The sequence below is a fragment of the Alterinioella sp. B-7 genome (genome assembly GCF_056857775.1).
The window spans coordinates 108655-163373 of sequence record NZ_JBSXNT010000039.1 but is presented as its reverse complement, the minus strand read 5'-3'; the positions used below and the strand labels follow the sequence as shown (position 1 = coordinate 163373).

General features: G+C 64.9%; 57 protein-coding genes (2 of these 57 only partly in view). 31 read left to right on the top strand and 26 right to left on the bottom strand.

Going from position 1 to position 54719, the window contains the following annotated elements; all coding sequences use genetic code 11:
* Positions 1 to 691: the 3' portion of an alkane 1-monooxygenase gene (locus AC13C7_RS15740; protein ID WP_482868437.1), read on the top strand. It extends 443 nt beyond the left edge of the window; only the last 691 of its 1134 coding nucleotides appear in the window; its start codon lies beyond the left edge, outside the window; it ends in the stop codon at positions 689 to 691.
* 177 nt (positions 692 to 868) lie between these two features.
* Here the strand turns inward: AC13C7_RS15740 and AC13C7_RS15735 are convergent, their stop codons facing one another.
* The 3 genes from AC13C7_RS15735 to AC13C7_RS15725 all read right to left on the bottom strand — a co-directional run bounded on the left by AC13C7_RS15735 (position 869) and on the right by AC13C7_RS15725 (position 3284).
* On the bottom strand, positions 869 to 1975 hold the full coding sequence (locus AC13C7_RS15735) for a site-specific DNA-methyltransferase (RefSeq protein WP_446119008.1): 1107 nt from the start codon (positions 1973 to 1975) through the stop codon (positions 869 to 871).
* An 89-nt stretch (positions 1976 to 2064) separates the two neighbouring features.
* Positions 2065 to 2700: a ribonuclease HII gene (locus AC13C7_RS15730; protein ID WP_482868044.1), complete on the bottom strand. Its 636-nt coding sequence runs from the start codon at positions 2698 to 2700 to the stop codon at positions 2065 to 2067.
* Positions 2701 to 2843: 143 nt separating this feature from the next.
* Positions 2844 to 3284, bottom strand: a complete 441-nt coding sequence (locus AC13C7_RS15725; protein WP_172320415.1) for a hypothetical protein — start codon at positions 3282 to 3284, stop codon at positions 2844 to 2846.
* Between the two features lie 175 nt (positions 3285 to 3459).
* On the opposite strand from AC13C7_RS15725, the gene AC13C7_RS15720 reads away from it, so the two are divergent.
* The gene (locus tag AC13C7_RS15720; RefSeq protein WP_172320416.1) at positions 3460 to 3747 is read left to right on the top strand and encodes a hypothetical protein; all 288 of its coding nucleotides are present in this window, start codon (positions 3460 to 3462) and stop codon (positions 3745 to 3747) included.
* Positions 3719 to 4423 carry a winged helix-turn-helix domain-containing protein gene (locus AC13C7_RS15715; RefSeq protein ID WP_172320417.1) on the top strand — a complete coding sequence of 235 codons (705 nt, stop codon included), beginning with the start codon at positions 3719 to 3721 and terminating at the stop codon, positions 4421 to 4423. Before AC13C7_RS15720 ends, AC13C7_RS15715 begins: the two co-directional genes overlap by 29 nt.
* 99 nt (positions 4424 to 4522) lie before the next feature.
* On the opposite strand, the gene AC13C7_RS15710 is transcribed toward AC13C7_RS15715, so the two are convergent.
* Together AC13C7_RS15710 and AC13C7_RS15705 are read right to left on the bottom strand one after the other, a co-directional pair.
* On the bottom strand, positions 4523 to 4783 hold the full coding sequence (locus tag AC13C7_RS15710) for a hypothetical protein (protein ID WP_482868043.1): 261 nt from the start codon (positions 4781 to 4783) through the stop codon (positions 4523 to 4525).
* A 79-nt stretch (positions 4784 to 4862) separates the two neighbouring features.
* Complete coding sequence (locus AC13C7_RS15705; RefSeq protein WP_474889343.1) at positions 4863 to 5138, bottom strand: hypothetical protein; 276 nt, start codon at positions 5136 to 5138, stop codon at positions 4863 to 4865.
* A gap of 163 nt (positions 5139 to 5301) precedes the next feature.
* Here AC13C7_RS15705 and AC13C7_RS15700 point away from each other — a divergent pair, with 163 nt between their 5' ends.
* Positions 5302 to 6492 (top strand): cupin domain-containing protein, encoded by a 1191-nt coding sequence (locus tag AC13C7_RS15700; RefSeq protein WP_482868042.1) that lies wholly within the window; start codon positions 5302 to 5304, stop codon positions 6490 to 6492.
* Here the strand turns inward: AC13C7_RS15700 and lpxK are convergent.
* From lpxK to AC13C7_RS15670, 6 genes are all read right to left on the bottom strand, one after another.
* Entirely contained in the window at positions 6489 to 7487 is a 999-nt protein-coding gene (gene lpxK / locus AC13C7_RS15695; RefSeq protein ID WP_482868041.1) for a tetraacyldisaccharide 4'-kinase, read from the bottom strand. The two genes, AC13C7_RS15700 and lpxK, sit on opposite strands and share 4 nt — an antisense overlap.
* Positions 7487 to 8785 (bottom strand): 3-deoxy-D-manno-octulosonic acid transferase, encoded by a 1299-nt coding sequence (locus AC13C7_RS15690; RefSeq protein WP_482868040.1) that lies wholly within the window; start codon positions 8783 to 8785, stop codon positions 7487 to 7489. The genes lpxK and AC13C7_RS15690 overlap by 1 nt, the downstream gene beginning before the upstream one ends.
* Before the next feature lie 9 nt (positions 8786 to 8794).
* Positions 8795 to 9040 carry a DUF4170 domain-containing protein gene (locus AC13C7_RS15685; protein WP_172320422.1) on the bottom strand — a complete coding sequence of 82 codons (246 nt, stop codon included), beginning with the start codon at positions 9038 to 9040 and terminating at the stop codon, positions 8795 to 8797.
* Between the two features lie 61 nt (positions 9041 to 9101).
* Positions 9102 to 9881: a 3'(2'),5'-bisphosphate nucleotidase CysQ gene (locus AC13C7_RS15680; RefSeq protein ID WP_172320423.1), complete on the bottom strand. Its 780-nt coding sequence runs from the start codon at positions 9879 to 9881 to the stop codon at positions 9102 to 9104.
* Complete coding sequence (locus tag AC13C7_RS15675; protein WP_482868039.1) at positions 9868 to 11214, bottom strand: TldD/PmbA family protein; 1347 nt, start codon at positions 11212 to 11214, stop codon at positions 9868 to 9870. Before AC13C7_RS15675 ends, AC13C7_RS15680 begins: the two co-directional genes overlap by 14 nt.
* 128 nt (positions 11215 to 11342) lie before the next feature.
* Entirely contained in the window at positions 11343 to 12923 is a 1581-nt protein-coding gene (locus AC13C7_RS15670; protein WP_172320425.1) for a DUF2125 domain-containing protein, read from the bottom strand.
* A 162-nt stretch (positions 12924 to 13085) separates the two neighbouring features.
* On the opposite strand from AC13C7_RS15670, the gene AC13C7_RS15665 reads away from it, so the two are divergent.
* The gene (locus AC13C7_RS15665) at positions 13086 to 13841 is read left to right on the top strand and encodes an SDR family oxidoreductase (RefSeq protein WP_446169528.1); all 756 of its coding nucleotides are present in this window, start codon (positions 13086 to 13088) and stop codon (positions 13839 to 13841) included.
* The gene (locus AC13C7_RS15660) at positions 13838 to 14464 is read left to right on the top strand and encodes an enoyl-CoA hydratase/isomerase family protein (RefSeq protein ID WP_172320427.1); all 627 of its coding nucleotides are present in this window, start codon (positions 13838 to 13840) and stop codon (positions 14462 to 14464) included. The genes AC13C7_RS15665 and AC13C7_RS15660 overlap by 4 nt, the downstream gene beginning before the upstream one ends.
* An 8-nt stretch (positions 14465 to 14472) precedes the next feature.
* Here the strand turns inward: AC13C7_RS15660 and AC13C7_RS15655 are convergent, their stop codons facing one another.
* Entirely contained in the window at positions 14473 to 14784 is a 312-nt protein-coding gene (locus AC13C7_RS15655) for an HNH endonuclease family protein (protein ID WP_172320428.1), read from the bottom strand.
* A 67-nt stretch (positions 14785 to 14851) separates the two neighbouring features.
* Here AC13C7_RS15655 and AC13C7_RS15650 point away from each other — a divergent pair, with 67 nt between their 5' ends.
* Complete coding sequence (locus AC13C7_RS15650; RefSeq protein ID WP_172320429.1) at positions 14852 to 16024, top strand: TIGR03862 family flavoprotein; 1173 nt, start codon at positions 14852 to 14854, stop codon at positions 16022 to 16024.
* Positions 16025 to 16077: 53 nt separating this feature from the next.
* Here the strand turns inward: AC13C7_RS15650 and AC13C7_RS15645 are convergent, their stop codons facing one another.
* From AC13C7_RS15645 to AC13C7_RS15625, 5 genes are all read right to left on the bottom strand, one after another.
* A complete protein-coding gene (locus AC13C7_RS15645) occupies positions 16078 to 16668 on the bottom strand; it encodes a glutathione S-transferase family protein (protein WP_172320430.1) in 591 nt (196 codons plus the stop codon).
* A 12-nt stretch (positions 16669 to 16680) separates the two neighbouring features.
* A complete protein-coding gene (gene holA, locus AC13C7_RS15640; protein ID WP_446118977.1) occupies positions 16681 to 17712 on the bottom strand; it encodes a DNA polymerase III subunit delta in 1032 nt (343 codons plus the stop codon).
* Entirely contained in the window at positions 17709 to 18200 is a 492-nt protein-coding gene (gene lptE, locus AC13C7_RS15635) for an LPS assembly lipoprotein LptE (RefSeq protein ID WP_474889332.1), read from the bottom strand. The genes holA and lptE overlap by 4 nt, the downstream gene beginning before the upstream one ends.
* Positions 18187 to 20739, bottom strand: a complete 2553-nt coding sequence (gene leuS / locus AC13C7_RS15630) for a leucine--tRNA ligase (protein ID WP_482868038.1) — start codon at positions 20737 to 20739, stop codon at positions 18187 to 18189. Before leuS ends, lptE begins: the two co-directional genes overlap by 14 nt.
* An 84-nt stretch (positions 20740 to 20823) precedes the next feature.
* The gene (locus AC13C7_RS15625; RefSeq protein WP_172320434.1) at positions 20824 to 21357 is read right to left on the bottom strand and encodes a DUF3576 domain-containing protein; all 534 of its coding nucleotides are present in this window, start codon (positions 21355 to 21357) and stop codon (positions 20824 to 20826) included.
* Positions 21358 to 21604: 247 nt separating this feature from the next.
* Between AC13C7_RS15625 and AC13C7_RS15620 the strand changes: the two genes are divergently transcribed.
* Both AC13C7_RS15620 and AC13C7_RS15615 read left to right on the top strand, forming a co-directional pair.
* Positions 21605 to 22627 carry a porin gene (locus AC13C7_RS15620; RefSeq protein ID WP_482868037.1) on the top strand — a complete coding sequence of 341 codons (1023 nt, stop codon included), beginning with the start codon at positions 21605 to 21607 and terminating at the stop codon, positions 22625 to 22627.
* A gap of 78 nt (positions 22628 to 22705) precedes the next feature.
* Complete coding sequence (locus AC13C7_RS15615; RefSeq protein ID WP_482868036.1) at positions 22706 to 23359, top strand: YggS family pyridoxal phosphate-dependent enzyme; 654 nt, start codon at positions 22706 to 22708, stop codon at positions 23357 to 23359.
* A 16-nt stretch (positions 23360 to 23375) separates the two neighbouring features.
* Here AC13C7_RS15615 and AC13C7_RS15610 read toward each other — a convergent pair whose 3' ends face one another.
* Complete coding sequence (locus AC13C7_RS15610; protein WP_482868035.1) at positions 23376 to 23870, bottom strand: L,D-transpeptidase family protein; 495 nt, start codon at positions 23868 to 23870, stop codon at positions 23376 to 23378.
* Positions 23867 to 24955, bottom strand: a complete 1089-nt coding sequence (gene ribA, locus AC13C7_RS15605; protein ID WP_446122115.1) for a GTP cyclohydrolase II — start codon at positions 24953 to 24955, stop codon at positions 23867 to 23869. The genes AC13C7_RS15610 and ribA overlap by 4 nt, the downstream gene beginning before the upstream one ends.
* A gap of 167 nt (positions 24956 to 25122) precedes the next feature.
* Here ribA and AC13C7_RS15600 point away from each other — a divergent pair, with 167 nt between their 5' ends.
* On the top strand, positions 25123 to 25809 hold the full coding sequence (locus AC13C7_RS15600) for a response regulator transcription factor (protein WP_446122114.1): 687 nt from the start codon (positions 25123 to 25125) through the stop codon (positions 25807 to 25809).
* A 122-nt stretch (positions 25810 to 25931) separates the two neighbouring features.
* On the opposite strand, the gene AC13C7_RS15595 is transcribed toward AC13C7_RS15600, so the two are convergent.
* Entirely contained in the window at positions 25932 to 27191 is a 1260-nt protein-coding gene (locus tag AC13C7_RS15595; RefSeq protein ID WP_482868034.1) for an MFS transporter, read from the bottom strand.
* A gap of 216 nt (positions 27192 to 27407) precedes the next feature.
* Here AC13C7_RS15595 and AC13C7_RS15590 point away from each other — a divergent pair, with 216 nt between their 5' ends.
* The 5 genes from AC13C7_RS15590 (at position 27408) to AC13C7_RS15570 (ending at position 30489) form a co-directional block, all read left to right on the top strand.
* Positions 27408 to 28196 (top strand): exodeoxyribonuclease III, encoded by a 789-nt coding sequence (locus AC13C7_RS15590; protein ID WP_482868033.1) that lies wholly within the window; start codon positions 27408 to 27410, stop codon positions 28194 to 28196.
* Positions 28197 to 28262: 66 nt separating this feature from the next.
* Complete coding sequence (locus AC13C7_RS15585; RefSeq protein ID WP_482868032.1) at positions 28263 to 29183, top strand: tetratricopeptide repeat protein; 921 nt, start codon at positions 28263 to 28265, stop codon at positions 29181 to 29183.
* Positions 29184 to 29210: 27 nt separating this feature from the next.
* Complete coding sequence (locus tag AC13C7_RS15580; protein WP_172320442.1) at positions 29211 to 29837, top strand: LON peptidase substrate-binding domain-containing protein; 627 nt, start codon at positions 29211 to 29213, stop codon at positions 29835 to 29837.
* Positions 29834 to 30013, top strand: coding sequence for a Trm112 family protein (locus tag AC13C7_RS15575; RefSeq protein ID WP_172320443.1), 180 nt, complete (start codon positions 29834 to 29836; stop codon positions 30011 to 30013). Before AC13C7_RS15580 ends, AC13C7_RS15575 begins: the two co-directional genes overlap by 4 nt.
* Positions 30014 to 30090: 77 nt before the next feature.
* A complete protein-coding gene (locus tag AC13C7_RS15570) occupies positions 30091 to 30489 on the top strand; it encodes a hypothetical protein (RefSeq protein WP_172320444.1) in 399 nt (132 codons plus the stop codon).
* An 85-nt stretch (positions 30490 to 30574) separates the two neighbouring features.
* On the opposite strand, the gene AC13C7_RS15565 is transcribed toward AC13C7_RS15570, so the two are convergent.
* The gene (locus AC13C7_RS15565) at positions 30575 to 31834 is read right to left on the bottom strand and encodes a UbiH/UbiF/VisC/COQ6 family ubiquinone biosynthesis hydroxylase (RefSeq protein ID WP_482868031.1); all 1260 of its coding nucleotides are present in this window, start codon (positions 31832 to 31834) and stop codon (positions 30575 to 30577) included.
* Between the two features lie 57 nt (positions 31835 to 31891).
* Between AC13C7_RS15565 and AC13C7_RS15560 the strand changes: the two genes are divergently transcribed.
* The 4 genes from AC13C7_RS15560 (at position 31892) to AC13C7_RS15545 (ending at position 38065) form a co-directional block, all read left to right on the top strand.
* Entirely contained in the window at positions 31892 to 33220 is a 1329-nt protein-coding gene (locus AC13C7_RS15560) for an amidase (RefSeq protein WP_482868030.1), read from the top strand.
* A gap of 118 nt (positions 33221 to 33338) precedes the next feature.
* A complete protein-coding gene (locus tag AC13C7_RS15555; RefSeq protein ID WP_172320447.1) occupies positions 33339 to 34517 on the top strand; it encodes an aminotransferase class I/II-fold pyridoxal phosphate-dependent enzyme in 1179 nt (392 codons plus the stop codon).
* 18 nt (positions 34518 to 34535) lie between these two features.
* Entirely contained in the window at positions 34536 to 37403 is a 2868-nt protein-coding gene (locus AC13C7_RS15550) for a DNA translocase FtsK (RefSeq protein ID WP_172320448.1), read from the top strand.
* A 59-nt stretch (positions 37404 to 37462) separates the two neighbouring features.
* A complete protein-coding gene (locus tag AC13C7_RS15545) occupies positions 37463 to 38065 on the top strand; it encodes a LolA family protein (RefSeq protein ID WP_474889320.1) in 603 nt (200 codons plus the stop codon).
* 5 nt (positions 38066 to 38070) lie between these two features.
* Here the strand turns inward: AC13C7_RS15545 and AC13C7_RS15540 are convergent, their stop codons facing one another.
* Positions 38071 to 38649, bottom strand: coding sequence for a transglycosylase SLT domain-containing protein (locus AC13C7_RS15540; RefSeq protein ID WP_172320450.1), 579 nt, complete (start codon positions 38647 to 38649; stop codon positions 38071 to 38073).
* 198 nt (positions 38650 to 38847) lie between these two features.
* Between AC13C7_RS15540 and hspQ the strand changes: the two genes are divergently transcribed.
* Positions 38848 to 39174: a heat shock protein HspQ gene (hspQ, locus tag AC13C7_RS15535; protein WP_172320451.1), complete on the top strand. Its 327-nt coding sequence runs from the start codon at positions 38848 to 38850 to the stop codon at positions 39172 to 39174.
* A 27-nt stretch (positions 39175 to 39201) separates the two neighbouring features.
* On the opposite strand, the gene AC13C7_RS15530 is transcribed toward hspQ, so the two are convergent.
* The 3 genes from AC13C7_RS15530 to AC13C7_RS15520 all read right to left on the bottom strand — a co-directional run bounded on the left by AC13C7_RS15530 (position 39202) and on the right by AC13C7_RS15520 (position 41846).
* A complete protein-coding gene (locus tag AC13C7_RS15530) occupies positions 39202 to 40782 on the bottom strand; it encodes a gamma-glutamyltransferase family protein (protein ID WP_482868029.1) in 1581 nt (526 codons plus the stop codon).
* A 246-nt stretch (positions 40783 to 41028) separates the two neighbouring features.
* Complete coding sequence (locus AC13C7_RS15525; RefSeq protein WP_482868028.1) at positions 41029 to 41505, bottom strand: ATP-binding protein; 477 nt, start codon at positions 41503 to 41505, stop codon at positions 41029 to 41031.
* Entirely contained in the window at positions 41502 to 41846 is a 345-nt protein-coding gene (locus tag AC13C7_RS15520; protein WP_407925862.1) for an STAS domain-containing protein, read from the bottom strand. Before AC13C7_RS15520 ends, AC13C7_RS15525 begins: the two co-directional genes overlap by 4 nt.
* Positions 41847 to 41942: 96 nt before the next feature.
* Here AC13C7_RS15520 and AC13C7_RS15515 point away from each other — a divergent pair, with 96 nt between their 5' ends.
* The 3 genes from AC13C7_RS15515 to AC13C7_RS15505 all read left to right on the top strand — a co-directional run bounded on the left by AC13C7_RS15515 (position 41943) and on the right by AC13C7_RS15505 (position 44766).
* Positions 41943 to 43121 carry a thiolase family protein gene (locus AC13C7_RS15515; RefSeq protein ID WP_482868027.1) on the top strand — a complete coding sequence of 393 codons (1179 nt, stop codon included), beginning with the start codon at positions 41943 to 41945 and terminating at the stop codon, positions 43119 to 43121.
* Positions 43122 to 43230: 109 nt separating this feature from the next.
* Positions 43231 to 43686 (top strand): GAF domain-containing protein, encoded by a 456-nt coding sequence (locus AC13C7_RS15510; RefSeq protein ID WP_482868026.1) that lies wholly within the window; start codon positions 43231 to 43233, stop codon positions 43684 to 43686.
* A 171-nt stretch (positions 43687 to 43857) separates the two neighbouring features.
* Positions 43858 to 44766, top strand: a complete 909-nt coding sequence (locus tag AC13C7_RS15505) for an aminotransferase class IV (protein ID WP_482868025.1) — start codon at positions 43858 to 43860, stop codon at positions 44764 to 44766.
* A gap of 24 nt (positions 44767 to 44790) precedes the next feature.
* Here the strand turns inward: AC13C7_RS15505 and AC13C7_RS15500 are convergent, their stop codons facing one another.
* Positions 44791 to 45771 carry a response regulator gene (locus AC13C7_RS15500; RefSeq protein WP_482868024.1) on the bottom strand — a complete coding sequence of 327 codons (981 nt, stop codon included), beginning with the start codon at positions 45769 to 45771 and terminating at the stop codon, positions 44791 to 44793.
* Between the two features lie 531 nt (positions 45772 to 46302).
* On the opposite strand from AC13C7_RS15500, the gene AC13C7_RS15495 reads away from it, so the two are divergent.
* From AC13C7_RS15495 to AC13C7_RS15460, 8 genes are all read left to right on the top strand, one after another.
* A complete protein-coding gene (locus AC13C7_RS15495; protein WP_482868023.1) occupies positions 46303 to 47256 on the top strand; it encodes a response regulator in 954 nt (317 codons plus the stop codon).
* A gap of 19 nt (positions 47257 to 47275) precedes the next feature.
* Entirely contained in the window at positions 47276 to 47623 is a 348-nt protein-coding gene (locus tag AC13C7_RS15490) for an Hpt domain-containing protein (protein ID WP_482868022.1), read from the top strand.
* Between the two features lie 81 nt (positions 47624 to 47704).
* Positions 47705 to 49645 carry a sensor histidine kinase gene (locus AC13C7_RS15485; RefSeq protein ID WP_482868021.1) on the top strand — a complete coding sequence of 647 codons (1941 nt, stop codon included), beginning with the start codon at positions 47705 to 47707 and terminating at the stop codon, positions 49643 to 49645.
* Positions 49646 to 49781: 136 nt separating this feature from the next.
* Positions 49782 to 51563, top strand: a complete 1782-nt coding sequence (locus AC13C7_RS15480; RefSeq protein WP_482868020.1) for an ATP-binding protein — start codon at positions 49782 to 49784, stop codon at positions 51561 to 51563.
* Positions 51564 to 51578: 15 nt separating this feature from the next.
* On the top strand, positions 51579 to 51968 hold the full coding sequence (locus AC13C7_RS15475; protein ID WP_172320463.1) for a response regulator: 390 nt from the start codon (positions 51579 to 51581) through the stop codon (positions 51966 to 51968).
* Between the two features lie 79 nt (positions 51969 to 52047).
* Positions 52048 to 53466 carry a sensor histidine kinase gene (locus AC13C7_RS15470; RefSeq protein ID WP_482868019.1) on the top strand — a complete coding sequence of 473 codons (1419 nt, stop codon included), beginning with the start codon at positions 52048 to 52050 and terminating at the stop codon, positions 53464 to 53466.
* Between the two features lie 45 nt (positions 53467 to 53511).
* Complete coding sequence (locus AC13C7_RS15465) at positions 53512 to 54174, top strand: lysophospholipid acyltransferase family protein (RefSeq protein ID WP_482868018.1); 663 nt, start codon at positions 53512 to 53514, stop codon at positions 54172 to 54174.
* Positions 54174 to 54719: the 5' portion of a phosphatidate cytidylyltransferase gene (locus tag AC13C7_RS15460; protein WP_482868017.1), read on the top strand. 396 nt of this gene lie beyond the right edge of the window; the window shows 546 of its 942 coding nt (coding positions 1-546); the start codon lies at positions 54174 to 54176; the stop codon falls past the right edge of the window. The genes AC13C7_RS15465 and AC13C7_RS15460 overlap by 1 nt, the downstream gene beginning before the upstream one ends.

The following is a 54719-nucleotide window of genomic DNA, read 5'->3' as shown; positions in this document are numbered from 1 at the left end:
CCTCTACAGCCATTTCCGCAGCGAACATCTGCTGGTCCATCACATCCATGTCGGCACGCCGAAAGACCCGGTCTCGGCGCGCTATAACGAGGGGTTTCACCGCTTCTTCCTGCGCGTGCTGCGCCAATCGCCCGTCTCGGCCTTCCGCGCCGAAAAGGCGATGCTGGCGCGCAAGGGGCTGCCCTGGCATCACCCCTCGAACCCCTTCTGGCGCTACTGGGCACTGCAGGCCGGCATGCTTGCACTGGCGCTGATCCTCGGCGGATGGGAAGGGATCATGTGGTTGATCGTGCAGGCATTTTTCGCGATCTCCTTCCTCGAACTGACCAACTACGTCGAGCATTACGGCCTGACCCGGAAGCATCTGGAAAACGGCCGCTATGAGCATGTCCAGCCGCATCACAGCTGGAACGCCTCGCATCGCGTCACAAATTGGCTGCTGATCAACCTGCAGCGCCATTCCGACCATCACTACAAGCCGAGCCGCCGCTTTCCGCTGTTGCAGACCTACACCGATGCCGAGGCCCCGCAACTGCCCTTCGGCTACCCGGTGATGACGCTGATGGCGCTGGTCCCGCCGCTCTGGCGTCGTCGCATGAACCCGCGTGTGCGGGCGTGGAGGGCGCGGTATTATCCCGAGATTACAGACTGGTCCGCCTACAACAAGGCGCGCAATCCGATGCCGCGTTAAAGGCACTTTGCGTCAGCCTTGAATCGAAAAACGCTGCCTCTCTCGTTGGTCGAACGCGCCTTTCGCTCCACCTTGTCGCTTTGAAAATGCAACGTGCTGACGGCAAAAAGCCCCGCCGATCCCGGACCGGCGGGGAAGTCGCGTGCGCCGCAAGAAGGGCGCACGGGCGGTATCGGTCTACTTCGGAGTCATCTCGGAGCGGATCTGCTGGCGCAGAAGGTCGATCGGCACGGTCTTGCCCTCGCGGCGGAAATGCCAATAGGTCCAGCCGTTGCAGCTTGGCGCGTTCTCCAGCTTGGCCCCGACCTGGTGGATCGAGCCCTTGGCATCCGACATCACCAGCGTGCCATCGGCGCGGATCTTGGCGATCTTGCCGCGCGGGCTGACCAGTTCCTCGCCGGGGTTCAGCAGCCCACGTTCGACCAGCTGGCCAAACGGCACGCGCGGTTCGGCGCGTTTGGATTGCGTGACCTCCAGCGAGGTGCGATCGAATTTCCGTATGGTTTTCAGGCGCTTCTCGGCGACATCGCGATACGCATCCTCGCGCTCGATCCCGATGAAATCGCGGCCCAGTTTCTTGGCCACCGCGCCCGTGGTGCCGGTGCCGAAGAACGGGTCAAGGACCACATCGCCGGGATTGGTCGTCGCCACCAGGATGCGGTGCAGCAGGCTTTCGGGTTTCTGCGTCGGGTGCGCCTTGTCGCCCTTTTCGTCCTTGATCCGCTCATGCCCGTTGCAGATCGGCAAGACCCAGTCGGATCGCATCTGCACGCCCTCGTTCAGCGCCTTCAGCGCCTCATAGTTGAAGGTGTATTTCGCGCCCTCGGATTTCGAGGCCCAGATCATCGTTTCATGCGCATTGGTCAGCCGCTTGCCACGAAAGTTTGGCATCGGGTTCGACTTGCGCCAGATCACGTCGTTGAGCAGCCAGAACCCCTGATTTTGCAGCTCATAGCCGACGCGGAAGATGTTGTGATAGCTGCCGATCACCCAGATCGCGCCATTGGGTTTCAGTACCCGCTGTGCGGCCTTCAGCCAGGCCTTGGTGAACGTGTCATAGACAGCGAAACTGTCGAACTGGTCCCAGGCATCGTCGACCGCATCGACCATCGAATTGTCGGGGCGGTGCAGGTTGCCCTTGAGTTGCAGGTTATAGGGCGGGTCCGCAAAGATGAGGTCCACGCATGCCTCGGGCAGGCTGTTCATCACGTCGATGCAGTCACCGGGCACAATTGTATTGAGCGGAAGCGTATCAGCCCCCGTTTGGGTCGTTTTTTTCGTCATCTCTGCCTCTGCGTAGACGCCTCTGGCGGGCGCTGATGTGTCGCTCAAGAATGAGTCAAAGCCGATTCGCGGTCAATTTCTTTTTTGAATCAAGAGGTTGCAGATGATGCTTGATACAAGATATTGTGGACCGGCTTGAAGCTTCGTCTATGGTGGGGGGTGACCCCTAAATCTTGAAGGGCCTGACGATGCAGCGGCGTGGGGTATCCGGCGTTCCGCTCCCATCCGTAGCCGGGATATTGTTGCGCCAATGCACACATCGCCCGGTCGCGGCTTGTTTTCGCCACAATTGAGGCCGCGGCGATAGAGAGGCTGATCCCGTCGCCCTTGATCAGCGGCGTGGCGGGGCAGCAGAGGCCCTTGGGCAGGAAATTCCCGTCGATGAGGGCATGATCGGGCGGGGTTTGCAGCCCCGCGACCGCTCGGGTCATGGCAAGCAGGCTGGCATGCAGGATGTTGAGGCGGTCGATCTCCTCGACGCTGGCAATGCCGATGGCGACATCCGCGCAGGCCAGAAGCGCATCGTTCAACTCCAGCCGCCGCGCCTCGCTCAGCTTCTTGGAATCGTTGAGTCCCGGCGGGATTCGCTGAGGATCCAGAACCACCGCCGCTGCCATGACAGGGCCCGCCAGCGGACCGCGCCCGACTTCGTCGACGCCTGCGACGCGCAGGCCCGAGCGGGTCTCATGGCTGAAATCGGGGCTGAAATCGGGGGTCGGACTCATGCACCTCAGAAACCACGGCGCGGACGGGGGCGCAATAAAAATGGCGGCGGGGCCCTGACCCCGCCTCCCCGAGTCCAAGAAAATGGCGGCGGGGCCCTGACCCCGCCGCCGTCCACCGCACTGCTCGATGGACTATTCCTGTGTCAGGAGCGCACCCAACCGTGACGATAAAGGCACTGCGCATCGTAGACATGACGCCAGCCGCGATTGGTGAAGACGCGATCCAGGCAGGATGACGGCAGCTGGTTGGCGTAGTAACTGGACTGCATGCACTGCGCGCCGAAGCCGCTGAAATGCCCCTGCGGGCCGCTGAAACGGGTGTAGCAGCGTGACGGCGCAACCAGGCTGTGCCGGACCGGGGGCACGATCACTTGCCGGGTGGGTGGCGCGTAATGCGGATGACCATTGTTGCGGTTGTTGTTCAGGACGGTGCCGAGCAGGGCGATGCCCGCCGCAGCGCCAAGGAACCGGCGCAGGTTTTCGTTGTCGGCTTGCGCGGGCGTCGTGCTGGCGACAATGCCGGTCAGGGCAAGGGTCAGCGACAGCGATGCCGCGGCAAGCAGTCTGGGAAGGGATTTGAACATGACATCTTTCTCCGAAAGGAAAGGGGACAAGGGCAGGGCCGCGTTGATGCGGGAATGTCCAATTTTCCTCCCGTGTCGCCCGGACAGGCAATATCAGGGGCGCGCTATCCGATAACATCACGGAAAAAAGCCAATGATATTGCATGACAGGGCCGAAAGCCCCTAACTCCACCCCATGAAACACGCACTCCTCACCCTTGCCCTCCTGGGCTTTGCCTCTGTCGCCACTGCGGCCAACGCAACTTGTTACGCCGATTACAAGGCAAAGATGGATAACCCGCTGCGCCTGCATTACGGTGTTATCGAGCTGCCGGCCTCCGCTTGCAGTGTCGGTGCCGCAGCGCCCGTCATTTCAAGCCGTCTGACAGGCGGTTGGCAGCTTCTGGAGGTGATGTCGGTCTTTGACGAGTCCGGCCTCGATTCGAGGGAAGCGCGTGCAGGACAATACTACCTTAGTTTCTGAGACCCGGATCAGCGGCACCCGCGTGGTGCAGATCGGGATCGTGATCGTCGTCGCCATTCTGACCGTGACGGCGATCCTGCTATTCACCTATCTGCCCGATGCCAACGCGTTCAACGCGGCGGTCGAGGAGATCTTTGTCGTCAACGACGCGCTGACGACCAGTGAATCCATAAGAATCCTTGAGATCCTGGCCCAATCCGGCACCGCCTTTTCCAAGGTTCTGGCCAGCTACCGGGCGATCATCTTCGTGCTGATCCTCTTTGCCACCGCGCTTCTGGTGGCCTGCCTGATCTTTCTCGTCACCATCATCACGCTGAACAAGCGCATGGGCGAGATCGAAAAATCGGGCATCCAGGTCTCCTCGCTGATCGTCAGCCGGGAGGAGAGGATCGTCTACCTCAACAACATGGAATTCAAGCTGACCGGCGCCGCGATGGAGACGTTGTCGGTGCTGGCCGAGGCGCGGATGGATGATGACGTGCTGTCGGGCGCGGAAATCGAGGCGATGGTGTCGGGCAAGGATGCGGCGGATTGCGAGGAAGCGGCGGGGGCCACGCGAATCAAGCGGCTGCGTGATACGCTCGGCAACCAGATGGTCAGCGAGCTGTTGATCAAGAATATCGCAAGGCGCGGTTACATGCTGTCGATCGACAAGGATGTGATCAAGATGGTCTGAGGTGTCTCCGACGCCCCGTGACCGTCGTAGGGTGGGCAGTCTGCCCACCGTGCAAGCGCGCCGTGTTGGGCAGACTGCCCACCCTACATCTGATCCGAATCAGCAGTTGTTCGGGCGTCCCCGGCCATAGCCGGACCGATCCGAGATGCGGCCATTGTCGCTATCCGTCGCGCCCGTGCGCGTGCCACCGGGGCCGCGCGGGCAGGCATTGCCATCGGACCACGACCCGCTATCGCCATCGGCGGCCTGCGCGCTTGTCGGCAGAAGGACCGCCGCGCTGCCAATGGCCGCCATACCGAGGAAGTAGCGCCGGGGTGGGCGCAGCGTCTCGATATCACTGTCTTTCAGGGTCTTGGGCATGTCGTGGCTCCGGGGGAATCGGCGATCCGCGCCAGTGTAATGGGCGCAGACCGATCTCTATCATGTCAGAGCTGCGGCGTCAGCAATAAGGACGCCCGCGCCCATATCCGCCGGCATCGGTGATGCGGCCATTGTCCTGATCGGAGACGCCGGTGTAGCCGCCGCCGCCGCCACGCGGGCAGGATCCCGCATCGGTCCAGGTTCCATTGTCGATGTCGGCGGCCTGTGCCTGGCCGGGGGTAAGTGCCACAATACCACCGGCTGCGAGCAGGCCAAGCACGGCCCGCCGCGCCGGGCGGCTTGTGGTGATGTCGGAATCGCTGAGCGTTTTCCTGGGTTTGTCTGGTTTTCTCATCTCATGGCCTTTCGTATTGCCATCAAGAAAATGTGGTATTTACACTATGTATATAGGGACTATGCTCGACCTGTCAAGCCGAGTCGCGCTGACGCCCGCGTGATGGCGGTTGCCTGCCATGCGCCGCAGCGGCTAGCCTGAGCCCTGGATGGAGGATCTGCCGATGACCCGCGATTTCGACTGGACCATTGCCCCGGTATCGTCCGAGGCCTTCTTTCGCGACAGTTTCGAGAAGAAGCACCTGGTGATCCGCCGCGACGATCCCGGCTATTACGCCGACCTGCTGTCACTGGCCGATATCGACTGGGCGCTGACCACGCTTGGCCTGTCGGTTCCCGAGGTCAACGTTACCCGCGCCGATGCCGAGATCACGGCGGCGGATTTCGCCTATGGGAATGGGTTTGTCGATGCGGTGGCCGCGACGCGCCTCTTTGCCGACGGGGCCACGATCATCCTGTCGAATCTTCAGGAACGCCTGCCCAAGCTCGCCGATTTCTGCCGCGCGCTGGAGAAGGTGTTCAGCGCGCGGGTGCAGACGAATATCTACCTGACCCCCGCCCATAGCCAGGGCTTCAAGGCGCATTACGATGGTCATGACGTGCTGGTGTTGCAGATCGAGGGCACCAAGGAATGGCGCATCTATGACACGCCCGTCGCGCTGCCGCTGGCCGATCAGGGCTTTGACCCGCATGACGTGCCCATCGGAGACGAGACCGACCGCTTCGTCCTGGGCCCCGGCGACATGGTCTATGTCCCGCGCGGGCTGACGCATGATGCGGTCTCGACCGATCAGACCTCGCTGCATATCACCACGGGGCTGATGACGCGCTCCTGGGCTGATCTGATGGTCGAGGTGGTGCGGATGCTGGCGCATGACGATGTCGCCTTCCGCGAGGCGCTGCCGCCGGGCTTCACCGATGAGGGCTACGATTCGCGCGCGGCGCAGGCCAAGTTCGATGCGCTTCAGAAGAAGCTCGCCGCCGCCGATCTGGGGCCGGTGCTGGATGCCTTCCGCGATGACTTCATCGACACGAGGCTACCGCGCGTGCATGGCCAGATGCAGGAACTGGTGAAGATGGCGGGATTGTCGCCCGCCTCGCGCCTGGTTGCGCGGCCCAACCTGATCTACCGGCTGATGGATGTTCCGGGCAAGGACGGGGCCGGGGATATGGTCGCCGTTTCCTGTCAGGGCGCGGTCCTCAGCCTGCCCGCCTATGCGAATGGTCCGCTGGCCCATGCGCTGTCGGGTCAGGTCTTCACACTGGCCGATCTGCCGGGCGATCTGGACGAGGAGGGGCGCGCCGTGCTGATCCGCAGGCTCTTGCGCGAAGGGCTGGTGATGTTCAGCGACTAGGCCGACCCGTTTCCGGTCAACACCCGGTTCAAGCCCGCATCAAGCGGCCCCCAGTCGTCGATCCTGAGCCGCACCGGCACCGTCAGAACCTTCTGCCGGAACCGCCGGGGCAGGCGCACCGCGTCCTTTTCCGTCGTCACCAGTTGCGCGCCAAGCCGGACCGCATCCTGTTCCAGCCGCGCCATCAGTGCCTCGGTCAGCGGCTGGTGATCGCTGAGCGCCTCGCCGTGTTTCAGGTCCACCCCCATCGCGCGCAGGGTGGCGAAGAATTTCTCAGGGTAGCCAATACCCGCGAAGGCCAGCACGGGCAGCCCCTCGAAAGGCAGACCCGTGGGCAGGGGGGCGAGGTGGCCGGTCAGGTGAGGCAGAGTGATCCTGTCCTGCCATCTGTCCCGGAACCGGGCCTGCGCGGCCTCCGGCCCGATGCTGAGCAGCAGGTCGGCGCGGGCGAGGCCGGTGGCGACGGGTTCGCGCAAGGGGCCGGCGGGGATGACGCGGCCATTGCCGAATCCGCGCGCGGCGTCGACGACGACGATGGAGAGGTCCTTCTGCAGGGTGGGGTTCTGGAACCCGTCATCCAGCAAGATCGCCTCGGCCCCGGCGGCGACGGCGGCCTGCGCGCCCGCCAACCGGTCCTTTGCGACCCAGACCGGCAGGAAGGCGGCCAGCAGCAGGGGTTCGTCACCCACCTGATCGGCGCGGTCCTTCGCCTCGACCACCCGGTGCGGCCCCGCCACCGTGCCGCCATAGCCCCGGCTGACCACATGCGCCTGCACACCACGTGCGGAGAACCTCTCGGCCAATGCGATCACCGTCGGCGTCTTGCCGGTGCCGCCCGCGCTGAGGTTGCCGACGCAGATCACCGGAACGCCGACGCGCGCGGCTTTGCCCTTGGCCAATCGCCGTGCCGTGCCAGCCGCATAGAGCGCACCAAGCGGGGCGAGGGCCGTGCTGAGAACCCCGGCGGGGCGCTGCCAGAACCCCGGCGCGCGCATCAGGGGGCCAGCCGTGGGGCGCTGTCGAGCCTGTCCAGCAGCATCTCGAGCGCCTGATCGGTCACATCCGCCCCGGCCGAGCAGACCTCCCAGGCCGCATGGGCCAGTTCGGCAGCCTTGTCGGGGTTCTGCAGGTCGGTCACTGCCTCGGCCAGCGATCCCGGCGAGGTAACGAGGCGCGCGGCGTGCGCCTCGGTCAGACGCTGGAAGATATCGACGAAATTGGTCACGTAAGGTCCATGCAGGATGGCCGAGCCGAGGGCGGCGGGCTCGAACGGGTTATGCCCGCCAATGGGCTCCAGCGAGCCGCCGACAAAGCTGATCGGGGCCAGCCGATACCACAGGCCAAGCTCGCCCATCGTGTCGGCCAGGTAGACCTGTGTGTCGGTGTCGGGAAGCTCACCTTCCGAGCGGCGCGCGACACTCAACCGATGGCGGTCGATCAGCGCGGCCACTTCATCGGCGCGGTTCGGATGGCGCGGGACCAGGATCAGCAGCAGCCGGTGATTGACACGCAGCGCCTGGGTGTGGGCCTCCAGCACTTTCTCCTCCTCGCCCTCATGGGTCGAGGCGGCAAGCCAGACGGGGCGTCCATTCAGGTGCCGCGCCATGCGGGTGCGCTCGGCCTCGTCGACCGGCAGGGCGGCGGCGCCTTCCTTGAGCGTGCCGGTGACATGCAGACGCTCGGCGGGCAGGCCGAGGCGGCGCAGGTATCCGGCGGTGATGTCGTCCTGCACATGGGCGATGTCGAACTTGCGCAGCAGTTTGCGCACCATGGGCCGCAGGAACCAGCGCCACCGGTCATGGCTGGCCTTGGACATGCGCGCGTTGATCAGGACCATGGGGATGGCCCGCGCACGGGTTTCGGTCAGCAGGGCGGGCCAGAACTCGCTTTCCGTCCAGACTGCCAGATCGGGCTTCCAATGGTCGAGGAACCGCCGCACCCAGGGCAGCACGTCCACGGGCACGAACTGGTGCACGGCACCTGCGGGCAGGCGGGCGGCCATCACCTGGGCCGAGGTGACGGTGCCGGTGGTGACCAGGAAATTCAGCTCGGGCCGGTCTTCGCCCATGCGGCGGATCAGCTCCAGCAGGGACAGGGATTCCCCGACGCTGGCGGCATGGAACCAGATCAGCGGGCCTTTCGGGCGCGGGGCCGAGGCGATGCCGCGCCGTTCATCCAGCCGGTCCTCGTCCTCCTTGCCCGCCGCCAGCCGGTCGGCAAGCTTGCGTTCGGCATAGCGCGTGGCGCGGGCCGAGAAGGCCAGGTAGGCGGACAGCGCCAGGGAGATCGCCATATGCGGGGCTCAATTGTCCAGTTCTTCGGTGGGCGAGGCCTCGGCCTCTTCATCGCGCAGGCGGTGAATATGCGCGATGTAATAGCGCATATGCGCGTTGTCGACGGTGCGCTGCGCCTCGGATTTCCAGGCGTCATAGGCGCTGGCGTAATCGGGGAACATGCCGACAAGGTGAATGTCGTTCACATCCTTGAAGGCATTGCGCGAGGGGTCGATCAATTCGCCGCCAAAGACAAGGTGCAGGCGTTGGGTCATCTCGGGCCTCTTGGGGCTGTAGGGACAGGTCGGGCGCACCCTAGTGATATGGGGGCAAGGGTCAAGCGGGGCAGCGGCGGGCCAGCAGGTCGGCGTGCAGCGGCGCACCCGCCACGATCACACCGGGGACCAGCGGCGTGGCATTGTTGAAGGCGAGCGCCGCGCCATCGCGGTCGGTCACGGTGGCCCCGGCCTCTTCCGCGATCAGGGTTCCGGCGGCGATGTCCCATTCCCAGGTGTCGCGGAAGGTGACCATGCCGTCAAAGCGCCCCTCGCCGACAAGGGCCACGCGATAGGCCAGTGACGGGCGATAGCTGCGCTCGACCAGCGGCACGCCGCCGGGCCAGTGGTGATCCTTCAGGTTTGGGCGCGCGGCCAGCAGCGTGGCCTCGGGGCATTCACGGGTAGTCGAGGCGGTCAGGCGGTCCCCGTTCAGTGCCGCGCCGTGGCCGCGCGCGGCGGTGAACAGGCGATCCAGCATCGGCAGAAACACGACCCCGGCAGTGACGCGCCCGTTTTCGACCACGGCCAGCGAATGGGCAAAGGCGCGGCGTCCGTCGATGAAGGATCGCGTCCCGTCGATGGGATCGACGATGAAGACGCGGGTCCGCTCCAGCCGCGACAGGTCATCCTCGGTTTCCTCGGAGAGCCACCCGTAATCGGGCCGCGCCGCCAGCAATTCCGTGCGCAGCATCGTGTCGACTTCCAGATCGGCCTCGGAGACGGGGCCGAGGTCGCCGGGCTTGTCCCAGACCTGCGGATCGCGGGTCCAGTGCTTGGCGGCGATCCGGCCCGCCTCTCTGGCCGCGTCGATCAGAAGGGGCAGGTCATGCGCCGGCAAGCGTCATCCCCTCGACCAGAAGGGACGGGCAGACCGTGCTGAGATGCGCCCGCGCGTCATTGGCGGGCTGGATCGTGCGCAGCATGTCGCGCAGGTTGCCCGCGACGGTGCATTCATTGACCGGATAGGCGATCTGCCCGTTCTCGACCCAGAACCCGGAGGCGCCGCGCGAATAGTCGCCCGTGTTGGCGTTGATCGACGATCCGATCAGGCCGGTGATCAGCAGGCCCGTTCCCATCTGCGCAATGAGGTCGTCGCGGGAAGCACCGCCTTGCGTCAGCGCCACGTTCGAGACCGAGGGCATCGGCGGCGAGGACAGCCCGCGCGCGGCATTGGCGGTGGATCGCAGCCCCAGCTTGCGGGCGGTCGCAAGGTCCAGCGTCCAGCCGGTCAGTACCCCGTCTTCGATGATCGCGCGGGTCTGCGTCGGCAGCCCCTCGGCATCGAAGGGGCGTGAGCCGGAGGCACGGGGGCGGAGCGGCTCCTCGATCAGCGACAGGCCCTTGGGCAAGACCTGTTCGCCAAGCGCGTCGCGCAGCCACGAGGCCCCGCGCACGATGGCACTGCCGCTGACCGCGTTCAGGATGTCGCGGATCAGGCTGCCCGCGATGCGTTCGTCATAGAGCACCGGGCAGGCCCCGGTCTTGGGCTGACGCGCGCCTGCGCGCTCCACAGTACGGGTGCCCGCGATGCGCCCGACCTTTTCAGGGGACTCCAGGTCGCCGCGATGCAGGCGCATGTCGCCGTAATAGTCCCGCTCCATCCCGGTGCCGCTGCCGGTGATGGCAACGCAGGAAATGCCGTGATCGGTGCGGGTGTAACCCCCGGAAAAGCCGTTGGTCGCGGCAAGGTGGCGCGTGCGGCGGCCATAGCCCGCGCTGGCAGCCTGCACCTGGGTGACGCCCTCGACGGCACGGGCGGCGGCCTCGGCTTCCAGTGCGGCTGTTTCAAGCGCGGCAGGGTCGGGCTCGGTGCCCTTGTCTGCCATGTCCAGCGCCGCGATATCCCAGTCGCGGGCCAGTTGGTCAGGGTTGGCCAGGCCGATGGTGGGATCATCCGGGGCCTCGCGCGCCATGGCGACGGCCCTTTCGGCCATCTCGCGCAACGTCTCGGGCTTGGTGTCCGAGGCCGAGACGCAGGCCTGACGCTGGCCGAGGATGACGCGCAACCCGATCTCGGTGCCTTCCGAACGTTCCGCTTGCTCCAGCCCGCCGTTCAGCACCTGGATCGACAGCGATGTGCCAGAGACCGCCAGCGCATCGGCGGCGTCGGCCCCGGCGCGGGTCGCGGCCTCCAGCAGGGCATGGGCGAGGGTTTCTGGCGTATCGGTCATCGGGCATGTCCTGTTGCGGGGGTCTGGGGGCAGAGGTAGTCCGCGGACCCCGGCGGCGCAAGCGGAACGAAAAACCCCCGGAGCAGCGCGGGGGCTGCTCCGGGGGCTTGGATGCCGGATGCGCAGGGTCAGCGCAGCGGCACACCGTTGGCAGTGATGGAGCCATCGGCGCCGAACTCGATATTCGAAGTGTAGCTGTCAGGCCCCGATCCCGGAACCGCGAACATGCCCAACATGCCGCGCGCCATGCCCGCCTGCTGCGGCGGCACGAGGCCCGCGTTGGACAGGGTCTGCAACAGGCCATTGGCCCCGGTCAGGCTAAGATCCACCGAACCGACCGGCACCGGAATGATCTGGCCGGGCTGGAAATCGACATCTCCCACGCCGGTCAACTCGGCCCCGCCGAAGGACACCCGCAGGTTGTTCAGGGTCAGGTCACGCAATTCCCCGGGGGCGGAGGTCATGTTCTCCATTTCCTCAGGGCTCATCGTCAGGAGGTCGACGAAGATCTGCACCGTGCCCGAGACATCCATGATGATCGTGGCCGGCCCGCGCGGCACCTGCCCGCCGGGATCGACCATGGCCCAGATGCTCTCATCCACCGTGACGCCCTCATAGGCGACCTCGGCGGCGAAGGGCGAGGGCGTGTCGGATCGGGCCAGGGGGATATCGACCGAGACCAGCGTGCTGTCGGCAGCGGCCGAGATCGGGAAGGGCAGATCCTGCGTGAAGACGCTGACCTCGACCCCTTCGGCCCCGAGCGCATAGCGCATCGCCTGTTCCGAGATGGCGAACCCGATGCTGCCGCCGGTGTTGGAGGCCGAGATATCGACATTCTCGAACCGGTCCTCGTAGGCGAAGCGGACCGAGGCGGAGTCGTAGCTGGTGTCCATCTCGATCGCCATGCCGGCGGGGTAGGTTTCGGTGTTCATCCAGTCGACGCCAAGCGGCATGGTGCCGGAAAAGGTGGACTCCGACGCGCCGAAGTTCAGGGCGAATTCGGCAAAACCCTGATCACCGGCCTGCTTGCTTGGCGTCGTGGGCTGCTGCGGCTGCACCGGGGTAAAACCGCCGCCGTCATTGCCTGTCGAGCCGCCGGGCATTGTCGGGGTGGCGGATTCGTCTGTTTCCGTGCCGCCACTGCCGACGGGCTCTTGCGCTTCGAACGCAATCGCCAGCGGTCCGATGGAGGCAGAACCGTTGAATCCCACAAATCCCGGTTGCGTGAAATCATAGGTGTAGGAGCTCTGGAACCCGGCCAGGCTGAGCGAGGCTTCATGCTCGGGGATCTCGCCGGGGGGGACATTCTCGAAGGCCAGGTCGGCAAGCTCGAAATTGGACATCTGCGAGTCGACCGACAGCATCTCGGTGCTGCCCGACGCCGTGGCCTGCAACCCCGACAGGGTGAAGGTCGCGATGACGGCCGAGGTTCCGGCGGGCGAGGGCCCCTCGAACCGGTAGACAAGCGAGTCGGCCGCGCTGATGCTGACCGTGCCGTCATCCTGGTTGGTCAGCGTGACCTGCGCGAAGCTGGTGGAGACGGTCATGTCCTCGACCACCATTTCCGAGGTCATGTTGTTCAGGACCAGCGAGCCGCCGGTATCGGTGACCTCTGCCGTCACCGGCTGGCCATATTGCATGGCCTGCTCCTGCCACAGCGCCCAGAGTTCCTGCGCGGTGATCTCGGCCGTTGCGGGCGAGGCTGCCATGAGTGCTGCGGTTGAAAGCGTGAGAGAAAAGGATTTCATCTTTGACATAACGACCTTCCGAATGTGAATTTCCGTTGCAAATGTCCGCCGCGTTCCGGCGGGCGTCAAGGGATGCTCCCTTGACCGTGAGTCGCATGGAAACACTAACCGCAGGAGGTTGATATGGGCAAGCTGGACGGCAAGACGATGATGGTGACAGGGGCCAGCCGGGGCATCGGGGCCGCCGCTGCGCGGGTTTTCGCCGAGGCGGGCGCGAATGTCTGCCTCCTGGCCCGCTCCCGCGAGGAGATCGCGGATATCGCCGGAGAGATCGGCAAAAGCGCACTGGCCATCCCCTGCGACGTCAGCCGCTACTGGGAGATGGAGGCCGCCGTGCGCGCCAGCATCGACACGTTCGGGCGGCTCGACATCCTGATCAATAACGCGGGTGTGATCGACCCCATCGCCAACCTGTCCGAGGCCGATCCGGACGCCTGGGGACAGCTTATCGACATCAACGTCAAGGGCGTCTTCCACGGCATGCGCGCGGCGCTGCCCTCGATGATCACGCAAGGCGCGGGCACGATCCTGACCATCAGTTCCGGCGCCGCGCATAACGCGCTGGAGGGGTGGAGCGCCTATTGCACCTCGAAGGCGGGGGCCGCGATGCTGACCAGGGCGGCGCATGTCGAGGCGGCAGGCCACGGCATCCGCGCGATGGGTCTGTCGCCCGGCACCGTGGCCACCCAGATGCAGCGCGAGATCAAGGACAGCGGCGTGAACCCGGTCAGCCAGCTGGATTGGGACGCGCATATCCCCCCTGAATGGCCCGCGAAAACGCTGCTCTGGATGTGCGGCGCGGATGCGGATGAGTTTCTCGGCGAGGAAATCTCGCTGCGCGACGAGGCCATCCGCCGCCGCGTCGGCCTGATCGGATGATCGACATTGTCCGCGAGGGCGGGATCTGGACGCTGACCTTGAACCGGCCCGACAAGGCCAATTCGCTGACGGCGGAGATGCTGGAGAGGCTGGCCGGGTTGGCCGAGGAGGGCGCCCGCGATCCTGAGCTGCGTGCGCTGGTGCTGACCGGTGCGGGCGCGCGCGTGTTCTCCGCCGGGGCCGATCTTGAGGAGGCGCGGGCAGGGCTGGCCACCTCGCCGCTCTGGGAGCGGGTCTCGGCTGCCGTCGCGGCCCTGCCCTGCCTGACCATCGCCGCGCTGAACGGTACGCTCGCGGGCGGCGCGTTCGGCATGGCCTTGGCCTGCGACCTGCGCATCGCGGTGCCGTCTGCGCGGTTCTTCTACCCGGTGGCGAAACTGGGTTTCCTTCCGCAACCCTCGGACCCCGCCCGCATGGCGGCGCTGATCGGGCCCGCGCGGACCAAGCTGGTGCTGCTGGCGGGCGCGAGGCTGGACGCGGAGGAGGCGTTGCGGGTCGGTCTCATCGACCGGATCGACGGCGATGTGGCCGGGGCCGCGCGCAGGCTGGCCGAAGATGCACTGGCGGGGGATGCGGCAGATTTGCGGGCGATCAAGGCGATGTGTGGCGGTGCGTTGCGCTGAAGCGCACCCTACCGGCGGGTCTTCCAGCCGCGCCTGGCCCCCGGCGTCCTGGAGTGGAAATCGGGCGGGCGTTTCCGCACCCAGGCGATGAAGCTGGCCAGCCGGGGATGGGCCTTGAGGGCGTCGATGCTGTTGTAGCTGCGGGCGAGGTCCGCCTCGCTGAGGGTGGCGTGAATCTCGTTGTGGCAGATCTGGTGCAGCAGGACCGTCGGCCCACCCTTGCCGCCGCGCAGGCGCGGGATCAGGTGGTGCAGGCTCTGCTTGGCATGCGGCGGAATGGGCCTGTCGCAAAGCGGGCAGATCGGGAGAGGGTCGTCCATTTGCCTTGTGTCCCCTGTCCGGGCTGGCCCATAGGATGGGGCGAAACCGGGGATGGGCAAGGGTGAAATGACCGAAGAGATCGACGCGCTGGTGATCGGGGCGGGGCCTGCCGGGCTGATGGCGGCGGAGGTGCTGGAGCAGGCCGGACGGCGCGTCGTGATCGCCGAGGCCAAGCCCTCGCCCGCGCGCAAGCTGTTGATGGCAGGCAAGTCGGGGCTGAACCTGACCAAGGCGGAGCCCGAGGCGGATTTTTTCACGGGCTACGCCGAGGCGGCGGAGTGGCTGGCACCGATGCTGACCGCGTTCGGGCAGGACGGGGTGCGGACCTGGGCCGAGGGGTTGGGACAGGAGCTGTTCACCGGATCGTCGGGCCGCGTGTTCCCGAGGTCAATGAAAGCCTCGCCGCTGCTGCGCGCCTGGCTTGGCCGTCTTACGGCCGAAATGCGGTTGCGCTGGCGGTGGCAGGGTTTCGACGGAACCGCGTTGCGCTTTGACATGCCTGACGGCGCGCGCCTGCTGGCCCCGCGCGTCACGGTGCTGGCGCTTGGCGGCGGATCCTGGTCGCGGCTTGGCTCGGACGCGGCGTGGCTGCCCTGGCTGGCGGAAAGGGGCGTCGAGATCGCACCGCTGCAACCGGCCAATATGGGCTTCCGGGTCAACTGGTCGCCGCATATGGCCCCGCATTTCGGCACGCCGGTGAAGGGCTGCGCGCTTGTCGCGGGCGACAATCGGGTGCGCGCCGAGTTCGTGATCTCGGAGAAGGGCGTCGAGGGCGGCGGGATTTACGCGGTCTCGCGCGCGCTGCGCGAGGGGGGGGAACTGCGGCTGGACCTGATGCCGGATCTGAGCGCGGAGGAGGTGGCCGAGCGCCTCTTGCGTCCGCGCGGCAAGACCAGCCTCGCCAATCATCTGCGCAAGACGCTTGGCCTGACGGGCGCGCGGGCGGCGTTGCTCAACGAATGGGGGCGGCCCTTGCCCGAGGGGGCGGCGCTTGGCGCGCTGATCAAGGCGCTGCCCGCGCGGTTGGCGGGACCGCGCCCGATGGATGAGGCGATCTCGACGGCGGGGGGCGTGACCCGTGCGGCGCTGGATGACGGGCTGATGCTGCGCGCGGCGCCGGGCGTGTTCTGCGCGGGCGAGATGCTGGATTGGGAGGCGCCGACCGGTGGCTACCTGTTGACGGCGTGCCTGGCGACGGGGCGATGGGCCGGGCAAAACGCGGCGCGGTGGCGGGGGTAGGGCGTCCGGCCCGTCGACGGGCCGGGGTTGCGCTCGGTCGATCGGGCGCGTTCTCAGCCCTGCGAGGCGCGCTTGTAGGCGGGGCGGGCGCGCATCGCCTCGGCGTAATCGCGCAGGCGTGGTTCCTCGACCGGGAATTTCGCGCTGATCGCCCATCCCAGGCAATGGGTCAGCACGATATCGGCGATGGTCATGGTCTCGCCCATCAGGAACGGACCGTCTTCGGCCATGCGTGTCAGTAGCCGCTCCTGCGACCGGGCGAACTCCCATTTCAGGCTGTCCTTGACCGCTGGCACGCGGCGATCCTCGGGCAGGATGAAACTGTGCCGCGCGGCGGTCCACAGGATCTGGTCGAACTCGTCATTTATGAACTGCGTCAGGCTGTCCTGTCGGGCGCGCTCCAGCGTGCCCGCCGGGAAGGTCAGGCGCCCATGCTTGTCGGCCAGGTAGGTCATGATCGCCAGCGAATCGGTGATCGGCACGCCGCCCACCACCAGCACCGGCACCTTGCCCGCCGGGTTGAAGGCGACGACCTCCTCGGCATGGGGCATGGCCCCGACATGGTCGTAAGGTTGGTCCAACTCCTCCAGTGCCCAGAGGACGCGGAGCGTGCGGGTGCGGGTGGGTCCGATGACGCGATACATGCGGTGTCCTTCCTAGCGGGCGGCACGATGGGCGATGGAGGCGAGCCGGATCAGCGCACGTTCCATCAAGGCGGTCTGCGGCGCCTGCTGGCTGGAGCGCAGGGCGAGGTCGGTATCCAGCAGCGTTTCATGCGCCGCCTCCAGCCGCGACACGCCCCAGAGGCCCGCCTGCCGGATCATCTTGTCACGGCGCGGTCCGTAGACCGGCGGGCGCATCGCGCCGACCCCGGCAGAGGCCCCGCCGGGATGGATCGCGGCCCCGTAGAGGCCCCGGAAATGGCGCAGCGCCTGGATGCACAGCGTGACCGGCAGCACGCCTTGCCCGGTCAGTTTCTGCATCAGCGGGCCGATCGCGCCGATCCGGCCCTCGGCGGCGGCGTTCAGGATGTCATCCACACCGGCCTCGATGGTCGTGGGCGCGCAGGCCATGATGTCGGCGGAGGTGACGGGCGACGGATCGCTCATCTTGTAGAGCGCCAGTTTCTCCATCGTCTGCCGGAAATCGCCGGGGTCCAGCGCCTGCGCAAGCGCGGTCAGTTCGGCCATGCCGTCGCGGCCCACATCGGTGACGCCGGACTTGGCCAGCGTTTCCTCGATCTCGGCGCGAGAGGGGGGTTCGTCATAGATGCCGATGGCATAGGCGCGCTTGTGGCTCTCGAACAGCTTGCGCAGCGCGGATTTGGGGGCAAGCGCCTTGGCGGTGACGATGATCTGCGCGTCGCCTTCCCGCCATTCGGTCAGCGCGTCCTTGATGACGGGGGCGAGGCCATCGGCGGCCTCCTCGACAAAGGCCACGCGCGGGCCGGGGAAGAAGCCGACGGCGCGCATCGCATCCGCCAGCATTGCCTTGTCGCTGCGCAATTCGCTGGCCGGGATCCGGGTCAGGCGCATCTCTTCCTCTGCGCCGGGGCCGAGCAGTTTCTCGATCACGTCCTGCCGCTTCAGCGCCACCCGCATCGCGTCGGCACCATAAAGCAGCAGCCCCGCCGCAGACCTGTCGGGCGCGTGAAAATAGGCGGCGGCGTCGCGGGCTGTCAGCTTCATGAGAAGCGGCTGGAGGCGGTCAGGAGGCGCGAAACCAGCCGGTCGGCCAGGATCGTCATCAGCCGATCCTCGGCGTCGCGTTCTGCGGCGGCGGTGGCGACGGAACTGCCGGTGGTGGAATAGGCCGCGAAGCTGGACACGCTGTCGGCCAGGATCTGCGCATCGGTCGCCAGCTCGGTCAGGACGAAATCGACGGTGCCGTTGATGTTGATCCGGGTGATGTCATTGGCGCCGGTGATGGCAAGGTCGGTGGTCGAGGTCGTGATGGTGTAATCCAGCGCGTAGGCCGCGCCGTTCGGTCGCCCAAGCCGCTCCTCCAGCCGCGCGACCAGTTCAAATCCGAGCCGTGTGTCGGGGGCCGCGACCAGCACCTGGTTGCGCAAGGCCAGCCCGACCCCGCCGGTGCCGTAGACCGGGGCAAAGCCGCAGCCCGCCAGGGGCAGGGCGGCCAGCAGGGTCAGGAAGGTACGGCGGTCAGATGACGACATTGATGATGCGGCCCGGCACGACGATGAGCTTCTTCGGGGCACCCCCGGAGAGCGCCTTGAGAACAGCCTTGTCCGTCAGCGCCAGTTTTTCAACCTCAACCTTGTCCATGTCCTTGGGCACGGTGATCTCGGACCGGCGCTTGCCGTTGATCTGGATCGGCAGGGTGACGCTGTCCTCGACCAGCATCGCCTCATCCGCGACGGGCCAGTCGGCCTGCGCAATCAGGCCCTCGCCGCCATGATGGGCCCAGATCTCCTCGGACAGGTGGGGCGTCATGGGGGACATGAGCTGCGCCAGGGTCTTGATCGCGGCCTTCTGCGCCGTCGCCCCGGCCTTCGCCCTGGCCAGCGTGTTGGTGAAGGCGTAGAGCTTGGCGATGGCGGCGTTGAAGCCGAAACTTTCGATGCCATTGGTCACGTCGCGGATGGTCTTGTGCATCTCGCGCAGGAGATCCTCGTCGCCCTCGCCGGGTTGATCCGGGTCCATCGCGCCGATCCGGTCGCAGAGCGACCAGACACGGGAGAGATGCTTGTAGGCGGCATCGGCCCCCGAGGCGGTCCATTCCACGTCGCGTTCCGGCGGGCTGTCGGACAGGACGAACCAGCGCGCGGTGTCGGCCCCGTAGGCCCCGATGATATTGAGCGGATCGACGACGTTGTTCTTGGACTTGGACATCTTGGCGGAGGGGATGATTTCGACGGCCTCGCCAGTCGCCCCCAGACGCGCACCGCTTTCGTGAACCTCCACGTCTTCGGGGAAATGATAGACCGGGCGGTCATTCTCATCCCGCGTGACGTAGATCGCGTGCGTCACCATCCCTTGCGTGAAGAGCGCATCGAATGGCTCGCGGGCCGAGGCGGGCAGGTGGCCGGTGATGTGCATCGCGCGGGCGAAGAAGCGGGAATACAGCAGGTGCAGGATCGCGTGCTCCACACCGCCGATATACTGGTCCACATTCATCCAGTACTCCGCATCGGCCATGTTGGTCGGCGTCTCGGCGCGGGGCGCGGTGAAGCGGGCGAAATACCACGACGAATCAACGAAGGTGTCCATCGTGTCGGTCTCGCGCTTGGCGTCCCCGCCGCATTTGGGGCAGGGCGCGTCGCGCCAGGTCGGGTGGCGGTCCAGCGGGTTGCCGGGGATGTCGAAACTGACATCGTCGGGCAGGGTGACGGGCAGGTTCTCCTTCTTCTCCGGCACCACGCCGCAAGAGGGGCAATGCAGCACCGGAATCGGGCAGCCCCAATAGCGCTGGCGGGAAAGGCCCCAATCGCGCAGGCGATACTTGGTGACGCCCTCGCCCCATCCCTCTTTCTCGGCCGTGACGATCGTGGCCTCGATGGCCTCCTCGCCCGTCGCCACGTCGAGACCCGCGAAATGGTTGACCCATTGAACCTTGTCGGTCTTGGGCGGCACGAAGGCCTCGCGCCCGACCGGGGTGGGGTCGTCCAGCGCAAAGAACGTGTCGATGACGGGCAGGTCGTATTTGCGGCAGAAGTCGAGGTCGCGCTGGTCATGCGCGGGGCAGGCGAAGATCGCGCCGGTGCCGTAATCCATCAGAATGAAATTGGCGATCCAGACCGGCAGTTCCCAGTCGGGGTTCAGGGGATGCTTGACCCGGATGCCGGTATCCATGCCCAGTTTCGGGGCGGTCTCGATGGCTTCCTCGGTGGTGCCGCCCTTGCGGCATTCCGCGACGAAACTGGCGACCTGCGGGTTCTCGGCCTCAAGCGCCTTGGCGATGGGGTGGTCGGGCGAGATGCCGACAAAGCTTGCGCCCATCAGCGTGTCGGGGCGGGTAGTGTAGACGGAAATCGGATCGCCGCCATCGACGCGCTCGAACCCGAATTGCAGCCCGCGTGACCTGCCGATCCAGTTCTCCTGCATCAGCCGCACCTTGGCGGGCCAGTTATCCAGCCCCTCCAGCGCCTCCAGCAACTCCTCGGCGTAGTCGGAGATACGGAAGAACCATTGCGTCAGGTCGCGCCGCTCCACCTCGGCCCCGGATCGCCAGCCCTTGCCGTCGATCACCTGTTCATTGGCCAGCACGGTCATGTCGATCGGATCCCAGTTGACGGTCGCGTTTCGGCGGTCGATCAGCCCGGCTTCGAGGAAATCCAGAAACAGCGCCTGCTGCTGGCCGTAATACTCAGGGTCGCAAGTCGCAAACTCGCGGCTCCAGTCGATCGAGAGGCCAAGCGGCTTCATCTGCTCGCGCATCACCGCGATGTTCTGATAGGTCCAGTCCTTGGGGTGGCCGCCGCTGGCCATGGCCGCGTTTTCTGCGGGCATTCCAAAGGCATCCCATCCCATCGGGTGCAGCACGTTATGCCCGGTCGACGCCTTATAGCGCGCGATCACGTCGCCCATCGTGTAGTTGCGCACATGCCCCATATGGATGCGGCCCGAGGGATAGGGGAACATCTCGAGCACGTAGTATTTGGGCCTGGTCTCGTCGCGCTTGGCCGTGAAGACGCCGGCCTTGTCCCAGGCCTGTTGCCATTTCTTTTCGGTCACACTCGGGTCGAAGCGGGCCATGGTCTGTTCCTCGGGGGTCTGGATACGAAAACGCCGGGCGCTGTCCGGCCCGGCGTCGTGTTTAAAAGCGTGGGGGCGCGAATTCTAGAGGTTACCTTCGGCAATCCGTAGCTGGCGCGCGCGGGTCAGGATCGCATCCTCGACCGCGCGGGCGGTTTCGCGGCTGACCGCGCCGCCGCCCCGTCCCTGAAGCGCCACCCGCAAGCTGCGGGCATCCAGCGCTGGGTCGGTTACGTAGACGGTGGCGCGATAGGCGCGTCCGCCGCCGGGGGGGGTGCCGTAGCCGTAGACGATGACGCCCGAGAACGGATCGGCGGCCTCGATCGGCATGAAGTCGAGAATCTCCAGCGTCGCGTTCCAGATGTAGCGATTCACCTCGACGGTGACGTTGGGGTCATCGTTGTTGTCGAAGAGGTCGAAGATCGTGTCGCGGTTGGGGTCGGGCAGGGCCCCGGATTCGATCAGGCGCTGGCGCGATTCCTGGCTGATCTGCTGGTCGCGGATGCCGCCCGGACCCGACCCGCCACCGCCGCCGAAGCCCGATCCGCCGCCGCCGCAAGCCGCCAGTGCCGTCACCCCAAGCAACATGACCGTGATTTTGCCCTTGAGTCCGAACATGTTACGCCTTGCCTTCCTGTGACCCGCAGTTTTCCGTTAAGCCTTGGTATCGCAGGGCCAATAGTGCGGCAAGGTCTTATAATGCCGGGGCCCGTGCCAGGACTGTGGCATGTCTGCACCACGGTTGTGGCAACATCGCCTTGGCGCCGCCCGATTTCTTGCATTTGCCCGCCCGAAAGTTGAGAGAAGGGCATACCCAATTCGGATGCTCCGATTGGGGAGCTTTTTATCTAACGAGGGAAAAACCATGAAAAAGGTTCTCTTCGCAACGACCGCGCTTGTCGCCACCGCTGGTGTCGCTTCCGCAGAAGTTGCAGTCACCGGTTGGGCTGAAATGGGTCTGTTCGGCGGCGACAACGCCATGGGCATGGGCATCGAAACCCAGTTCTTCACCGACATCGACGTTCTGTTCCGCATGTCCGGCGAAACCGACAATGGCCTGACCTTCGGCGCAGGCGTTGACCTGGACGAAAACGGCGCATTCACCGTCAACGACGATGGCGGCGCGTTCGTCTTCCTGTCCGGCAACTTCGGCACCGTGACCATGGGCGACACCGACGGCGCTCTGGACTGGGCCCTGCAGGAAGCCAACTACGGCAACGCAGGTTCCATCGCGGACGACGAAACCGCACATGCCGGTTATCTGGGTTCCTATGGCGACGGCGCCTATGACGGCCAGATCCTGCGCTATGACAACACCTTCGGCGACTTCGGCGTGGCCCTCTCGGTCGAGATGGACGACACCGGCATGATGGACACCGGCTTTGCCCTCGGCTTCCGCTATGGCATGGACCTGGGCGGCGCAGATGTCGGCTTCGGCGTCGGCTACCAGTTCATCGACGTGGCCAACTACCTGCCCGGCAACCTGAGCTCCATCGCGATCCCCGCTCAGGACTTCGACGGCGAATATGACATCTTCGGCATCAGCGCCAGCGTTGCGTCGAACGGTTTCTCGGCCAACATCGAGTACACCGATTTCGCATCCGACACCGCGGGTGAAGAAGAAGCCAGCCACGTGAGCCTCGGCCTGGGTTACACCACCGGCGCGATCACCGTCTCCGCGAACTACGGCATCTGGGATTACTCCTCGGACGTCGCAGCATTCGACGGCGACATCACCGGCTTCGGTCTGGCAGCAGCCTACGACCTGGGCGGCGGTGCCTCCATCCACGCCGCTTACGGTGTGTCCGACTACAGCGATCTGTCCGGCGTTCCGGCAGCATTCGACGACCTGGAAACCTGGTCGCTCGGCGTCGCACTGTCCTTCTAATCCGCACGGATTATTTGGTAAGGGAAGAGCGGGCTTTATGCCCGCTCTTTTCTTTTGCGTGAACGGGGGGACTTCGCCATGCCGCTTTCCGAGATTACCCAGGCCATCGCCAAGGCCGAATCCGATGCAGGCCGCGCCCCGGGTTCGGTCAAGCTGATCGCGGTCTCCAAGGTGCAGCCCGATGCCCGAGTGCGCGCTGTGCTGGAAGAAGGCCACCGCGTATTCGGTGAGAACCGTGTGCAGGAGGCGGCGGGCAAATGGCCAGGCTTCCGCGAGGCGTTCGACGGGATCGAGCTGCATCTGATCGGCCCGCTGCAAAGCAACAAGGCGCGGCAGGCGTTCGAGCTGTTCGATGCCATTCACACGCTGGACCGGCCCAAGCTGGCCAAACGCTTCGCCGACCTGGCGCAGGAGAGGGGCCACTGCCCCGACCTGATGATCCAGGTAAACACGGGCGAGGAGGACCAGAAGGCCGGTGTCCTGCCTGCCGATGCGGATGATTTCATCGAGATGGCACGAGGGCTGGACCTGCCCGTGAAGGGCCTGATGTGCATCCCGCCGGTCAAGGAGGAGGCGTCCCTGCACTTCGCGCTTCTGGCCAAGATCGCCGCGCGCAACGGGCTGGAGGGGCTGTCGATGGGCATGAGCGCCGATTTCGAGACGGCGATTTCCTTCGGAGCCACCCATATCCGCGTCGGCAGCGCAATTTTCGGTGAGCGCGTGGCAGGGTGAACCCCACCACCCGACATTACCGCACGATCACCCGCGCCCCCGGAGAAACCCGCCGCGTCACCCACAACAGATCGCCCGGATCCATAGCGACACAGCCTTCCGTCGGATATCCCGGCCGGCGCCAGCGATGCAGGAAGATCGCCGAGCCGCGTCCCGGCACCGCGTCGGGCCAGTTCCAATCCGTCAGCAGCACGAGGTCATAGAGCGGATCGGCGCGGCGTAGCCTCTCATGGCTGCCCGCATAGGGCGCGCGGACCAGATGGTTGTACTCCGCCCGCGCCGCATCGTCCGACCACAGGTCGCGCGGCCTGATCGGCACCGCCCAAGCCACGGGCCGTGCCATGCGGTCGGGACGATAGAGGCAGCCCAGGATCCGATGCCCCCCCCGCGGCGTGGCCCCGTCGCCCTCGCGCTTGGTCGATACCAGCCCACCCTTGCCAATGGCGCAGGGAATCACCCGTCCGCCAAAGCGCAGGCCCAACGGCGTCAGCACCATATCGGCGGGGGTCACAGCAGATGCCCCGATTTCGCGGCCTTCACGGCCAGGTAATGCTGGTTGTGCCGGTTCGTGGGCGTGACCAGCGGCACCCGTTCGGTCACCGCGATGCCTTCAGCCTGCAACATCTCGACCTTGCGCGGGTTGTTGGTCATCAGCCGCGCCTGTGAAAATCCCATGCGCCGCAGGATATCGGCCCCGAGGCGGAAATCCCGCTCGTCATCCTCAAAGCCGAGCCGGTGATTGGCCTCGACCGTGTCAAAGCCCTGATCCTGAAGCGAGTAAGCCCGCATCTTGTTGGCAAGGCCAATCCCGCGCCCCTCCTGGTTGAGGTAGAGCAGCACACCTGCCCCCGCCTGTCCCATCGTGGCCAGCGCCGTGCGCAATTGCGGCCCGCAATCGCATTTGAGCGAGCCAAGCACATCGCCGGTGAAACAGGCCGAATGCAGCCGCGCCAGCACCGGCGCGTCGCGGTCGGGGCGGCCCACTTCGATGGCGTAATGCTCCACCCCGCCATTATCGGGGCGGTAGATATGCAGCCGCCCGGCCTCGGCCAGCTCCATCGGCATCCGCGCGGCGGCGACGGGCATCAGCGCGTGGTGCCGGTCCAGATCCTTCCGCGTGGCCTCGGGCACCAGCCGGGTCAGGTGCACCCTCTCGGCAAAGCCCGCCGCATCCGGGACCGCAACGGCGAGGACCGCAGGGAGGAGCTGCGCCGATTTCACCAGCGCAATCGCCAGACGGTGCAGATCGGCCCCGCCCTCCCGCGCGCTGATCAGGGGGCCTTTCATCGGCACGCGCAGATCGTCGGCGGGGTCGGCCACGGCGCGCACCCATCCGGCATCCGCACCCTCGGGCAGGATCAGCCGCGCAAGGTCGCCGTCATAGGCCCGCGCCTTCAACGTCTCGGCGCGGCGCCCCGTGATCGCCAGCACCGGGTCGCCCAGGTTGCGCAGCGCCTCCAGCCGGTGGGGTTGCAGCGTCTCGGCGGCCAGCAGGACCAGCCCGGCGCCCTCACCGCCCAGAATCACCGGCAGACCGACGCGCAGATCGGCCCGCGCCCGTGCGGTCAACTCGGATGGGGTGGGCAGAAAGGGCATTGCGCGGGCCTACGTTCAGACATGACCCCTCCCATGTAGACCGCCCTGTCATGATTTGAAACATTTGCGCACGCCGCGACACGGCTGCGTGAGGTTTTTTTCCGTGCCCTTGCCAGATGGCCCCACCAGCGACATTTCTCATTGAATGCAACGGACAGGAGGGTCCAATGGCGAACCTACGGAAGATACTGCTTGTCGATGACGAGGAAGACCTGCGCGAAGCCCTGTCCGAGCAATTGGTCATGACCGAGGATTTCGACGTGTTCGAGGCCGGCAACGGATCGGAAGCGCTGGAAAAGGCGAAGGAACAGATCTACGACCTCGTCATCCTGGATGTCGGCCTGCCCGATACCGATGGGCGCGAGCTCTGCCGCCTGATGCGCAAGCAGGGCGTCAAGTGCCCGATCCTGATGCTGACCGGCCATGACAGCGACGCCGACACGATCCTTGGTCTCGATGCGGGGGCCAATGACTACGTGTCCAAGCCGTTCAAGTTTCCCGTCCTCCTGGCCCGCATCCGCGCGCAGTTGCGCCAGCACGAGCAATCCGAGGACGCGGTGTTCCAGCTTGGCCCCTACACCTTCAAGCCCGCGATGAAGATGCTGGAGACCGAGGACAACCGGAAGATCCGGCTGACCGAGAAGGAAACCAACATCCTGAAATTCCTCTACCGGGCGCAGGATGGCGTCGTTGCCCGCGACGTGCTGCTGCACGAAGTCTGGGGATACAACGCCGGTGTCACCACCCACACGCTGGAAACCCATATCTACCGGCTGCGCCAGAAGATCGAGCCGGAGCCGTCAAATGCGCGCCTTTTGGTCACAGAAAGTGGCGGATATCGTCTTTTGGCGTGAAATAACCGCTATATCTTGACTATCGGCGATTTCGCCCGCAAGATTTCATTGTGGTCAATGTACCACCTCCCTGTTGGACTGGCCCGACCCGTAACTGGATCGGGCCGTTTTTTGTGAGGGGCTCAGGGGCGTTCGAGCCTGAGGAAGCCGATCCCGTAAAGGAACATTCCGGCCAGCCCGAGGCTTGCGGCCAGGAACGGCGCGCGCAGGGCGGCCTCGCGCCCCAACCCCGGTTCGATCTGGGCCACCAGCACCCCCGCCAACAGCGCCCCGACCGGCATCATGCCCCATCCGAAAAACCGGTAGATCGCGTTGACACGTCCCAGGATCGCCGAGGGGATGAAGCGTTGCCGGTAGGAGACCGTCACCACGTTCCACAGCATCCCGGCGAAGATCCCGAGGAGCTCCCCCGCCGCCACGACGCCTGCGCTGCTGGTCAGAAAGATCGCCAGGTAGGAGAGCGGCATCACCGCAAGCGCCAGACGCAGGCTATGGCGCGGGCCGAGGCGTGCTGCAATCGTGGGGCAGATCAGCCCGCCCAAGACGCCGCCCGCGGCGCCCGCGGTCAGGATCAGGCCGTGGCCGAACGCGCCCAGGCCAAGGATCTCCTGCGAGAACAGCACCAGGAACGTCGCCGCACCGACATGAAGCGCGTTCAACAGGCCCAACATGACGGCGAGTTGCAGGATGATCCTGTGCGCGAACATCCAGGCCAGCCCGTCCCGCATCTCGACCCAGAACCCGGTGCGGATGGCGGGCAGGACGCGGGCCGGAAAGGCGATGGCCCAGACCGACAGCGCCGCCAGCCCGAAGGCCAGCGCATTGAATGAAAACGGCAATGGCAGGGCCAGCGCGATCAGCAACCCGGCCAGCGGCGGCCCGACGAAGGCGCCCATGACCTGCTCGACGCTCCAGATCTGGCCGTTGGCGGTTTCCAGGTCACGCGCCTCGACCAGCATCGGCAACACGGTTTGCGCGGCGTTGTCGCGGAAGACCTCGGCGGTGCCAAGCGCGAAGGCAAGGGCGGCGATGATCCAGATCAGCCGTGTCGCGGAGCCGTCGCCATCGGCGAGGGGCAGGGCGGGCGCACCCAGGATCAGCGCCACGATGCCGAAGGACAGCACAACCCGCGCCAGATCGGCCCGGAACATCAGCGCCTGCCGGTCGGCCCGGTCGGTGATCACGCCGACGGGCAGGGCCAGCAGGAACCAGGGCAGTCGGGTCGCAAAGGCCACAGCCGCGATGTGAAACGGATCACGACTGATCAGTGTCGCCAGCCAGGGCAGCGCCAGCGCCGCGATCCCGTCACCCAGATTGGCCGCCGCCGCCCCCGAAATGAGGAGGCGAAAGCTGCGGTTCCGGCGGATCAGGCGCAATGTCATTGGCCAGCTTTGTCCCCGCGCGAACCCGGATGCAATGCCTTGGGCCGCGCCGTCGGACTTGTCTGCCCTCGCAGATTCCGCCGGGGGCCGGTGCGATCGTCATCCCTGATGCCGGTCATTTCTCCAGATAGAGAACGAAGTGGCATTTCTGGACGTGCTCCTGCCCGCAATCCGCGTTATGACGCCGCAAACCCTCTACCGAAAGGACCGCGCTTCATGCCCTTCACGCTCGCCACCTGGAACATCAACTCGGTCCGGCTGCGCGCCGAACTGGTGGCGCGGCTGATGCGCGAGGAGGGGCCGGATATCCTCTGCCTCCAGGAATGCAAATCACCGGTCGAGAAGATCCCGGTCGAGATTTTCACCAACCTTGGCTACACCCACATGGTTGCGCGCGGGCAGAAGGGCTATAACGGCGTGGCGATCCTGTCGAAGCTGCCGATGGAAGAGGTCGAGGCGCATGACTTCGCCCGGCTCGGCCATGCCCGCCACATCGCGGGACGGCTGGAGAACGGCGTCACCATCCACAATTTCTACGTGCCAGCAGGCGGCGACGTGGCCGACCGCGAGGTGAACGAGAAGTTTGGCCAGAAGCTGGATTACCTGACCGAGATGCGCGATTGGGCGCATGAGACCGCGCCTGAAAAATCCATCCTGGTCGGCGACCTCAACATCGCCCCGCGTGAGGATGATGTCTGGAGCCACAAGCAATTGCTCAAGGTGGTCAGCCACACCTCCGTCGAGGTCGAGCATCTGGGCGCCGCGATGGAGGCCGGTAAATGGGTGGATGTCACCCGTCAGGACATCCCCGAGGGGCAGCTCTATTCCTGGTGGTCCTACCGTGCCCGCGACTGGGACGCCGCCGACAAGGGCCGCAGGCTGGATCACATCTGGGCCACACCCGATATCTCGAACGCGGCCCATTCCAGCCGCATCCTGCGCCCCGTGCGCGGATGGGACAAACCGTCGGACCACGCGCCGGTGCTGGCGACATTCGATCTCTGAGCCGGGGCTTGGCCTATCGGACCTGACTGCCCATATAGGGCGCAACACATTTCAAGAGGGCAAGACATGCTGGAACTTGGTGGAACCGAAAACACCGCCGCCGCCGACCTGATCAAGGACGCGACCGAAGAAACCTTCATGGCCGATGTGGTCGAGGCCAGCCGCGAGGTGCCGGTCATCGTCGATTTCTGGGCGCCCTGGTGCGGGCCCTGCAAGACACTCGGGCCGCAATTGGAGGCCGCCGTGACCGCCGCCAAGGGCAAGGTCAGGATGGTCAAACTGGACGTCGATGCCAACCCGCGACTGGCGCAGGCGCTGGCACAACAGGGGCTGCCGCTGCAATCCATCCCGACCGTCATCGCCTTCCACGAAGGCCGCCCGGTGGACATGTTCCAGGGCGCGGTGCCGCAATCCGAGGTGCAGGCTTTCGTGCAGAAGGCGGCGGCGCTTGCCGGTGACGGGGGCCTGTCCGAGGCGGTCGAGGCCGCCGAGGCGATGCTGGAGGAGGGTGCCGCCGTCGATGCCGCGCAGACCTTCGCCGCGATCCTGGGCGAGGAACCCGAGAATTCCGCCGCCTATGGCGGTCTCATCCGCGCCCATCTGGCGATGGATGAGATCGACCAGGCCGAGGGGCTGCTGGCCTCGGTGCCCGATGCGATCAAGTCCGCAGGCGAGATCGAGGCTGCCCGCGCGCAGCTGGACCTGATGCGCCAGGCCGCCGATGCAGGCCCGCTGGCCGAGCTTTCCGCCGCGGTCGAGGCCAATCCCGACGATCACCAGGCGCGGTTCGACTATGCCAAGGCGCTGCATGCCAATGGGAAGGTGGAAGAGGCCGTCGATCAACTGCTGGACCTTTTCCGCCGGGATCGGGAATGGAATGATGGGGCCGCCAAGGCGCAGCTCTTCACGATATTCGACGCGCTCAAGCCGAATGATCCTGTTGCGCAGAAGGGGCGGCGCAAGCTCAGCTCGATGATATTTGCCTGACGGGGTGCGCCCGCTACATAGTAGGTCATGATGTCCCGCGCCGATCTACCCGCAACGATCCCGATCTTTCCGCTGCCCGGCGCGTTGCTGCTGCCGCGTGCGCGCCTGCCGCTGCACATTTTCGAGCCGCGCTACCTGGCGATGCTGGATGACACGTTGAAAACCGATCACCGGCTGATCGGAATGGTGCAGCCGATGGAAAACCGGTTGCACGATATCGGCTGCGCCGGGCGGCTGACGCAGTTCTCCGAGACCGAGGACGGGCGCTACATGATCACGCTCGGCGGCGTCTCGCGGTTCCGCATCCTGCGCGAGGTCGGTGGCTTCACGCCCTATATCAAGGCCGACGTCCGGTGGGATGGGTTCGAGCGTGACCTCGAGGACGAGGAGACCGACCCCGGCTTCGACCGGCAAACCTTCCTGACCCTGCTGTCGCGCTACTTCACCGCCGCGGGGCTTTCGACCGATTGGGAGTCGCTCAAGGACGCCGATGACGAGTTGCTGATCAACTCGCTCTCGATGCTCTGCCCCTTCGAGGTCGAGGAAAAGCAGGCACTGCTGGAGGCCCCCCGCCTGAGCGACCGGCGCGAGACCATCGCCGCGCTGATGGAGTTCGCCTGCCGGGGCGGATCGGGCGACGAGGTGCTGCAATGAGCGAGACCGGGATCGACCGGAAGATGCTGGAGGCGCTGGTCTGCCCGGTCACGCAGGCCCCGCTGAGCTATGATGCCGACCGGCAGGAGCTGATCAGCCGCGCCGCGAGCCTTGCCTTTCCGATCCGCAATGGCATTCCGATCATGCTGGAGGAAGAGGCGCGGAAACTGGACTGATAACGGTGCAGGCTTGACGCGGCGCGGCGATCCGGGCGAGCTATCGGGCAGGATTTCAGAACCAGAGGATTGCCCCGATGCTAGCCCGATTGCCGCTGCTGATCATACCGTTGATCTTGTATAATATCGTGATGTTCACCGGCCTTGGCGGCGCGGCGGGGTTTCAGGGCGCGCTGTTCACCTTGCCGATGATGTCGGGCGGAAGCTGGACCATGACCATCGCCGATCTGCTGGTGCTGGTCGCGCTCTTCATCCTGTTCATCGAGATCCTGAAATCGACGCGGACGGGCTCCAGTTCGGTGGTCGACCACATGCTGTCCACCCTGGTCTTCGTGCTTTTCCTGGTGGAGTTCCTGCTGGTCTCGGGTGCGTCCACGTCTGTGTTCTTCACGTTGATGGTGATTACGCTGATTGACGTGATGGCGGGGTTCTCGGTCTCGATCCGGGCCGCGGGGCGCGACATCACCATGAGTTGAGGCGGGGGCAAAAGGCGTGACGCCTTTTACGCGGTTTCGAAACAGCGTGGACGGCTCATGTCGACGCGGCTTTTGCCCCGATGGATCACAACGTCCGCCCCTGCATCAGGCGGGGCACATCGCCCTCCAGCCCCGCCGCCTCGCGGATGAAGCGACGGCGCAGGGCGGGCATCGCGTTGACCGCGCCCATGCCAAGATCGCGGCCAAGCCGGAGCAGCGGATTGTCGTTGGAAAAGAGCCGGTTGAACAGATCCGTGGCCGCCGACAGGCTGGCCGTGTCAAAGCGGCGCCAGCCCTGGTAGCGTTCCAGCACGTCGAAGGCGGCGAAATCCTCGCCCCGCCGCCTGGCATCCACCAGCACCTCCGCCAGCGCCGCGACATCCCGCAGCCCCAGGTTCAGGCCCTGCCCCGCGATGGGATGCACCCCATGCGCCGCGTCGCCGATGAGCGCCAGGTGCGGGGCCACGAACCTCTCGGCGATGGTCAGGTTCAGAGGGTAGGAGAACCGTTTTCCGGCCAGCGAAATCTGCCCGAGGAAATCACCGAAGCGGGGGCGCAGCACCTCCAGGTATTCGGCATCATCCAGCGCTTCGATCTCGGTGGCGCGGGCGGTGGTTTCGCTCCAGACGATGGAGGAGCGGTTGCCGGGCAGGGGCAGGATCGCCAGCGGCCCCGCGGGCATGAAGAACTGATGCGCGATGCCGTGATGCGGTTTCTCATGCGCCAATGAACAGACCAGCGCGGTCTGCCCGTAATCCCACCCTTGACGCTTGATCCCGGCGCGCTCCGCCACGCCCGAACGTCGGCCATCGGCGCCGACCAGCAGCCGCCCGGTCAGCACTTCGCCGGTCTCCAGTGTCACCGTGGCGGGGCCCTCGGTGGTCTGATGGACAACCCGCGCGCCGGGCATGTGGGTGATCAGCGGCTCGGCCTCCATCCGGGCCAGCAGCGCCTGACGCAGGAACCGATCCTCAAGCATGTGGCCCATCGGGCCTTCCTCGATCTCGGCATGGTCGAAATGCAGGAAGAAGGGGGCAGGCCCCTCGCCCGCGCGCCCGTCGCTGGCCTTGATCTCCAGCATCGGCTGCGCGTTATCTGACAGCCCCTCCCACAGCCCCAGGGCACGCAGCATCCGAACCGAGGCCAGCGCCAGCGCGTAGGACCGCCCGTCGAATGTGTCGGCATCGCGGGCCTCAGAGGGCAGCGCGTCGATCACGACGCTGCTTATCCCTGCGCTGGCCAGGGCGATGGCCAGGCATGGCCCGTTCAGCCCGCCGCCGACAATCAGGATATCCGTCTTTACCGTCATGCCCTGCAATATGGCCGCTTGGCCGGGATTGTCCATTGCAAGAGGGGCGGGTAGCGTGCCCCGCGACAAGATGGCGGATGAGGGCACAGGGACATGCGGGACGATTGGCAGAGCCTCGGGGCGGCAGAGCTTGGCCGGGCTATTGGCACGGGCGAGGTGGACCCGGTGGAGGTGACGGAAGGCTATCTTGCGGCCATCAAGGGCCATGAGTTCCGCGACCGGATCTACTCCGCCGTGACCGCCGACCGTGCCCGCGTCGAGGCCGAGGCCGCGTCGAAACGCGCGAAACAGGGCGCGAGGCTTGGCCTGCTGGACGGGGTGCCGATCAGCTGGAAGGATCTTTTCGACAGCGCTGGCGTGGCAACGGAATCGGGCACGAAACTGCTGGAGGGCAGGGTGCCGGACGCCGATGCCGAGGTGCTGGCGCGCGCGACGCGGGCGGGGCTGATCTGCCTCGGCAAGACGCATATGAGCGAATTCGCCTTCTCGGGTCTCGGCCTCAACCCCTGCACGCAGACCCCGCCCAATATCCACAATCCCAAACTGGTGCCGGGCGGCTCGTCCTCGGGGGCTGCGGCCTCCATCGCCTGGGGGCTGGCGGCGGCGGGAATCGGCTCGGATACCGGCGGATCGGTGCGCATCCCGGCGGCGTTCAACGATCTCGTGGGGCTCAAGACCACCTCCGGGCGGCTCAGCCTCAAGGGGGTGGTGCCGCTCTGCGACCGCTTCGACACGGTCGGCCCGCTGGCCCGCACGGTCGAGGATTGCGCCGAATTGCTGGCGGTGCTGGAAGACGGCAAAGCCACCGATCTTCGCGGCGCGACCCTGCAAGGCGCGCGGTTCCTTGTGCTCACCACCTATACCGACGACGCCCGCGCGGAACCGGCGGCGGGCTTCACCCATGCGCTGGACCGGCTGGCACAGGCGGGCGCGCAGATCACCCGCGGCACCGTCGAGGGTATCGAAGAGGCGATGGACATGTCGCCGATCCTCTTCACCTCCGAGGCCTACGGCATCTGGAAAGACGTGATCGAGGCCGCGCCGGAGAAGATGTTCGGCCGCATCCTGGACCGCTTCCGGCAGGGCGCACAGTTCTCGGCCCCCGACTATATCGCGGCCTGGCGGCGGCTGGAGGTTTTGCGCGCAAGCTGGCAGGCCCAGGTGGCGGAATATGACGCGGTGCTGCTGCCGACCGCCCCCATCCTGCCGCCCGAGATCGACCGGCTGATGACCGATGACGATTATTACGTCACCGAAAACCTGCTGACCCTGCGCAATACGCGGGTGGGTAACCTGATGGGTCTGGCGGGCCTGTCCCTGCCGACCGGCATCCCGGGCACCGGCATCATGGCGCTTGGCCGTCCGATGGGCGAGGATCACCTGCTGCGCGTCGGCGCTGCGATGGAGGCGGCCTTGGCCTGAAGGACACAGGCCCCTGACCGAATTGCCAAATCCGCGCGCGTTTTTCTGGACCCGACGGGACTTGCACGGTAGCTTGCGGTCATAACAGGGCGATAAACGATCCTGACCTGAGGCAGACATGACCTTCCCAGAGCGGTTTTCGGACCTGCCAGAATACGCGTTTCCGCGATTGCGGAGCTTGCTCGATTCCCACACACCGGGGGCCGAGCCGATTGTCATGACCATCGGCGAGCCGCAGCACGCGATCCCCGATTGGGTGCCCGACGTGATCGCGGAAAACACCGCGCTTTTCGGGAAATACCCCCCGAACGAGGGCACACCGGCCTTGCGTGAGGCCGTCGCCGGATGGGTGCAGCGCCGCTATGGCGTCACGATCGACCCCGCCCGGCAGATACTGCCCCTGAACGGCACACGCGAAGGGCTGTTCAACGCCTGCATCGCGCTGTGTCCCGAAACGAAGAACGGCAAGCAGCCCGTGGTGCTGACGCCGAACCCGTTTTACCAGGTCTATGCCGTGGCGGCGTTGGCAGTGGGGGCCGAGCCGGTCTTCGTGCCCGCGACCGACGCCACCGGCAACCTGCCCGATTACGCCAGCCTGCCCGAGGATGTCTTGAACCGCGTGGCCGTGGCCTATATCTGCTCGCCCGCCAATCCGCAGGGCGCCGTGGCCAGCCCCGATTACTGGGCCGAGCTGATCGGGTTGGCCGAAAAGTACGATTTCCAGATCTTCTCGGACGAATGCTATTCCGAGATCTACCGCGACACGGCCCCGACCGGGGCGCTGGAGATGGCCGCGCGACTGGGGGCGGACCCCGAACGGGTGGTGTTGTTCAACTCGCTCTCCAAGCGGTCGAACCTGGCGGGCTTGCGGTCGGGCATTGCCGTTGGCGGGCCGAAATCGGTGGCGCGGTTGCAGCAGTTGCGCAACTATGCGGGCGCGCCGCTGCCGGGGCCGTTGCAGGCCGTGGCCGCGCGGGCCTGGGGCGATGAGGATCATGTGATCGCAAATCGGGCGCTTTACCAAGAAAAGTATCGCGTGGCCGATGACATCCTGGGATCGGTGCAAGGCTACAGATCGCCCGAGGCCGGGTTCTTCCTGTGGCTGCCGGTCGATGACGCGGAAGCGGCGACACTGAAACTCTGGCGCGAGGTGGGGGTGCGGGTGCTGCCCGGCCACTACCTGGCGCGCGAAGTTAACGGAACCACCCCCGGCGCGGACCGTATCCGCGTCGCGATGGTGGCGGAAAAAAACGAGATGGCGGCGGGGCTGATCAAGCTGCGCGATGCCCTCTATTGATGGTGAGGTGACGGGACAATGGCGTATCAGACCAGACAGAGGGATCCTCTGCTCGACAGCAACATGCGCGCGGCGCTGGAAAAGCGCGGGCGCGAGGGGGCGGGGATCGTCCTGATCCTGTTCGGGCTGGCGCTGTTCCTGATGCTGGTCTCATACGTGCCGGATGACCCGAACTGGTGGGCCGCGACCGATGCGGTGCCGGAAAACCTGCTTGGCCGCTTCGGCGCCTCGATGTCGGCGATCATGATGCTGATCGTCGGGTGGGGGGCCTATTTCCTCGCCTTCGGATTGATTGTCTGGGGCGTGCGTCTGGCGGCCCATATCGGCGTAGACCGATCGGTGTCGCGCATCATTTTCCTGCCCATCCCCGTGGCGATTGCCGCAATCTACGCCGCGACGCATCAGCCGCCGGCGACCTGGGGCCAGAGCTATGGGTTGGGGGGGCTCTTCGGCGACACGATCCTTGGCGCGCTTCTGAACGTGATGCCGCTGGCGGCGGCGGCGGGGCTGAAACTCCTGGCCGCGCTCAGCTTTTTCGGATTGCTGTTCCTGGGTCTCTTCGTGCTCGGCTTCAACAAGGCCGAGGTGAAGAAGGGCCTGCGCTTCATGCTTCTGGGACTGGTCGCCACCATCGGCTGGATCGGGACGCTCTTCGGTCAGGCGGGCCGCGGGGCGGGGCACGCCGCGATGGAGATGCGCGCGCGCCGCCAGATGCGCAGCCGTGCCCGTGCCGAGGCGGAGGCCATGATCGAGGAGGATTTCGCGGTCGAGGAGATCGACGTGGCGCAGGCCGAGGGGCGCCCGCGGGGCAGCCTCCTGGACCGGATGCCGATCCTGCGCCGCGACCGCGCGCCCGAACCCGAGCCGGAACTGGTCGAGCCCGCCCCCGTCGCGCCGCGCCACATTGAAGCCCCGTCCGATGACCGCATCCGCGAGAAGATCGCCGATGTGATCAAGTCCCGCGTACGCCGCCCTGCCGATGCCGAGCCCCCGCAGGAAAAGCCGCGCTCGGCCGTTTCCGCCGCCGTCGAGGCGCGTCGGGCAAATCACCTGTCGGCGCGGGTGGAGACACCCCACACCGCCGGTTTGCGGATGGAGCCGCCCCTGACCGCCGCGCATCAGCGCAAGGTCGAGGAACAGGCCGAACGGGTCATGTCGCATTACGAGGATGTCACCCTTGCGCTGGAACCCGAGGCGCCGGTTGAATCGATCCCCCTGCCGCATTCCGAGCGCACCGCCGCGCATGCGGCCCCCTCGATCCCGGTGGCCGAGCCCAAGCGCGTCGTGCAGCACATCCAGCGCCGCAGCCTGCCGCAATCGCGCAGCGCGCGCGCCGAGGCGCAGCCGACCCTGCCGCTGGAAGACAAACCGCAGCTGGAGTATGAATTCCCGCCGCTGTCGCTGCTCAGCAACCCGGCCGAGATCACCCGCCATCACCTCAGCGACGAGGCGCTGGAGGAAAACGCCCGGATGCTTGAAAACGTGCTGGACGATTACGGCGTCAAGGGCGAGATCGTCAGCGTCCGCCCCGGCCCCGTCGTCACCATGTATGAACTGGAACCGGCCCCCGGCCTCAAGGCCAGCCGGGTGATCGGCCTGGCTGACGATATCGCGCGGTCGATGTCGGCGCTATCGGCGCGTGTTTCGACCGTGCCGGGGCGCTCGGTCATTGGTATCGAACTGCCCAATGCGCAGCGCGAAAAGGTGGTCCTGCGCGAGATCCTGGCAGGCCGCGATTTCGGCGACGGCACGCATAAGCTGCCGCTGGCGCTTGGCAAGGATATCGGCGGCGATCCCATCGTGGCGAATCTGGCCAAGATGCCCCATCTTCTGATCGCTGGCACCACCGGCTCGGGCAAGTCCGTGGCGATCAACACCATGATCCTGAGCCTTCTCTACAAGCTCAGCCCCGAAGATTGCCGGATGATCATGATCGACCCCAAGATGCTGGAACTTTCCGTCTATGACGGCATTCCGCACCTCCTGTCCCCCGTCGTGACCGACCCGAAAAAGGCGGTTGTTGCCCTGAAATGGGTCGTGGGCGAGATGGAGGAGCGCTATCGCAAGATGTCCAAGATGGGCGTGCGTAATATCGACGGCTACAATTCGCGCGTTGCCGATGCCGTGCGCAAGGGCGAGATGTTCAGCCGCACGGTGCAGACCGGTTTCGACGACGAGACCGGCGAACCGGTCTTCGAGACCGAGGAGTTCGCGCCCGAGAAAATGCCCTTCATCGTCGTCATCGTCGATGAGATGGCCGACCTGATGATGGTCGCGGGCAAAGAGATCGAGGCCTGCATCCAGCGCCTGGCGCAGATGGCACGCGCGAGCGGTATCCACCTTGTCATGGCCACGCAGCGCCCCTCGGTCGATGTGATCACCGGCACGATCAAGGCCAACTTCCCGACCCGGATCAGCTTCCACGTCACGTCCAAGATCGACAGCCGGACCATCCTGGGCGAACAGGGGGCCGAGCAGCTTCTGGGCATGGGCGACATGCTGTTCATGGCCGGCGGTTCCAGGATCACCCGCGTCCACGGGCCGTTTGTCAGCGACGAGGAGGTCGAGGAGATCGTCAGCCACCTCAAGAGCTTCGGACCCCCCGATTACGCGGCAAGCGTGCTGGACGGCCCCGATGACGAGCGCGAGGGCGATATCGACGCGGTTCTTGGCCTTGGCGGCAACACCAATTCCGAGGATGCGCTCTATGATCAGGCCGTCGCCATCGTGATCAAGGATCGCAAATGCTCCACCTCCTATATCCAGCGCAAGCTGGCCATCGGCTATAACAAGGCCGCGCGGCTGGTCGAGCAGATGGAGGACCAGGGGCTGATCTCAAGCGCCAACCATGTCGGCAAGCGCGAGGTTCTGGTGCCTGAGCAATAATGCGCCGGATGGCGCTTGCGTGAGGTGCAAACCGGGATTTCCGTGCTTAGATACAGGTCATGAAACAGATCATCCTTGCCGCGGCCCTGTCTGCCGCCACCGCCCTTCCCGCCCTCGCCGAACGCATCCCGCTGTCGGACCTGTCGGGCTATATCAACGGGATCCGCCGTGCCCAGGCCGAGTTCACCCAGATCAGCGATGATGGTGCGATCGCGACGGGAACGCTCTACATGCACCGGCCTGGCCGGATGCGGTTCGAATATGCGGGGGATGAGCAGTTGCTGGTGATCGCAGGCGGCGGGCAGGTGGCAATCTTCGATGGCCGCGCCAACACCGCGCCCGAGCAATACCCGCTGCGCCGGACGCCGCTGAACCTGATCCTGGCGCGGAATGTGGACCTCAGCCGGTCGGGCATGATCATTGCGCATGAGGATGACGGCACCTCGACCCGCGTTGTGGCGCAAGACCCCGACGACCCCGAAATCGGCCAGATCGAGATGGTCTTCACCGATGACCCGATCGAGCTGCGCCAGTGGATCATCACCGACGCCAACGGCTATGAGACAACGGTGATCCTGGGCGACATGCAGGAGGGGATCTCGACCCCCTCGCGTTATTTCAACATCCCCGCCGAGATGCGGGCGCGGGGCCTGAGCGAGTAGGACGCCTACCGCGTGCAGGTTGCCAGTTGCAGCCGGTAGGTCTCGGCCCGATCCTCGACACGGTCTGCAACGCGCAGAAGCCACGGCTTGGCGTTATAGCTGCCGCGCCGGAACCCGGCATGCCCTTCATGATAGGCCAGGTACTGGTTCCGCGCGTCGGTCAGCGGGACGCCGTTCCGCTCTACCGTGAGGTTCATGTACCAGCCGATGAAATCGCTGGCGTCGCGAATATTGGTGCGCCGGGCGCGGCGGTTGCCGGTGTCTTCGCGGTATTCGTCCCAGGTGCCATCCAGCGCCTGGGAATAGCCGAGCGCCGAGCTGAGCCGTCCCATCGGGATCACCCCGATGGCATAGCGGTGCGGCGGACGGGCGTCGCTGGCAAAGCGGCTCTCTTGTTGCATTGTCGCCATCTGTACGTGGACCGGCACGTCCCATCGCCGTTCCGTGCGCTGCATGGCGCGGTACAGATCGGGGCGTTCGCGGATCAACGCACAGGCGTTGTCCTGGTTGATGGGGGCGGGGGGCGTGCTACCGCCGCAGGCCGAAAGGCCCAGCGCAAGCACGAGGAATATCGCGCGATTCATGGATGTGGTTGCCTGCTCAAGGTTTTTTATTTGGGGCAGGTTAGCCGATTTTTCCGCGCGAGGGAACGGGTCAGGGGGCCGCAAGCGGCAAAACCGGCCTCAACCTGATCACAATCTGTTTCCCATCAAATTATTGCACATACATGGACAATCCGCCCCGGTAGGGGTTAGGACGAGGATCGGAAGGATGAAGGGCCGATGCTGAAGACACGCGCGAAATTCACGCTTGGCCAGGTCGTCAAGCACCGTAAACACCCGTTCCGCGGGGTTATTTTCGATATCGACCCGGAATTTGCCAATTCCGAGGAATGGTATGACGCGATTCCCGAAGGCTCCCGGCCCTCCAAGGCGCAACCCTTCTACCACCTCCTGGCCGAGAACGATCAGAGCTACTATGTGGCCTATGTGTCCGAGCAGAACCTTGAGCTTGACCAGACCGGGGAACCTGTCGATCACCCCGAACTGGCCGAACTGTTCGGCGATTTCGAGAACGGGCGCTATCCGTTGGAGTTTCGGCTGAATTAGGGCGTTTCAGTTCAAACCTGAAACGATCTAATAGCCGAGCGCGCAGCCGTCCTTGCGCGGATCGGACGCCCCCATCAACACACCCGTTTTTGCGTCGATCCTGATCGCCTGCGCGCCGCCGATGGCTGTGGGGGGCGTGACCGGCTTATGGCCCAGATCGGCGAGGGCCTGCACGACCTCGGGCTCGTAGCCACGCTCGATCCGCAGGTCGCCCGCCTCCCAGAAACAGCGCGGGCCGTCGATGGCGGCCTGCGGCTCCATCCCGAAATCGACCATGTTCGAGATGAAGCGCACATGGCCCGTCGATTGATATTGCCCGCCCATCACGCCGAAGGGCATTTCCGATCCATCCGCCTCGCGCAGGAAGGCCGGGATGATCGTGTGCATCGGGCGCTTGCGCGGCCCGGCCTCGTTCGGGTGATCTTTCTCCAGCGAGAAGCCGGTGCCGCGGTTCTGCATCAAGATGCCGAACTGATCGGTGGCCAGGCCCGAGCCGAAGGAGTTGAAGATCGAATAGATCAGAGACACGGCCATCCGGTCGCGATCGACCACGGTGAGATAGACGGTGTCCCTGTGCACCCCTTCCGAGGTGATATGCGGGTTCGCGATCACCTGTTGCGGGTCGATCAGCGCGGCCAATCCCCGCGCCGTCGCCGGGTCCAGCAGATGCGCAAGCCGCGTGACGTGGTCGAAATCGGCGACAAAGCGGTTGCGCGCGTCATAGGCCAGCTTGGTCGCCTCGACCTCGATATGCGCGCGCTCCGCGCCGAAAGGCTCCATCCCCGCAATGTCGAAATGGCTGAGGATATTCGCAATCAGGATCGCCGTCGCGCCTTGCCCGTTGGGGGGCAATTCGGTCAGCTCGACAGCCTTGTAGGTTCCGCTGATCGGCGTGACGTAATCGCAGGCGGTCGCGGCCAGATCGTCCAGCGTATGCGTGCCGCCAAGCGCGGTCATCGAGGCGACGATATCCTCGGCCACCTCGCCCTCGTAGAACCCGGCGCGGCCCTCCCGTGCGATGCGCCGCAGGACATCGGCTTGCGCGGGGGCGCGGAACGCCTGGCCCATCTTTAGCGCGGCACCGTTATTCAGGTAGAAGTCGCGCGCGCGCCCGTGCAGCAGCGCCGGACCCGATTGCCAGTCCGAGGCCACGCGCGGGGCGACCGGCACACCGGCCTCGGCATAATGGATCGCGGGGGCCAGCACCTCGGCCATTTCCATCCGGCCCATGTCGCCATGCAACCGGCAGAACGCATCGACCGCGCCGGGAATGGTGACGGCGGCGGGGTCGTGGACGGGCATCTTGCTGTGCCCTGCGTCGCGCAGCGCGTCGGCGGACAAGCCGCGAGGGGCCCGGCCCGAGCCGTTCAGCCCGATCAGATCATCGGCGCCCGACCGTTTCACCAGGGCAAAACAATCGCCGCCGATCCCGGTCATGTGAGGCTCGCAGATCCCAAGCAGAACGGCCGCCCCGATGGCCGCGTCGATGGCATTTCCACCGCCCTCAAGCAGGGATATTGCGACCTTGGCGGCAAGGGGGTGGGACGTTGCGCAAACCCCGTTCTCGGCATAGACGGCCGACCGCCCGCTGGTATGAAAATCCCGCATCATCCTGTTCCTGTCACATCGCGTTTCGCGGCAGGTTAGGGAATTTGTCGGCAGGGGCAAGGGAGGGGGCGGTCCTCGGCACCGCGCCACTGGGTGGGGGCTTGCAGACACGGTGCCGAGGGAAGCTTTTGCAGCTACAGGGGCGATGGATAGGCCCGCTTCCCGGCGATTGTTTGAACTGAATGGGGCGAAAATGCGGTTCCCGCCATCCGTTGAGAAACGGACAGGGATGGTGTTGACGATTGTTCAGGAATCGAGATCAATCCGGAATCGCACATGGTTCTCTTCCGCGACACGGCGATAGCTCAAACCTTGCGTCAGGTCGTGGATCAGGCCCCATCCGAACCCCCCTTCGGGCAGATCGTCCATGCGCATCGCATCCAGATCGTAGCGCCTGGGACAGGGCAGTTTGCCCCCCGGCATCGCCCGGCCCTTGTCGCGCAAATGGCACCAGATGGCGCGCCCATGCACCGACGCCTCCAACGTCATGTCGCCGCTATCGGCCCCTGCATAGGCATGCTCGACGATATTGTTCATGATCTCGGCCAGGACCAGTTCCAGCCGGATCAAGGCGTCCTCCGGCAGGCCGAGCCGGATCAGGTTGCCGCGCAGGCCCGTCAGGGCGCGGCTGACCTCCGCCGACGTAGCGCCGATGATGGCGCTTTGCGACCAGCCCAGGATCGGCGGCGGCAGATCGCCCTGCGTCACAGGCTCAGGCGTCATGCAGCGGGGGCCACACCATGTGCGGTGAGGGCGTCGGCCACTGTGTCGTGAATCGGAAAGACCGTGTTCATCCGGGTCAGCTGCATGACCTTTTCCACCGCGGGCGACAACGCGGCCAGTTCCAGCGCCCGGTCCGGGCCAAGCAGCTTGCGCGCGGCGACGACTGCGCCCAACCCGCTGCTGTCCAGGAAGGTCACCCGCCCCAGATCCAGCACCACCGGCCCGGCCACATCCGCGGTAATGTCGCGGAAGCGGTCCTTGAACTGGATGGCGATGGCGGCGTCGATCCGGTCATTGCCGACACGCAGGACCGAGACCGCCCCTTGCGGTTGTAAACTCATCTCCAACGTCACTCTCCTTTCATCTCTTGCGGAAAACCCTAGACGCCAATCCTTTCCAAACGGTATCGAGTGGGCAGACCGAAAACGGAGGGTTTTATGGAAAACGTGGTGATCTGCGGCGCGGCCCGCACGCCGATGGGCGGCTTTCAGGGCTGTTTTTCCGATCAGACCGCCGCCGATCTGGGCGGTGTGGCGATTTCCGCCGCCCTGAAACAGGTGGGTGCCGATGCGGCACAGGTGAACGAGCTTCTGATGGGATGCGTATTGCCGGCGGGTCAGGGCCAGGCCCCGGCGCGGCAGGCGGGGTTCAAGGCCGGTCTTGGCCAGGAGGTGCCCGCCACGACGCTGAACAAGATGTGCGGCTCCGGCATGAAGGCGGCGATGATCGCCTATGACCAGCTGGCGCTCGGCGGGTCCGACATGATCGTCGCGGGCGGTATGGAGAGCATGACGAACGCCCCCTACCTGATGCCGCAAATGCGTGGCGGCGCGCGGATCGGACATGGCCAGGTCATCGACCACATGTTCCTCGACGGGCTCGAGGACGCCTATGACAAAGGCCGCCTGATGGGCAGTTTCGCCGAGGATTGCGCCGAGAAATTCCAGCTCAGCCGCGCGGCGCAGGACGACTACGCGCTGGCCTCGCTGGACCGGGCGCAAACCGCGCAGAAAAGCGGCGCCTTCGCCGATGAAATCGCCGCCGTGACCCTGACCATCCGCAAGGGCGAGGCGGTCGTCGGCGAGGATGAACAACCCGGCAAGGCACGGCCCGAGAAAATCCCACACCTCAAGCCCGCCTTCCGCAAGGATGGCACGGTGACGGCGGCCAATTCTTCCTCGATCTCGGACGGGGCGGCGGCGCTTCTCATGGCGCGCGAGGATGCGGCGACGGCACAGGGCCTGCCGATCCGCGCCCGCATCCTGGGCCATGCCAGCCACGGACAGGAGCCCGGCTGGTTCACCACCGCGCCGGTGCCCGCCGCCGAGAAATTGCTGAAACGGCTCGGCTGGCGTGTCGAGGATGTCGACCTTTGGGAGGTTAACGAGGCCTTCGCGGTCGTGCCGATGGCGTTCATGCAGCATCTTGGAATCGCCCACGACAGGGTCAACGTCAATGGCGGCGCTTGCGCCCTGGGTCACCCGATCGGGGCCTCCGGCGCACGGATCATGGTCACGCTCCTCAACGCGCTCGAAAAACGCGACCTCAAACGCGGTATCGCGGCGATCTGCATCGGGGGGGGCGAAGGCACGGCCATTGCGATCGAACGGGTCTGACCTCCATCATCTTGGCAGAAATACTTCAGGGGGGTGCGGGGGGACAGGGTCCCCCCGCGGATCGGATTGCGCAGCAATTCGACAACATCTCAACCAGGCGACTACCCACATGACCATTCACTACCCCACCCTCGCGCGCTGCATCGCCAGCCTTACCGAAGGCGAGACCGATGAGGTCGCCCTCATGGCCACGCTGGCCTGCGAGATCCACCATGCCGACGACCGCTTCGACTGGACCGGGTTCTACCGCGTCACCGGGCCCGGGATGCTCAAGATCGGCCCCTATCAGGGGGGGCATGGCTGCCTCAGCATCCCGTTTTCTCGCGGCGTCTGTGGTGCTGCGGCGCGGACGGGGCAGGTGCAATTGATCCCGGATGTCGATGCCTTCCCCGGCCACATCGCCTGCGCCTCCTCGACCCGGTCGGAACTGGTCTTGCCGGTCTGGAATAGGGCGGGTGAGGTGATCGCGGTACTGGATATCGACAGCGATCAACCGGACGCCTTTCGCCAGGAGGATGCCGATCAGCTTGCGGTCATTCTGCACCGGGCCTTTGCCTCGTCTTGACCCGACGCCCGCCATTGTCCGTCGGCTTGGCTTGGCGGGCAATGGCCCAACCTGCGCAAAATGCCCGAAAGAAGCATAAGACAAGGCAGCGTCTTTCGATGCAAACCAAACGCAAAGTGCTCTAAAAGGGCAGAACGTCGACCGGGGACAGACCAGAAAGGAGCAGACCAGATGGCCGGAAGTCAGGATTTCACCGCCGATCCGCGCAACGACAAGGTGGAGCTCTACCTCAAAGGCGACTTCGTGCCGCGCGACAAGGCGATGGTCTCGGTCTTCGACGCGGGCTGGATCCTGGGCGATGGTATCTGGGAGGGCCTGCGCAACCATGGCGGGCGCCTGGCCTTCATGGAGCGGCACCTCGACCGGCTTTTCATGGGGGCCACCGCCATCGACCTCGACATCGGCATGACCCGCGACGAGGTGCGCAAGGCGCTTGAGGATACGCTGGAGCATAACGGCATGACCGGCGAGGATGGCGTGCATGTCCGGCTGATGATCACCCGCGGCCTCAAGAAGACGCCGAACCAGGACCCGCGCCACACCATCGGCGGCCCGACCGTGGTGATCGTGCCGGAATACAAGCCCGCCAGCCCCGAGATCCTCAAGACCGGCCTGACCCTCTTCACCTCGGCCATCCGCTGCTGCCGCGCGGACATGTTCGACATGCGGCTGAACACGCATTCGCGGCTGAACCTGATCATGGCGCTGACTCAGGCGATCAAGGCGGGGGCGGATGAGGCGCTGATGCTGGACGATCGCGGCTTTGTCGCCAGTTGCAACGCGACCAATTTCTTCATCGTGCGCCACGGCAAGGTGATGACCTCGACCGGGGCCAGCTGTTTCAACGGCATCACGCGCGCCAACATGATCGAGCTCTGCGATCAGCTTGGCATTCCGTGCGAGGAGCGCGACTTCTCGCTCGCCCAGGTCTATGACGCGGATGAGGTCTTCGTCACCGGATCGTTCGGCGGGCTGACCCCGGTGGCGATTGTCGACGGGCGCAAGATCCGGCAGATCATGGGGCCGGTTTCGACCCGGTTGCGCGAAGCCTACATTGACTATGCGAAAACGGCGGAGTGAGGCGCGAAGCGCCTGAAATCCGCCTCAGGTCGACATCTCGTAGCTGCCGGCCTGCACGTCGGATCTTTCGCTCATGATCGCGTTCACGACCGTTTCGAATTGCGCCGAGGAGTTGCGATAGGCCCGAATCGCGTCGGCGGCCTGTGACGATGTCCAGAACCGGCGATCCGACAGGGATGCCACCTCAAGTGTCGCGCCATGGGTCGCCATCGAATTCCAGCGCGGCGTCTGCAGGATCGAGGCGATCTCGCCGATCACATTCTGCGTGGACCAGAACCGGCGCCCCTGAACCAGGCTGATGAAACGGCCCTCGCCGAGATAGGAGAACGAGAAGTCATAATTTCCCAGGGATTTCGAGATCACCTGTGCCGCATCGCCCAGAACATCCCGCATCTCGCGTGATGTCAGCGTGTCGGCCAGCGGGCCGAAGCCCGGAATGCTGAAGCCCAGGACATGCAGGATGTAGTATCCGGCCCGGTTGCGCAGCATGTGATTCTCGATGATGTGCGAATCGGTCAGCCCCCGCACGTTCTCCAGCGCCGTTATCGGAGCGGCATCTTCGGCCTGGATCTCTTCCAGATTCATGACGCTCAGCTCGCTCGCGATCGGTCGTTTCTTTGACTTCAGGCTGTCGTTGAGCAACTGCGCCGTGCGAATGCGCGCACCCAGTTCCAGCCCGTCCAGCGGCTTGTTCAGGAAATCTGTGGCGCCTGCGTCGAAGCATTTCTGCACCATGGATTTCTGGTGCAGGGCCGTGACCATGATGATCGGCGTGGTGCGGTATGCCTTCATATCGCGCAGCCTGCGGCACAGATCGACACCGTCGATATCGGGCATCTGCACGTCCAGAAGGAAACAGTCGATCTTGCCTTCCGCGTGATAGGCTTCGGTCAGGGCGTCGGGGGCAGAGCCGACACAGGTGACATCGTCATAGCCAGCTTCGCCCAGGACCGCCTCCAGCAGGTCAAGGAAGTGCTGATCGTCATCGACTGCAAGAATCCTCATGGCTCACTCCTCGTTCAGTATTCATTCGCGGTCCGCCTGCCGGAGAGTCGCACAAACTGCGGCCTTGTCTCGTCGTGGATCGCCCATTTTGCTGGAGTTGAGCTTGCTGCCGGTTTCGAACTTTTTCGGGCTGAGAATGCGTTAACTTCTGGATAAGAATACGTTGAAAATGAGAAGCATTTCTCCGAAAGACCCAAATGGTTAACAAAAGGTTAACAAATCCCGATCCCGACGCTGTTCCATTCACGCGTCATCCCGTTCCGGTATTTCAGCATCTTCGCGCATCCTTCTGTTTCTAAATGATTTTGCTGTTGGACCTCCATCATGAGCCATGTTGACGTAACCGCTATTCCGCCTGCAATTGGATTGAGCGACCAGCGGCCAATTGTCCCAATTCCGCGTTCTTGGGGACAAAAGCCGCGCTGTTGGGGAATTCGACAAAGTTTCGCCATTTTCCCATTGTTAGTTGACGTTACAGAAACACTCGCTGACAGGCATGACGGAAGAACGGCTATGGAAAATCAACGGGATATGCGAATCCTCTCGGTCGATGACGAGGCCATCTTTCATGATATCCTCGATACCATCTTTACCGTGCAGGGGTACCGGCGCAATCTGCGGGCCCGGTCCGGCGCCGAGGCGCTGACGCTTCTGCGTGACCCCGACCGGCAATTCGATTGCATCTTGCTGGATATCCAGATGCCCGGCATGGACGGGATCGAGCTGTGCGGCCATATCCGCGCCATGCCGAAATACGCGACGACTCCGATCCTGATGCTGACTTCGATGTCCGAACAGGGCTATATCGACCAGGCCTTCGCGGCGGGCGCGTCGGATTACCTGACCAAGCCGATCAACGAGGTGGAACTGAATGCGCGTCTGCGGGCCGCGTTCCACTCGATCAACGAGAGCCAGCGCATCGAGGCGCTGACCTGGCAGGTCGAGACGACCTCGGTCGACAAGGTCGGGATGCGTTTCGCCGACCCGATCAATCTGCCCGAGGTCAAGGACATGATGGCCTATCTGGCAATGCAGAATTTCCTGCTGACGCTTGGCAACCTGCGCGCGCATTCCTGGTCTGCCATCGGGTTCCAGATCGTCGGCGGGGCGCAATTCTTTGCCGCGACGCAGCCGCGCGATTTCCTGGAGATGCTGCAGGATGTGGCGATCTCGATCCGCGATGGCCTCAAGACCCACAGCTACCGGCTGGCCTATGCCGGCAACGGCGAGTTTGTCGCCTTGATCGACAAATCGACACCGGTGGACCCCGATGAGTTGCAGGATCGCCTGGTGGACCTGCTGGAACCGTTCGAGGAATTTCACCTGGCCGCGTCAGGGCAGACGGTTCAGATCTGCGTCGGCGAGCCGTGCAGCAACTCCCTGCTGACCCTCGCGGCCGCCACTGCGCCGCTGGACCGTGCCCTGCAATCGGTGCGCCAGAAGGCGGCGCTTGCCGGGTCGGCCCCGATAGCGGCGACCGGATAGGATGGAGGCGCGACGCGCGATGACAGGACAATCCGACACCATGTCCAAGGCCCTGCAGGCGGTGCGCGACCGGTTCCTGTTCGATCTGGATCAGCGGATCTGCGAATTCGAGGATCTCAAGGCGCAGATCCTGGCAGGGTCGGACCCTGCTACGGCGATTCGCGCAGCCGCGATGTCGGCGCACAAGATCAGGGGCGTCGCGGCCACGCTTGGGCTGTCGCAGCTTGGCGATCTTGCCGGCGCGGTCGAGGATCAGTTTACCACCGCCACAGGCACGGTCGCGGAATTCTGGCAACAGGCCGGGCCGACCTATGAACGTTTCCTGGATGAGATGGAGCGGGTCCAACCGGATTATTCCACGTTCTGAGAAGGCGCGGAGACCGACACAGGTGACATGAACAATCGGGGGCGGGGCAGTCCAATGTTCTTACAGAAGAAAATAGGAAAAATGATCCGGGCCTGCGGCTCCGAGGTCGGGCAGTATGTCCTGGTGGCGGCGCTGATCGGCGGCGTGGCAACCATCGCGTCCTTGGTGCTGCTTCAAAGCGATCTGCGAAACGGCCTGGCCGAGCAGCGCCTTGATGCGGTGGAGCAGGCCGAGGCGATCTCGACCCATGTCGAGGCCACGCTGGAGGCCTACGGCGTGCTGGTGGAAAGTTTCGCGACCATCATCGCCAACGATCCCGACCTGACGCAGGAGGATTTCTCGGAGATCGCCGAGACTATCGGCGGCGGCTATCCCGAGATCATCAACATCGCGGCAGCGCCGGAGCTGGTCGTGCAATACGTGCATCCGCTTGAACCCAACCGCGACGTCATCGGCCTGGACTATCTGAACAATGTCGTGACCTGGGCCGCGATTCACCGTGCCGTCCAGCAACGCGTGCCCATGTATGAAGGCCCCAGTTCCCTGATCCAGGGCGGTGACGGTATCATCGTGCGCGCGCCCGTCTTCGTCGATCTTGCGGCAACGGGCAGCACCCGGCTCTGGGGTGTCGTCGGCATCGTGGCGGAACTGGAGGCCTTTCTTGCCGCCAGCGGACTTACGGACGCCGCGGATGCCTGGCAACTGGCGATCCGGCGGGTTGTGTCCTCGGACGATCTGGGCGAGGTGTTCCAAGGCGATCCGCAGATGTTCCGGAACGGTGCGATCATCACCCCCATCAGTCAGAACGGGATGGAATGGGAACTGGCCCTGGCCCCGGTCAACGGCTGGATGACCACCGCGTCGAACAAGACGCTGATCGTGACGCTGGTGATGTCGCTGACGGCCTTCCTCCTGGCGCTTGCGATGCTGTTCATCCGCATGTTCTTTGACCGCGAGAGGGCGCGCACGCAACTTCTGGTCGCCATAGAATCGATCGACGACGCCTTCATTCTCTATGATGAAGAGGGTAATCTGGTCCTGTCGAACGCTCGCCACGGGAACATGTACACAGACTGCAAGTGTGACGATTCCGAACACGACCACCCGGCCTATGGCGAGTTCGAGCACAAGCTGCCCTGCGGCACCTGGCTCAAGATCTCGCGGCAGCCCACGCCCGAGGGCGGCACCGTCGAGTTGAGCACCGACATCACCGAGCTGAAGACCGCGCAACTGGCCGCTGAAATGGCCAACGAGGCCAAGACCGACTTCCTGCATGTCGTCAGTCACGAGCTCAGGACGCCGCTGACGATCATCCTGGGATACCTGTCCTTCCTGGCCGCGCCCGACAAGATCCCGGCCAATGTCGCCCTCCGCAAGGACCTGATCGAGCGACGGGGCGGTTCCGACGCCGCCGTCGACATGATCGACCGCAGCCTTGCCAACATCGCGCAGATCGCGTCCCGGGCCGAGGCGTCGGGCCAGCACCTGCTGAGCCTGATCAACCAGATCCTGGACCTGTCCAAGATCGAAAGCGGCAAGGTCACGCTGGAACGCAAGGATATCGCGGTTGCCGAGATCCTGCATGAAATCGACGAACAGTTCACCGGACTTGCGGCCAGGAAGGGTCTGGCGCTGGAGGTGGCGGATAGCGACCTGACGGTTCATGCCGACCCGCTCAGGCTGCGCCAGATGCTGATCAATCTTGTCGGCAACGCGGTCAAGTTCACCAAGGACGGGTCGATCCGGGCCTGGGCCGATGTCGAAGGCGGCAATATCTGGTTCCACGTCAAGGATACCGGGGCCGGCATCGCCGCCGCGCACAAGGATATCATTTTCAACCGGTTCGAACAGCTCGACACCTCATCGACCCGGTCCGAGGGTGGCGTCGGCCTTGGCCTGGCGATCTGCAAGCAGTTGGTCGACCTGCATGGCGGCGCGATCGAGGTCGAGAGCGAGCTTGGCACTGGGACCCATTTCAAATTCTCGATCCCGCTGCGCCAGGAATTGAAGTCGGCCGCCTGACCCAGACTCGCGCAGCCTGGTCTGGGATGAAAAGCCTTAGAAAGTCCTTAATCAAGGCGAATTGAGATCGGATTTCTGGATCAACATTCATCGTAGATGGGGATCATTGGATCCATCCACGTGACGGGTAGAAGAGATGAAATTCAGTAAAGTCAATATGATCGGTGCGAGTGCCCTTTTCCTCAACTCCACTTTCCCGACCTCGGCGGGTGCCGAGGAGGCGGGGCCGGATGTTCTGGTCAATATGTCGGCGCTGGCACCCAGCCTCTGGCTGGCCGTGCCGGCGTTCGGCCTGTGCATGTTCGGCAGTTGGGCCACCGCGCGCCGCCTCCAGAACCGCAAATACCGCCAATCGACCAGGTTGCTGCAAAGGCGGTTCGACAAGGAAATCCGCCTGCTCGATTCCGCGATCGACCAGCATTCCATCGTCAGCATCGCGGATCGGGATGGAAATTTCATAAAGGTCAACAAGAACTTCGAGGATGCGTTCGGCTATTCCAACGACGATCTGGCGGGGCAGAGCATCTCGGTTCTCTACGATATGGCCGAGGATGGCACCGACATGGCGGATGTCACCGGCAATGCCGATCCCCAATGCAGCTTCTCCGAGGTTCATCACGCCGTCAGCAGCGGCAAGGTCTGGTCCGGCGAACAGACCCTGCGCCGCGCCAACGGAGAGCTGATCTATGTGATGAGCACCGTCCTGCCGCATTTCGACGATGACGGGAACCATGTCCAGACCGTCAGCCTGCGTTCCGACATCACGCAGAAACGGACCAGCGAAATTCAGCGCCAGCTGACCCGGATGCTGGATGAACTTCAGGACGAGGTGTTCCTCTACGAGGTCGACACGCTGAATATCTCCTACCTGAACAAGAGCGCCCTGGCCCGCTGTGACTGGACCGTCGAGGACGTTGTCGGCAAGACCATCGCCGACACGTCGAGGGGCTTCTCCATTCCCGCTTTCCGCCAGCATGTCGCCCCCCTGATGGATGGCAGCCGCGATGTCGTGTCGATCGAAACCCGACACGAGAAAGGCCCGGTCGAGGTCAAGACGCGCATCTTCACCGATCCGAGCGGCAAGAAGGTATTCCTGTCGGTGCTGCGCGACACGTCCGAACGCAAGGAATTGCAGGTCGTGAAGATGGATACGATGGCGCGTGTCAGCCATGAACTGCGCACGCCGCTGACCTCGATCAAGGGGGCGCTGCGGCTGATCCAATCCGGTGTCGCCGGCAAACTGACGCCCGAGCTTCAGGGCATGATCGACATCGCGGCGCGCAACAGCGACCGGTTGCTTCTGATGGTCGATGACATTCTCATTCTTGAAAAGATGAACGCCAACAAGGCGAAATTCGAGATGCAGAAAACCAATCTCAAGGCCTTCCTCCAGGATGCCGTGTCGATCAACCAGGGTTTCGGCGACGAGCTTGGGGTGCGCTTCGTCATGGACGACGTGCCCGGGCAGCCGATAATCTCGGGCAATAGCGACCGCCTGATGCAGGTGATGACAAATCTCATGTCCAACGCCGCGAAATATTCCCCCAAAGGGGCCGACGTGCGTGTCGGGATCGAGGACAAGGACGACAATTGGCGCGTCTATGTCACCGATTTCGGTCCCGGTGTTCCCGAAAGCGCGCGGGCGACGATCTTCGACAGTTTCACCCAGTTCGCAGCCGCCGATGGCACCACGCGCTCGGGCACCGGGCTGGGACTTCAGATCTGCCGCAAGATCGTGGATCTGCATGACGGTCGGATCTCCTTCCGCAGCGAGCCCGGCAAGCAGACGACATTCTATTTCGACCTGCCCAAACTGAGCACACCACCGGATCTGGTCGTGGTCAGCACCGCCAATCAAGCACGTTCGGCGCAAACCGGACGATCAACCGAAAAATCCGACCTGGTTCGGAAGGCTTAAGGGGAAGACATTATTATGGCCTTGAAAAAGATACTCCACGTCGATGACGATCAGGACATCCGGACAATCACCCAGATGTCGCTGGAAATGGTGGGCGGGTTCGAGTTGCAGCAATGCGCATCCGGCAAGGAGGCGCTGATCGTGGCGCCGCAGTTCCAGCCCGATCTGCTGTTGCTCGACGTGATGATGCCGGAAATGAGCGGCGAGGAGCTTTGGCACAAGCTGATGGAAATGCCCGAGTTCGCCGCCACGCCCGCCATCTTCATGACCGCCAAGGTCGAAAAGAGCTTTCTGACCCATCTGCTGGTCGACGGCGCCCTGGCGATTGTCGAAAAGCCCTTCGATCCGATGGAGTTGAGCCAGCAGATCACCGAGGCCTGGACGGCCCATCGCAACGCGGCCTAGCCGCGTCCACCCCCTTGGGCCGTGCCGTCACGGCACTTGACGGTCTCGCCCCCCGATCACCATGCAAGGCGCCCCGAGATTGGTAGATTTCAGCTATCATAACATCGCACCCAGATTGGGATCGGTCTTTGCGCCGGTCGGTCGGGATGTGCGACCGAATGGCCACCTGCCGACGCCGGTGAATCCGCGCCTGGAAAAGCGGCTGAAGGACTTTGCCCATGGCGGTTTGTGCCTGCTGTGGAAACGGCAGAGCATGTATGTCTTCGTGTCGCTGCTGGCGGCGATCTATGTCAGCCCCGCCCTGGCCCTGGTCAGCCTTCTGGTCTGCCAAACCGCGGAGGTGTTCGATTTCTTCGTCTCCCGCGCTGTCGTGAACTGGAGGAACGGAACGCAACAGGAGGCGCTGCGCTTTCGGCACCTGCTGTTGCTGGCCTCGACCCTCAATGCCTCTGCCGTGTCGGCCTTCGCCATCGGTTTCGCGCTGCTGGAAGGGCCGGTGCCGCACCAGATGCCGCTCTTCATCCTGTTTGCCTCGGGGCTGTTCGCCGCCGTCAACAATCACCAGGTGCCGCGTATCCTGCTGGCGCGGCTGATCGTCTATGGCGCGGGGTTCCTGTTCATCCCGATCTTCGACCTGTGGCTGGTCCGCCCGCCGCTGACCTCGCCGCTCTGGCTGCAATTCGCCACCGCGATCTTCGTGCTCTATTTCGTCGTCGAATGCGCGCAGATCTTCCTGCGCCTCTACCGCGAGAACCTGGATCAACTCGACACCCTTCGTCAGGAACGCGACCGGGCGCAGGCCGCCTATGACGTGAAATCCAAGTTCGTCTCGACCGTCAGCCATGAGCTTCGGACGCCGCTGACCTCGATCAGTGGCTCGCTTGAGTTGCTCGGAAACGGCGTCTTCAAGACGCAGCCGGACAAGGCCGAGCAGATGCTGGACATCGCGCGCCGCAATTGCCGCCGTCTGGGGGCGCTGATCAACGATCTGCTGGACCTGCAAAAGCTGGAATCAGACAAGGCCGATTTCCGGTTCGCGCGCACCGACATGAACGAGGTCGCGGAACAGGCCGTGCAGGCGATCGAATCGCTGGCCCTGAAAAAGGACATCACGATCACCTGTGATCTGAGCCGGACCGCCCTCTTCGCCGAGGTGGATGAGGCCCGGATGGGTCAGGTGCTGACGAACCTGCTGTCCAACGCGCTGAAGTTCTCGCACTCGCCATCCGAGATCATCGTCACCTCCGCGGTGGTCGACGAATTCGTCTGCATATCGGTTCAGGATCACGGCGTTGGGATACCGGACGGCTCGGAGGAGATCGTGTTCGGCCGCTTCACCCAGGTCGATAGCGGCGATGGCCGCAGCCAGGAGGGGACCGGTTTGGGCCTGAGCATCGCCAAGACCATCGTTGAACAGCATGGCGGGTTCATCAGCTACAAGAGCACGCCGGGCGCAGGCACGACATTCACCATGGGCGTCCCGCTTGCGGATAGCTGACCGCCCGCGCTTCCTTTTGCGTGCGGCCTCTGCCACAATTTTCCAATGACCGCCCGTTCCCTTCCCCGCCGCATGGCGGCCCGCTTTGTCGGCCACGCCCTGGCGCTGACCGCGCGGTTCATCACCGCCGTGCGCGCGGATTGGCGCGGGATCGAGCCGGTGGCCAAGCAGCGCGTCTATTTCGCCAACCATGTCAGCAATGCCGACATGCCGATGATCTGGACCGTCCTTCCAGTCCACATGCGCCGCCGGACCCGGCCCGTTGCGGCGGCGGATTATTGGCTCAAGAATAAGGTTCGCGCCTTCATCGGGCCCGAGGTCTTCAACTGCGTCCTGATCGACCGCCGCCCCGAGGCGCGCATCGAAGACCCGATGGAGAAGATATTGCAGGCGCTCGACGACGGCTCCTCGCTGATCATCTTCCCCGAGGGCAACCGCAACATGACCGATGATCCCCTGCTGCCGTTCCGCGCCGGGCTGTACAACATGGGGGTCGCGCGACCGCATGTCGATCTGGTGCCGACCTGGGTCGCCAACCTGAACGAGATCATGCCCAAGGGCGAGGTCATCCCCCTGCCGCTGATCTGCACCGTCACCTTCGGCGACCCGATCCATGTCGCGGAGGGCGAGGACAAGGACGCCTTCCTGAAACGCGCGGCGGAGGCGCTGGTGGCCCTGGCCCCGCAAGAGCCGGGCGGGGCCGCGTGATGGATCGCACGACGCTGGATATCCTGCTGCTCAGCTTCGGGGTCTTCGTCCTGCTCATCGCGCTGACCATGTTGGGCGAGGGGCTGCGCGCACGGGTGCCGCAGGGTCGCACCAACCCGGTGGTCGAGGCCTTCATGATGCGCGTCAACAGCTGGTGGGCGCTGGTCATCACGCTGGCCCTGGCGGTGCTGATCGGGCGCGTCGGGGTGATCTTGCTGTTTGCTTTCGCCAGCTTCGCCGCCCTGCGCGAGTTCCTGACATATGCCCGCAAGGCGCGGGCCGATCACCTGTCTCTGGCGCTGGCCTGTTTCGTGATCCTGCCGCTGCAATACCTGTTCGTGGCGCTCGACTGGACCGGCCTTCTGACCGTGTTCATCCCGGTCTATGCCTTCCTGCTCCTGCCCATCGTCAGCGCGCTGCGCGGCGATGCCAGCGATTTCCTGGGCCGCGTGGCGCAGACGCAATGGGGGCTGATGATCTGCATCTACTGCCTCAGCCTTGTGCCCGCGCTGCTGACCTTCGACATGCCGGACGGATCTGACCGG

What these genes read in the sequence shown, in the direction of transcription:
- AC13C7_RS15735 (WP_446119008.1), bottom strand. Translation starts at nt 1,975, where the DNA reads ATGACGAAAAAAACGACCCAAACGGGGGCTGATACGCTTCCGCTCAAT.
- AC13C7_RS15730 (WP_482868044.1), bottom strand. Translation starts at nt 2,700, where the DNA reads ATGAGTCCGACCCCCGATTTCAGCCCCGATTTCAGCCATGAGACCCGC.
- AC13C7_RS15725 (WP_172320415.1), bottom strand. Translation starts at nt 3,284, where the DNA reads ATGTTCAAATCCCTTCCCAGACTGCTTGCCGCGGCATCGCTGTCGCTG.
- AC13C7_RS15720 (WP_172320416.1), top strand. Translation starts at nt 3,460, where the DNA reads ATGAAACACGCACTCCTCACCCTTGCCCTCCTGGGCTTTGCCTCTGTC.
- AC13C7_RS15710 (WP_482868043.1), bottom strand. Translation starts at nt 4,783, where the DNA reads ATGCCCAAGACCCTGAAAGACAGTGATATCGAGACGCTGCGCCCACCC.
- AC13C7_RS15705 (WP_474889343.1), bottom strand. Translation starts at nt 5,138, where the DNA reads ATGAGAAAACCAGACAAACCCAGGAAAACGCTCAGCGATTCCGACATC.
- AC13C7_RS15700 (WP_482868042.1), top strand. Translation starts at nt 5,302, where the DNA reads ATGACCCGCGATTTCGACTGGACCATTGCCCCGGTATCGTCCGAGGCC.
- lpxK (WP_482868041.1), bottom strand. Translation starts at nt 7,487, where the DNA reads ATGCGCGCGCCGGGGTTCTGGCAGCGCCCCGCCGGGGTTCTCAGCACG.
- AC13C7_RS15690 (WP_482868040.1), bottom strand. Translation starts at nt 8,785, where the DNA reads ATGGCGATCTCCCTGGCGCTGTCCGCCTACCTGGCCTTCTCGGCCCGC.
- AC13C7_RS15685 (WP_172320422.1), bottom strand. Translation starts at nt 9,040, where the DNA reads ATGACCCAACGCCTGCACCTTGTCTTTGGCGGCGAATTGATCGACCCC.
- AC13C7_RS15675 (WP_482868039.1), bottom strand. Translation starts at nt 11,214, where the DNA reads ATGACCGATACGCCAGAAACCCTCGCCCATGCCCTGCTGGAGGCCGCG.
- AC13C7_RS15670 (WP_172320425.1), bottom strand. Translation starts at nt 12,923, where the DNA reads ATGGCAGCCTCGCCCGCAACGGCCGAGATCACCGCGCAGGAACTCTGG.
- AC13C7_RS15665 (WP_446169528.1), top strand. Translation starts at nt 13,086, where the DNA reads ATGGGCAAGCTGGACGGCAAGACGATGATGGTGACAGGGGCCAGCCGG.
- AC13C7_RS15660 (WP_172320427.1), top strand. Translation starts at nt 13,838, where the DNA reads ATGATCGACATTGTCCGCGAGGGCGGGATCTGGACGCTGACCTTGAAC.
- AC13C7_RS15655 (WP_172320428.1), bottom strand. Translation starts at nt 14,784, where the DNA reads ATGGACGACCCTCTCCCGATCTGCCCGCTTTGCGACAGGCCCATTCCG.
- AC13C7_RS15650 (WP_172320429.1), top strand. Translation starts at nt 14,852, where the DNA reads ATGACCGAAGAGATCGACGCGCTGGTGATCGGGGCGGGGCCTGCCGGG.
- AC13C7_RS15645 (WP_172320430.1), bottom strand. Translation starts at nt 16,668, where the DNA reads ATGTATCGCGTCATCGGACCCACCCGCACCCGCACGCTCCGCGTCCTC.
- holA (WP_446118977.1), bottom strand. Translation starts at nt 17,712, where the DNA reads ATGAAGCTGACAGCCCGCGACGCCGCCGCCTATTTTCACGCGCCCGAC.
- lptE (WP_474889332.1), bottom strand. Translation starts at nt 18,200, where the DNA reads ATGTCGTCATCTGACCGCCGTACCTTCCTGACCCTGCTGGCCGCCCTG.
- leuS (WP_482868038.1), bottom strand. Translation starts at nt 20,739, where the DNA reads ATGGCCCGCTTCGACCCGAGTGTGACCGAAAAGAAATGGCAACAGGCC.
- AC13C7_RS15625 (WP_172320434.1), bottom strand. Translation starts at nt 21,357, where the DNA reads ATGTTCGGACTCAAGGGCAAAATCACGGTCATGTTGCTTGGGGTGACG.
- AC13C7_RS15620 (WP_482868037.1), top strand. Translation starts at nt 21,605, where the DNA reads ATGAAAAAGGTTCTCTTCGCAACGACCGCGCTTGTCGCCACCGCTGGT.
- AC13C7_RS15615 (WP_482868036.1), top strand. Translation starts at nt 22,706, where the DNA reads ATGCCGCTTTCCGAGATTACCCAGGCCATCGCCAAGGCCGAATCCGAT.
- ribA (WP_446122115.1), bottom strand. Translation starts at nt 24,955, where the DNA reads ATGCCCTTTCTGCCCACCCCATCCGAGTTGACCGCACGGGCGCGGGCC.
- AC13C7_RS15600 (WP_446122114.1), top strand. Translation starts at nt 25,123, where the DNA reads ATGGCGAACCTACGGAAGATACTGCTTGTCGATGACGAGGAAGACCTG.
- AC13C7_RS15595 (WP_482868034.1), bottom strand. Translation starts at nt 27,191, where the DNA reads ATGACATTGCGCCTGATCCGCCGGAACCGCAGCTTTCGCCTCCTCATT.
- AC13C7_RS15590 (WP_482868033.1), top strand. Translation starts at nt 27,408, where the DNA reads ATGCCCTTCACGCTCGCCACCTGGAACATCAACTCGGTCCGGCTGCGC.
- AC13C7_RS15585 (WP_482868032.1), top strand. Translation starts at nt 28,263, where the DNA reads ATGCTGGAACTTGGTGGAACCGAAAACACCGCCGCCGCCGACCTGATC.
- AC13C7_RS15580 (WP_172320442.1), top strand. Translation starts at nt 29,211, where the DNA reads ATGATGTCCCGCGCCGATCTACCCGCAACGATCCCGATCTTTCCGCTG.
- AC13C7_RS15575 (WP_172320443.1), top strand. Translation starts at nt 29,834, where the DNA reads ATGAGCGAGACCGGGATCGACCGGAAGATGCTGGAGGCGCTGGTCTGC.
- AC13C7_RS15570 (WP_172320444.1), top strand. Translation starts at nt 30,091, where the DNA reads ATGCTAGCCCGATTGCCGCTGCTGATCATACCGTTGATCTTGTATAAT.
- AC13C7_RS15565 (WP_482868031.1), bottom strand. Translation starts at nt 31,834, where the DNA reads ATGGACAATCCCGGCCAAGCGGCCATATTGCAGGGCATGACGGTAAAG.
- AC13C7_RS15560 (WP_482868030.1), top strand. Translation starts at nt 31,892, where the DNA reads ATGCGGGACGATTGGCAGAGCCTCGGGGCGGCAGAGCTTGGCCGGGCT.
- AC13C7_RS15555 (WP_172320447.1), top strand. Translation starts at nt 33,339, where the DNA reads ATGACCTTCCCAGAGCGGTTTTCGGACCTGCCAGAATACGCGTTTCCG.
- AC13C7_RS15550 (WP_172320448.1), top strand. Translation starts at nt 34,536, where the DNA reads ATGGCGTATCAGACCAGACAGAGGGATCCTCTGCTCGACAGCAACATG.
- AC13C7_RS15545 (WP_474889320.1), top strand. Translation starts at nt 37,463, where the DNA reads ATGAAACAGATCATCCTTGCCGCGGCCCTGTCTGCCGCCACCGCCCTT.
- AC13C7_RS15540 (WP_172320450.1), bottom strand. Translation starts at nt 38,649, where the DNA reads ATGAATCGCGCGATATTCCTCGTGCTTGCGCTGGGCCTTTCGGCCTGC.
- hspQ (WP_172320451.1), top strand. Translation starts at nt 38,848, where the DNA reads ATGCTGAAGACACGCGCGAAATTCACGCTTGGCCAGGTCGTCAAGCAC.
- AC13C7_RS15530 (WP_482868029.1), bottom strand. Translation starts at nt 40,782, where the DNA reads ATGCGGGATTTTCATACCAGCGGGCGGTCGGCCGTCTATGCCGAGAAC.
- AC13C7_RS15525 (WP_482868028.1), bottom strand. Translation starts at nt 41,505, where the DNA reads ATGACGCCTGAGCCTGTGACGCAGGGCGATCTGCCGCCGCCGATCCTG.
- AC13C7_RS15520 (WP_407925862.1), bottom strand. Translation starts at nt 41,846, where the DNA reads ATGAGTTTACAACCGCAAGGGGCGGTCTCGGTCCTGCGTGTCGGCAAT.
- AC13C7_RS15515 (WP_482868027.1), top strand. Translation starts at nt 41,943, where the DNA reads ATGGAAAACGTGGTGATCTGCGGCGCGGCCCGCACGCCGATGGGCGGC.
- AC13C7_RS15510 (WP_482868026.1), top strand. Translation starts at nt 43,231, where the DNA reads ATGACCATTCACTACCCCACCCTCGCGCGCTGCATCGCCAGCCTTACC.
- AC13C7_RS15505 (WP_482868025.1), top strand. Translation starts at nt 43,858, where the DNA reads ATGGCCGGAAGTCAGGATTTCACCGCCGATCCGCGCAACGACAAGGTG.
- AC13C7_RS15500 (WP_482868024.1), bottom strand. Translation starts at nt 45,771, where the DNA reads ATGAGGATTCTTGCAGTCGATGACGATCAGCACTTCCTTGACCTGCTG.
- AC13C7_RS15495 (WP_482868023.1), top strand. Translation starts at nt 46,303, where the DNA reads ATGCGAATCCTCTCGGTCGATGACGAGGCCATCTTTCATGATATCCTC.
- AC13C7_RS15490 (WP_482868022.1), top strand. Translation starts at nt 47,276, where the DNA reads ATGACAGGACAATCCGACACCATGTCCAAGGCCCTGCAGGCGGTGCGC.
- AC13C7_RS15485 (WP_482868021.1), top strand. Translation starts at nt 47,705, where the DNA reads ATGATCCGGGCCTGCGGCTCCGAGGTCGGGCAGTATGTCCTGGTGGCG.
- AC13C7_RS15480 (WP_482868020.1), top strand. Translation starts at nt 49,782, where the DNA reads ATGAAATTCAGTAAAGTCAATATGATCGGTGCGAGTGCCCTTTTCCTC.
- AC13C7_RS15475 (WP_172320463.1), top strand. Translation starts at nt 51,579, where the DNA reads ATGGCCTTGAAAAAGATACTCCACGTCGATGACGATCAGGACATCCGG.
- AC13C7_RS15465 (WP_482868018.1), top strand. Translation starts at nt 53,512, where the DNA reads ATGACCGCCCGTTCCCTTCCCCGCCGCATGGCGGCCCGCTTTGTCGGC.